Source organism: Prevotella scopos JCM 17725, assembly GCF_018127785.1.
GTDB lineage: Bacteria > Bacteroidota > Bacteroidia > Bacteroidales > Bacteroidaceae > Prevotella > Prevotella scopos.
Genome location: NZ_CP072390.1, coordinates 576713 through 634383, shown reverse-complemented (window position 1 = coordinate 634383; position 57671 = coordinate 576713). Strand labels below are relative to the sequence as shown.

General features: G+C 39.7%; 49 protein-coding genes and 2 pseudogenes (2 of these 51 running past the window's edge). 19 read left to right on the top strand and 32 right to left on the bottom strand.

The window, feature by feature from the left end; translation table 11 throughout:
- From J4856_RS07980 to J4856_RS07970, 3 genes are all read right to left on the bottom strand, one after another.
- Positions 1-145: the 5' end (the start) of a SusC/RagA family TonB-linked outer membrane protein gene (locus J4856_RS07980; RefSeq protein ID WP_065367825.1), read on the bottom strand. It extends 3086 nt beyond the left edge of the window; the window shows 145 of its 3231 coding nt (coding positions 1-145); its start codon is at positions 143-145; its stop codon lies off the left edge, out of view.
- A gap of 327 nt (positions 146-472) precedes the next feature.
- Positions 473-1402: a hypothetical protein gene (locus J4856_RS07975; protein WP_025839769.1), complete on the bottom strand. Its 930-nt coding sequence runs from the start codon at positions 1400-1402 to the stop codon at positions 473-475.
- A 40-nt stretch (positions 1403-1442) separates the two neighbouring features.
- Positions 1443-2000, bottom strand: a complete 558-nt coding sequence (locus J4856_RS07970; protein WP_025839770.1) for a sugar O-acetyltransferase — start codon at positions 1998-2000, stop codon at positions 1443-1445.
- Positions 2001-2155: 155 nt separating this feature from the next.
- Between J4856_RS07970 and J4856_RS07965 the strand changes: the two genes are divergently transcribed.
- Positions 2156-2830 carry an MgtC/SapB family protein gene (locus J4856_RS07965; protein ID WP_025839771.1) on the top strand — a complete coding sequence of 225 codons (675 nt, stop codon included), beginning with the start codon at positions 2156-2158 and terminating at the stop codon, positions 2828-2830.
- An 81-nt stretch (positions 2831-2911) separates the two neighbouring features.
- Here J4856_RS07965 and J4856_RS07960 read toward each other — a convergent pair whose 3' ends face one another.
- Positions 2912-3433, bottom strand: a complete 522-nt coding sequence (locus J4856_RS07960; protein ID WP_025839772.1) for a hypothetical protein — start codon at positions 3431-3433, stop codon at positions 2912-2914.
- A 212-nt stretch (positions 3434-3645) separates the two neighbouring features.
- Here J4856_RS07960 and J4856_RS07955 point away from each other — a divergent pair, with 212 nt between their 5' ends.
- From J4856_RS07955 to J4856_RS07945, 3 genes are all read left to right on the top strand, one after another.
- Positions 3646-5151, top strand: coding sequence for a glutamine synthetase family protein (locus tag J4856_RS07955; protein WP_025839773.1), 1506 nt, complete (start codon positions 3646-3648; stop codon positions 5149-5151).
- A gap of 527 nt (positions 5152-5678) precedes the next feature.
- On the top strand, positions 5679-6404 hold the full coding sequence (locus J4856_RS07950; protein ID WP_025839774.1) for a nitroreductase family protein: 726 nt from the start codon (positions 5679-5681) through the stop codon (positions 6402-6404).
- Positions 6405-6558: 154 nt separating this feature from the next.
- Positions 6559-7818 carry a nucleotide sugar dehydrogenase gene (locus J4856_RS07945; RefSeq protein WP_025839775.1) on the top strand — a complete coding sequence of 420 codons (1260 nt, stop codon included), beginning with the start codon at positions 6559-6561 and terminating at the stop codon, positions 7816-7818.
- 217 nt (positions 7819-8035) lie between these two features.
- On the opposite strand, the gene J4856_RS07940 is transcribed toward J4856_RS07945, so the two are convergent.
- The 4 genes from J4856_RS07940 to J4856_RS07925 all read right to left on the bottom strand — a co-directional run bounded on the left by J4856_RS07940 (position 8036) and on the right by J4856_RS07925 (position 12108).
- A complete protein-coding gene (locus tag J4856_RS07940) occupies positions 8036-8395 on the bottom strand; it encodes a DUF2023 family protein (RefSeq protein ID WP_172823688.1) in 360 nt (119 codons plus the stop codon).
- Positions 8396-8451: 56 nt separating this feature from the next.
- A complete protein-coding gene (gene fldA, locus J4856_RS07935) occupies positions 8452-8940 on the bottom strand; it encodes a flavodoxin FldA (RefSeq protein ID WP_025839777.1) in 489 nt (162 codons plus the stop codon).
- A 127-nt stretch (positions 8941-9067) separates the two neighbouring features.
- The gene (locus J4856_RS07930) at positions 9068-11155 is read right to left on the bottom strand and encodes a S8 family serine peptidase (protein ID WP_065367826.1); all 2088 of its coding nucleotides are present in this window, start codon (positions 11153-11155) and stop codon (positions 9068-9070) included.
- Between the two features lie 578 nt (positions 11156-11733).
- Positions 11734-12108 carry a hypothetical protein gene (locus J4856_RS07925; RefSeq protein WP_025839778.1) on the bottom strand — a complete coding sequence of 125 codons (375 nt, stop codon included), beginning with the start codon at positions 12106-12108 and terminating at the stop codon, positions 11734-11736.
- Between the two features lie 328 nt (positions 12109-12436).
- Here J4856_RS07925 and J4856_RS07920 point away from each other — a divergent pair, with 328 nt between their 5' ends.
- Positions 12437-13039 (top strand): FKBP-type peptidyl-prolyl cis-trans isomerase, encoded by a 603-nt coding sequence (locus J4856_RS07920; protein WP_025839779.1) that lies wholly within the window; start codon positions 12437-12439, stop codon positions 13037-13039.
- A gap of 84 nt (positions 13040-13123) precedes the next feature.
- Entirely contained in the window at positions 13124-14212 is a 1089-nt protein-coding gene (gene aroC / locus J4856_RS07915; RefSeq protein ID WP_025839780.1) for a chorismate synthase, read from the top strand.
- A 169-nt stretch (positions 14213-14381) separates the two neighbouring features.
- Here aroC and J4856_RS07910 read toward each other — a convergent pair whose 3' ends face one another.
- From J4856_RS07910 to J4856_RS13460, 3 genes and pseudogenes are all read right to left on the bottom strand, one after another.
- Positions 14382-14933, bottom strand: a complete 552-nt coding sequence (locus tag J4856_RS07910; RefSeq protein WP_025839781.1) for an isochorismatase family protein — start codon at positions 14931-14933, stop codon at positions 14382-14384.
- 185 nt (positions 14934-15118) lie between these two features.
- Complete coding sequence (locus tag J4856_RS07905) at positions 15119-15598, bottom strand: DUF421 domain-containing protein (protein ID WP_373277351.1); 480 nt, start codon at positions 15596-15598, stop codon at positions 15119-15121.
- Positions 15599-15643: 45 nt separating this feature from the next.
- Positions 15644-15775, bottom strand: a pseudogene (locus tag J4856_RS13460) (DUF421 domain-containing protein); the annotation flags it as partial.
- A 362-nt stretch (positions 15776-16137) separates the two neighbouring features.
- On the opposite strand from J4856_RS13460, the gene J4856_RS07900 reads away from it, so the two are divergent.
- The 3 genes from J4856_RS07900 (at position 16138) to J4856_RS07890 (ending at position 18527) form a co-directional block, all read left to right on the top strand.
- Positions 16138-17004, top strand: a complete 867-nt coding sequence (locus J4856_RS07900) for a GYF domain-containing protein (RefSeq protein WP_025839783.1) — start codon at positions 16138-16140, stop codon at positions 17002-17004.
- Between the two features lie 175 nt (positions 17005-17179).
- Positions 17180-17596, top strand: coding sequence for a hypothetical protein (locus J4856_RS07895; RefSeq protein ID WP_065367827.1), 417 nt, complete (start codon positions 17180-17182; stop codon positions 17594-17596).
- Positions 17597-17807: 211 nt separating this feature from the next.
- Positions 17808-18527 (top strand): DUF481 domain-containing protein, encoded by a 720-nt coding sequence (locus J4856_RS07890; protein WP_025839785.1) that lies wholly within the window; start codon positions 17808-17810, stop codon positions 18525-18527.
- A 206-nt stretch (positions 18528-18733) separates the two neighbouring features.
- Here J4856_RS07890 and J4856_RS13225 read toward each other — a convergent pair.
- Positions 18734-18904, bottom strand: a pseudogene (locus tag J4856_RS13225) (endonuclease/exonuclease/phosphatase family protein); the annotation flags it as partial.
- A 41-nt stretch (positions 18905-18945) separates the two neighbouring features.
- Between J4856_RS13225 and J4856_RS07885 the strand changes: the two are divergent.
- Positions 18946-19908 carry an IS256 family transposase, variant Zn-binding type gene (locus J4856_RS07885; RefSeq protein WP_428842430.1) on the top strand — a complete coding sequence of 321 codons (963 nt, stop codon included), beginning with the start codon at positions 18946-18948 and terminating at the stop codon, positions 19906-19908.
- A 52-nt stretch (positions 19909-19960) separates the two neighbouring features.
- On the opposite strand, the gene J4856_RS07880 is transcribed toward J4856_RS07885, so the two are convergent.
- Together J4856_RS07880 and J4856_RS07875 are read right to left on the bottom strand one after the other, a co-directional pair.
- On the bottom strand, positions 19961-20806 hold the full coding sequence (locus J4856_RS07880) for an endonuclease/exonuclease/phosphatase family protein (RefSeq protein WP_234967169.1): 846 nt from the start codon (positions 20804-20806) through the stop codon (positions 19961-19963).
- A 41-nt stretch (positions 20807-20847) separates the two neighbouring features.
- Positions 20848-21912, bottom strand: a complete 1065-nt coding sequence (locus J4856_RS07875) for a bifunctional 3-deoxy-7-phosphoheptulonate synthase/chorismate mutase type II (RefSeq protein ID WP_025837267.1) — start codon at positions 21910-21912, stop codon at positions 20848-20850.
- Positions 21913-22291: 379 nt separating this feature from the next.
- Here J4856_RS07875 and J4856_RS07870 point away from each other — a divergent pair, with 379 nt between their 5' ends.
- Positions 22292-23242, top strand: coding sequence for an aldose epimerase family protein (locus tag J4856_RS07870; protein WP_025837268.1), 951 nt, complete (start codon positions 22292-22294; stop codon positions 23240-23242).
- A gap of 119 nt (positions 23243-23361) precedes the next feature.
- Entirely contained in the window at positions 23362-24231 is an 870-nt protein-coding gene (locus J4856_RS07865) for a hypothetical protein (RefSeq protein WP_025837269.1), read from the top strand.
- A gap of 102 nt (positions 24232-24333) precedes the next feature.
- On the opposite strand, the gene J4856_RS07860 is transcribed toward J4856_RS07865, so the two are convergent.
- From J4856_RS07860 to J4856_RS07815, 10 genes are all read right to left on the bottom strand, one after another.
- The gene (locus J4856_RS07860; protein WP_065367828.1) at positions 24334-26253 is read right to left on the bottom strand and encodes a heavy metal translocating P-type ATPase; all 1920 of its coding nucleotides are present in this window, start codon (positions 26251-26253) and stop codon (positions 24334-24336) included.
- 97 nt (positions 26254-26350) lie between these two features.
- Entirely contained in the window at positions 26351-26563 is a 213-nt protein-coding gene (locus J4856_RS07855; protein WP_025837271.1) for a heavy-metal-associated domain-containing protein, read from the bottom strand.
- Between the two features lie 561 nt (positions 26564-27124).
- A complete protein-coding gene (locus tag J4856_RS07850; protein WP_025837273.1) occupies positions 27125-27688 on the bottom strand; it encodes an AraC family transcriptional regulator in 564 nt (187 codons plus the stop codon).
- On the bottom strand, positions 27685-29049 hold the full coding sequence (locus J4856_RS07845; RefSeq protein WP_025837275.1) for an MATE family efflux transporter: 1365 nt from the start codon (positions 29047-29049) through the stop codon (positions 27685-27687). The genes J4856_RS07850 and J4856_RS07845 overlap by 4 nt, the downstream gene beginning before the upstream one ends.
- A 271-nt stretch (positions 29050-29320) precedes the next feature.
- Entirely contained in the window at positions 29321-30445 is a 1125-nt protein-coding gene (locus J4856_RS07840; protein ID WP_025837277.1) for a UDP-N-acetyl glucosamine 2-epimerase, read from the bottom strand.
- Positions 30446-30560: 115 nt separating this feature from the next.
- Positions 30561-31508: an SPFH domain-containing protein gene (locus J4856_RS07835; RefSeq protein WP_025837279.1), complete on the bottom strand. Its 948-nt coding sequence runs from the start codon at positions 31506-31508 to the stop codon at positions 30561-30563.
- A gap of 102 nt (positions 31509-31610) precedes the next feature.
- Positions 31611-32060: an NfeD family protein gene (locus J4856_RS07830; protein WP_025837281.1), complete on the bottom strand. Its 450-nt coding sequence runs from the start codon at positions 32058-32060 to the stop codon at positions 31611-31613.
- A gap of 246 nt (positions 32061-32306) precedes the next feature.
- On the bottom strand, positions 32307-33206 hold the full coding sequence (locus tag J4856_RS07825; protein ID WP_025837282.1) for a M48 family metallopeptidase: 900 nt from the start codon (positions 33204-33206) through the stop codon (positions 32307-32309).
- Between the two features lie 142 nt (positions 33207-33348).
- Entirely contained in the window at positions 33349-34653 is a 1305-nt protein-coding gene (locus tag J4856_RS07820) for an MFS transporter (protein WP_044081004.1), read from the bottom strand.
- An 11-nt stretch (positions 34654-34664) separates the two neighbouring features.
- Positions 34665-38414 carry a DUF4922 domain-containing protein gene (locus tag J4856_RS07815; RefSeq protein WP_025837284.1) on the bottom strand — a complete coding sequence of 1250 codons (3750 nt, stop codon included), beginning with the start codon at positions 38412-38414 and terminating at the stop codon, positions 34665-34667.
- A 248-nt stretch (positions 38415-38662) separates the two neighbouring features.
- On the opposite strand from J4856_RS07815, the gene J4856_RS07810 reads away from it, so the two are divergent.
- The 4 genes from J4856_RS07810 to J4856_RS07795 all read left to right on the top strand — a co-directional run bounded on the left by J4856_RS07810 (position 38663) and on the right by J4856_RS07795 (position 42268).
- A complete protein-coding gene (locus J4856_RS07810; RefSeq protein ID WP_025837286.1) occupies positions 38663-38932 on the top strand; it encodes a hypothetical protein in 270 nt (89 codons plus the stop codon).
- A 146-nt stretch (positions 38933-39078) separates the two neighbouring features.
- Positions 39079-39900 (top strand): hypothetical protein, encoded by an 822-nt coding sequence (locus J4856_RS07805; protein ID WP_025837288.1) that lies wholly within the window; start codon positions 39079-39081, stop codon positions 39898-39900.
- A gap of 34 nt (positions 39901-39934) precedes the next feature.
- Positions 39935-40864 (top strand): cation diffusion facilitator family transporter, encoded by a 930-nt coding sequence (locus tag J4856_RS07800; protein ID WP_025837289.1) that lies wholly within the window; start codon positions 39935-39937, stop codon positions 40862-40864.
- A gap of 789 nt (positions 40865-41653) precedes the next feature.
- The gene (locus J4856_RS07795) at positions 41654-42268 is read left to right on the top strand and encodes a DNA alkylation repair protein (protein ID WP_025837291.1); all 615 of its coding nucleotides are present in this window, start codon (positions 41654-41656) and stop codon (positions 42266-42268) included.
- Between the two features lie 114 nt (positions 42269-42382).
- On the opposite strand, the gene J4856_RS07790 is transcribed toward J4856_RS07795, so the two are convergent.
- The 8 genes from J4856_RS07790 to J4856_RS07755 all read right to left on the bottom strand — a co-directional run bounded on the left by J4856_RS07790 (position 42383) and on the right by J4856_RS07755 (position 55728).
- Positions 42383-45235, bottom strand: a complete 2853-nt coding sequence (locus J4856_RS07790; RefSeq protein ID WP_065367829.1) for a M16 family metallopeptidase — start codon at positions 45233-45235, stop codon at positions 42383-42385.
- A gap of 9 nt (positions 45236-45244) precedes the next feature.
- On the bottom strand, positions 45245-46573 hold the full coding sequence (locus J4856_RS07785) for a thioredoxin fold domain-containing protein (RefSeq protein ID WP_025837293.1): 1329 nt from the start codon (positions 46571-46573) through the stop codon (positions 45245-45247).
- A 165-nt stretch (positions 46574-46738) separates the two neighbouring features.
- Positions 46739-47212 carry a hypothetical protein gene (locus tag J4856_RS07780; protein ID WP_065367830.1) on the bottom strand — a complete coding sequence of 158 codons (474 nt, stop codon included), beginning with the start codon at positions 47210-47212 and terminating at the stop codon, positions 46739-46741.
- Positions 47213-47214: 2 nt separating this feature from the next.
- A complete protein-coding gene (locus J4856_RS07775; protein WP_025837295.1) occupies positions 47215-47847 on the bottom strand; it encodes a fasciclin domain-containing protein in 633 nt (210 codons plus the stop codon).
- A 41-nt stretch (positions 47848-47888) separates the two neighbouring features.
- Positions 47889-49436, bottom strand: coding sequence for a RagB/SusD family nutrient uptake outer membrane protein (locus J4856_RS07770; RefSeq protein WP_025837297.1), 1548 nt, complete (start codon positions 49434-49436; stop codon positions 47889-47891).
- Positions 49437-49441: 5 nt separating this feature from the next.
- A complete protein-coding gene (locus tag J4856_RS07765; protein ID WP_025837299.1) occupies positions 49442-52927 on the bottom strand; it encodes a SusC/RagA family TonB-linked outer membrane protein in 3486 nt (1161 codons plus the stop codon).
- A 356-nt stretch (positions 52928-53283) separates the two neighbouring features.
- Positions 53284-54561 carry a DUF3078 domain-containing protein gene (locus J4856_RS07760; protein WP_065367880.1) on the bottom strand — a complete coding sequence of 426 codons (1278 nt, stop codon included), beginning with the start codon at positions 54559-54561 and terminating at the stop codon, positions 53284-53286.
- 483 nt (positions 54562-55044) lie between these two features.
- On the bottom strand, positions 55045-55728 hold the full coding sequence (locus J4856_RS07755; RefSeq protein WP_025837300.1) for a porin family protein: 684 nt from the start codon (positions 55726-55728) through the stop codon (positions 55045-55047).
- Positions 55729-56074: 346 nt separating this feature from the next.
- Here J4856_RS07755 and J4856_RS07750 point away from each other — a divergent pair, with 346 nt between their 5' ends.
- The 3 genes from J4856_RS07750 to J4856_RS07740 form a co-directional block, all read left to right on the top strand.
- The gene (locus tag J4856_RS07750; RefSeq protein ID WP_025837304.1) at positions 56075-56953 is read left to right on the top strand and encodes a cell division protein FtsX; all 879 of its coding nucleotides are present in this window, start codon (positions 56075-56077) and stop codon (positions 56951-56953) included.
- A 111-nt stretch (positions 56954-57064) separates the two neighbouring features.
- Positions 57065-57307 carry a DUF3098 domain-containing protein gene (locus J4856_RS07745; protein WP_025837306.1) on the top strand — a complete coding sequence of 81 codons (243 nt, stop codon included), beginning with the start codon at positions 57065-57067 and terminating at the stop codon, positions 57305-57307.
- On the top strand, positions 57307-57671 hold the 5' portion of the coding sequence (locus tag J4856_RS07740) for an undecaprenyl-diphosphate phosphatase (protein ID WP_025837308.1). It continues 496 nt past the right edge of the window; the window shows 365 of its 861 coding nt (coding positions 1-365); it begins with the start codon at positions 57307-57309; its stop codon lies beyond the right edge, outside the window. Before J4856_RS07745 ends, J4856_RS07740 begins: the two co-directional genes overlap by 1 nt.

Here is a 57671-nt window from a genome sequence, read left to right as displayed (position 1 = left end):
TATTGTCGACAACTGTTCCCTTACATACAGCTTGCTGTTGAACAACAGCTGCATTCGCTTTATACGTAATGTTGGCGTGCAGTAAATTGGTACTGAACAAAGCCACCATTAACAAGCTCGTAGTCCTTTTTCTTTTTAGGTACATAGGCTTTTAATATACTTAGGTTAAAAAATTCTTTTAGGTTTTACAAACGCAAAGTTAAATCATTTTAAACGTCAACTCTACAACATTAATGGTAAAAAATGTTAAACATATGTTTTATTTAGTTTATTGTAAAAAAAACAACTACTAATCACCCATTCTTTTGCAATTTTCTGCAATTAACAACATCTGACAGCGACTCTCTCAGGCACATGGATGACATACTATCCAACAAAGGCAGCTCAACCTAATAAAAAAAGCTGATTCTACTGCTATCAAGATTATAACATTAATTAATAGACAAAGATGCTTTCCCAAAACCATATAGAGCTACCTTAATAAATATAACTTTAATAGAGCTATCAGGTTTTCTTCCGTCAGTTCATCCTCTGTTACATTTATATAGTAATGCTCATAACTATATGAAAATCTTTTGTTCTTATCAGGTTTATCACAACATACATTGATATATACACTCCTCGTGAAGTCTAATATATTTGAATTTAGGAACAACCACTTTGCAACACTTTGTGTCAAGTTCCCATATTTATTACTGAGTTCACTTGACGTCTTCTCTGGTCGTTGGAAACATATATTAAATCCACCATAGTGTGTAGATAATTGCGTACATGGGAAACTATACGCATCATTCTCTGACGTAGCGACATTCCAACTCTCCGCCAATTCAAATGACTTAAAGTGTTGTGTCAAAGAATCAATTTGAGGAATAAGCTGTTGAATAACAGCTGGCTTATTATTCTTCACAGCATTACATGATATTTCTAAAATATCAATCAAACTTCCTCGCCCAACATCCACCTTACGTGAAGAGTATTCAGCTCCATCTTGCAAGTCAAAGAAAAAACAAGTCTTTAGTTGAATACCAAGCTTCTTACGTACAAAGGTTGTAGAAGAAAACACTGCATAACGCAACAATGATGCTATTTTCATTTGACAAAGACTATCTGTGATTTCTTTCTTATTGCCTTTTAAGTCCTTGTAAGCAAGTATATATGTTCGTTCTGAGAAGAGCAAACCCTTGATTACTTGCAAGGCGTACTTCTCAGACTCCCCATCTACAACAATATACTGTTGTGATGCGAGAGGATTATACAACTCCTTAAGTACAGGCGCATAGAGTTCATAATCCTGCTTACTACAAGGAGAAAAACGATTCTGTGCCACCGATGTTATCGTCATAAAGAGTAGCAATAATAGTAATAAAACCCTATTAAAAGAAATACTATAAATTTCTTTCATACCATCATCATTTATACGCTTACTCTTAAAAATCAACTCTCTATTCTTCCAATTTCCGAATTACTTTACAAGGATTACCAGCAGCCAAAACACCACTTGGAATATCATGTGTAACGACAGAACCAGCACCTATCGTAGTATTATCGCCTATCGTCACACCAGGAACAACGACAACATTACCACCAATCCACACATTATTGCCTACATGAATAGGCAGAGCATACTCTATCTTCTTATTCCGCTGCTCAACATCAAGTGGATGACCAGCTGTATAGAAAGAGCAATTAGGTGCAATAAAAACATTATCGCCAAATGTCACCTTAGCCTCATCAAGAATGACACAATTTGTGTTAGCAAAGAAATTCTCACCCACCTCAATGTTATAACCATAGTCACAAAAGAAGGGAGTAACGATAAACATTCCGTTACCAGCTTTACCAAACAACTTCCTCAGACGTTCCATACGCTCTTCGCGGCGAGAAGGTGGAATCTGATTTATCTCGTAACATTCGTTCTCACAGTGGTATAAATCTTTCAGAACCTCAGGAGCGTTTGCTTGATAAAACATCCCTTTCTTCTGTTTTTCTTTCTCTGTCATAACTTAAATTAAATATTTATTCTCACAAAGATACAAAGCAAATTCTAAAGAACTGAAACTTTTATTCACAAAAAGAGATTTTTCAGTACAAAAAGGCGAGATACATAAAGTTTTTTGTATATTTGCGAATAGATTGACCAATTATTTAATAAGGAATGAACATGATGACATACGAATTTATACTGAGACTATTTGTTGCTGCCATGTTGGGTGGAGCAATTGGTTTAGAACGTGAGTATCGTGCGAAAGAAGCAGGTTTCCGAACACATTTCCTCGTAGCGTTAGGTAGTGGCTTGTTTATGATACTATCCCAATTCGGCTTTGATGGAGTACTCAGACATTACGAACAAGTATCACTCGACCCCAGTCGTATCGCCTCGCAGGTTGTGACTGGTATTGGTTTCATTGGTGCTGGAACGATTATCTTTCAGAAGCATGTGGTACGTGGATTGACAACGGCTGCAGGTCTATGGGTTACCTCTGCCATTGGTATGACAGCAGGAGCAGGAATGTATGTGCTTTCCATAGCAACTACAGTTCTCGTTCTTCTTTGTCTAGAGGCACTCTATTTTTTCTTTCAATATTTTGGCACACGAAATATCAACATTAGATTCAGCACACCAAAAGAAGAAAACATTCAGCTTGTATTGCAACACCTACGTAAGAAAGAAGTAATTATTGATTCATACGAAATGAATCGAAAAGATACATCTTCTGGTTATTATTACGTTGTGACTATGGAAATGAAGTTCAAACGCAAACGTTATAAAAACTACCTTCTAAATTTTATGTCTGAATTTGAAAACGTCACAGTTGAGTCAATGGAATAAATACAGGCGCAATAGCTTTACGTTTTTCTCATTAAATGCGTAGATGCACGTTTCATATAGAAAAATTAGAAATTACATTCTTTAAAATACACGTTGATAAGCTAACCGACTAGTTCCATTTTCAAGGTAAATAATACCACAATAACTAAAGTCCAAACGAGCTAAAGCAGCCAACATTGGACGATTGTCTGCATGAGTATCTATTCGAATAGAGGACGTGAAAGATGAGCAATAAGCGATGATATCGGACATAACGCCATGCACTCCTTCCACAGAAGCTACACGATGAATGACATAATAAGATTGATTATCTAGCCAACGCCCATTATCAATACGCAGATAAGTAGGCTCTGGTCCAGATTTAAAAACAAATGTTGCAATCGGCTTATCATCCTCAAAAAGTAAATAACAATCACCCAACAGGATATCACACTTTACTGTGTCTAAAGCAGGATAATTAACTGACCATTGATTAAGGTTACCTGATTTTATCATTTTTGATTTACCTTGTTCAATAATCCCAATCACAATTGAAAAATCACCTAAAGTGGCTTTATTGATAACACGACCTTCTGATAGTTTTATTGTTTTCTTCTTTGTCATAAGATTTTCATTTTATTCATACAACGTTGCAAAAATACAAAGAAAAGGTAACAACAAGTACTGAATATAAGAGAGAGATGTACAAAACGATAATTATGGGTTATTTACTAATGAAGAATCGAAGAAAAATAATACATAAAATAATTGCGAATAAAAAAAATAATATGTATTTTTGTCATCATAATCGAATACTAACTTTAAAAAATCAAACAATGGAGAATAACCTTTTTAAGCATTCTGCCAACAGGCTAGAATCACACTTAGGCAAAGATTCACACGAGTTTACAAAAGATGATATCAAGCAGATAGTAAGCGACTTGAACATCAAAATGGTAAACTTTATGTATCCTGCTGGTGATGGACGTTTGAAGACATTGAACTTCATGCTCCACACTCCTGAATACTTGGAGACTATCCTTACAAGTGGCGAGCGTGTTGACGGTTCTTCACTCTTCAACTTTATCGCTGCTGGAAGTAGTGATCTCTATGTCATGCCACGTTTCTCTACGGCATTTGTTGACCCATTCTCAGAGATTCCTACACTCTGCATGCTTTGTTCATTCTATGACCGAGATGGAAATCCGCTAGCTTCATCGCCAGAATATACACTCCGCAAAGCTATGGATGCTTTTAAGAAGGTAACAGACATGGAGTTCCAGGCTATGGGCGAATTGGAATATTACGTTATCCGTGAAGATGAGGTAGTCTTCCCAGCTGCCGACCAGCATGGTTATCACGAGAGTTCTCCTTTCTCTAAAGGTAATGACTTCCGTATGCGCTGTATGCAGTTGATTGCTGAATGTGGTGGAAAGATTAAATATGGTCATTCTGAGGTTGGAAACTTCGTTGAGAATGGGCGTTGCTATGAACAGAATGAAATAGAATTCTTACCTGTTCCAGCAATTGAATGCGCAGAGCAGTTACTCATTGCTAAATGGGTTATCCGTAGTTTAGGATACGAAGAAGGACTCGACATAACCTTTGCTCCAAAGATTACTGTGGGTAAGGCTGGTTCTGGCATGCACATCCACATGCGCATCATGAAAGATGGTAAGAATATGATGCTTGAAAATGGCAAGCTCTCTAAAGATGCTCGTCGTGCCATTGCAGGTATGATGGACTTAGCTGAAAGTATCACAGCTTTCGGTAACAAGAACCCAACATCTTACTTCCGTCTTGTTCCACATCAGGAAGCTCCTACAAATGTCTGCTGGGGTATGAGCAATCGTTCAGTACTTGTTCGCGTACCATTAGGCTGGACCTCTGGTGAGGACATGTGCCATAAGACAAATGAGATTGAACCACTTACAGCACGTGATTACTCAAGCAAGCAAACTGTTGAGATGCGTTCTCCAGACGCTTCAGCTGACATTTATCAGCTTTTAGCAGGTCTTTGCGTGGCTTGTCGCCATGGATTTGAGATGGAGAATGCTGAAGCTGAAGCTGAAAGAACTTTTGCTGATGGTGATATCCACGATCCAAAGAATGCTGAACGCTACGCTTCACTTGCTCAGTTACCAGATAGCTGTGCAGCTTCAGCTGATTGCTTGGAACGTCAACGTAAGGTCTATGAGGAGTATGATGTATTCTCTCCAGCGATGATTGATGGTATTATCAAGCAGCTCCGTTCATACAATGATCGCACTCTGCGCCAAGACATTGAGGGCAATGAGGCTATGATGGAGAATCTTGTTCTTCAGTACTACCACTGTGGATAAAATTATATAAAAAAATGTGACAAACATAAATCCTATGATAAAAGTCCCAGATACCCGCCGGTATCTGGGACTTTTTGTTGGACACAATACTCATAAATATAAAACACAAAATAAACTTTAGAGGAATAATTGTTGAAAGGTATAGCCTCCAACTAGACACAACTCCAGATTGACCTTCATTTTAATATGCTTAACTCACATTAAATCCCTACCCTTCCATATACAGCAATGGTGTTAACCCTTCGCACATGTGGTGCATACCATCCGCACCACATGTGCTAAGCACCAGCACCACACGTGCTGAGCACCCGCACCAAACCGATGAAATATCAACATACAACCCACATGATTCGTTATAGAGCCTAATTTTATCTATTATTCTATAAAACGAAAGAGACTACCATTACCAACTAATATCAACACCCATCTCCCAACAATGGTAACCATCATCGCCTAACACCTGTTATCCCTCACCCAACACTGGCACATCCTTTGCTATATTTATAGTAATAAAAGTTTTAGAAATTATGAGTTTACAAAAAATATTAGAACACAGAAGAGCTGTTAGGCATTTCGACTCAAACAAGCCACTCGATAGTTCCGTAGTAAAGAAGTGTATTGAACTAGCAACATTGGCACCAACAAGTTCAAACTTACAACTTTGGGAAGCTTATCATGTTACTGATAAAAAGGTATTAGAGGAAATGGCACATGCCTGTTTAGGTCAACTAACAGCGCGTTCTGCTCAACAGATGGTAGTATTTGTAACTCGACAGGACGAATATAAGCAAAATGCGCAAGCTGCACTTGCCTTTGAAAAAAATAACATCAAGAATTATAGTCCAACTGAGAAACAAGAGAAACGTATCAAAAAACAAGAACTATACTATACAAAAGCGATTCCACTGATTTATTCTAGAGGTTTTGGTTTATGGGGACTAGTTCGTAAAGCATTGACACAAACGATTGGTATTTTCCGCCCAACCATGCGACAACTGAGCGAAGGAGATATGCGCGTTACTGTACACAAGAGCTGTGCATTGGCAGCTCAAACCTTTATGTTGGCAATGAGTGAAGCAGGTTATGACACTTGTCCGCTTGAAGGCTTTGATAGTCGATTGGTTAAAAAAGCTTTGAACCTGCCGTACAATACAGAAATAAACATGGTTATAACCTGTGGAATACGTATGCCAGATGGAGTTTGGGGTGCTCGTTATCGCCGCCCCTTTGATGAAACTTACCATTTGGTATAATCAGTTTTTCTGTAAAGTACATTTACAAGGCGAACTAACACAAGAACAGTGCAACTAAAAAGATTGTAAAACTTCAACAAGGATTTTGTCCTTACCCATTATGTTTTTCAAATAAAATACGTATCTTTGCGAAATAAACGATCTGAACATGAAAATGGATAAGGACATTAAAGATTTAAAAATAGCTGTAGCCGGAACAGGCTACGTAGGACTCAGCATAGCTACACTACTTAGTCAACATCATCCCGTTACGGCTGTTGATGTAGTAAAAGAAAAGGTAGAACTGATAAATCATCATCGTTCGCCTATTCAAGATGATTATATAGAAAAGTATTTGGCAGAAAAGGAGTTGAACCTCACCGCAACAATGGATGCAGAAACTGCATACAAAGATGCTGATTTTGTAGTTATCGCAACACCAACTAATTATGATCCTGTAAAGAACTACTTTGACACTCGTCATGTCGAGGAGGTTATCAAAATCGTAATGAAGGTGAACCCTGAAGCAATCATGGTCATTAAATCAACCATTCCTGTTGGTTATACTGAGCATGTTAGAGCTAAGTACAATTGCAATAATATTCTCTTCGCACCAGAATTCCTACGTGAAAGCAAGGCTCTTTACGACAACCTTTATCCAAGTCGCATTATCATTGGACGTCCAGAAGATGACAACCGACTAGACCATGCAGCCCACCTTTTTGCACAACTATTACAAGAAGGAGCAATTGAAGAGAATATCCCTACTCTATTTATGGGATTAACGGAAGCAGAGGCAGTGAAACTATTTGCCAATACCTATCTAGCATTGCGCGTCAGCTACTTTAATGAGTTAGACACTTATGCGGAGGTAAAAGGTCTCGATACATCAAATATCATTCAAGGTGTATGCCTTGACCCACGCATTGGTTCATTCTATAATAATCCTTCCTTTGGCTATGGTGGTTATTGCCTACCTAAAGATACCAAACAATTGCTAGCAAACTATGCCGATGTGCCAGAGAATCTGATACAAGCAATAGTTGAAAGTAACCGCACACGTAAAGATTTTATAGCTGACCAAGTTTTGCATAAAGCTGGTTATTATGACTATTATGACCGTGGTGACTATAGTCCTGAGGATGAGAAAGAATGTATCATTGGCGTTTATCGTCTTACAATGAAGTCAAATAGTGACAACTTCCGCCAAAGTTCTATACAAGGAGTGATGAAGCGTATCAAAGCAAAGGGTGCGCAAGTCATCATCTATGAACCAACACTTGAGGATGGTGCTACCTTCTTTGGTAGCCTTGTAGTTAACAATCTTTCTACCTTCAAACAACGTTGTCATGCTATCATAGCCAATCGTTATGACAAATGCCTTGATGATGTAATAGAGAAAGTTTATACAAGGGATATCTTCAGAAGGGATTAAGTTGAACAAATAGATTATAAAGAAGTTTGCAAAAAAATATCATTTATATCTTTTCAGCACCATTTGAGCAATCATTTGGTGCTTTTTTCTTTTGGATTTTAGATGGTAAGAACCGCATAAAAGCTAAAAAGGCTTGTCTCCCGACAAGCCTATTTATAATACAAAAACATTATGAAATAATTTATTTCGCGAACAAGATTATCATTTAATAATTGGCTTATGTCGCACATTTACAAGTGCGGCACTTGCGTTCACAGTACCGCTCGCACTGTACGCGAATATCATAACCCAACATTGCACCAAGGATAAAATCCTCTTCTGGCGATAGTTGGTTAAGAGGTTTTGTTATCATCAACCTAATGGCATCGAGGCATTCCTGCCGACCAAAAAACAGGTTCATACGATCACGACCCACAGGCTGAATAATGTAAGGGATATTCTGATGTTCAAGACGAAGCGTTGCAAATGACTCGTATTTCTTATTACAAGTATATAGAACCATCTGTCGCACACCCTTCTTGTACTCGTAGATGTGATTCATCAACACCTTCATATCGGCGCTCATCATATCTGCCATCATTGGTTATCCCTCCGTGTTACTAGTTATAATGTAAGCATTAAGCTTAATTTCCTCTACAAAGAAGGCTTAATAGCCTCCAACCATGCATCGATACGACTTTCTGTTTTGTCGTCTTCGTTAACATCGTCCAAAGCAAGACCTACGAACTTACCATCAACAACAGCCTCGCTGTCATCAAAAGTATAGCCATCTGTTGACACACCAGGAAGGATATTTGCTCCCTGAGCTGCATCATAAATCTCCTTCATAGCGCTGCAGAATGTATCAGAATAGCTTTCGCTATCACCGCAACCAAAGATAGCAATTGTCTTACCAGAGAGATCAGCACCCTTCAGTACATTAATACCATCATACCAATCGTCCTGTAATTCACCTGCACCCCATGTAGAGGTTCCAAGGATAAGGTTATCATTCTCCGCTACAACATCTGCAGAGAAATCTGACACATTAATAGCTTCAACGCCGAGTTTCTCAGCGATAGTGTTTGCAATGCTTTCGCATGTACCGGTTGATGAACCGTAAACAACAATAGTCTTCTTCATATTTTGTTACTGATTTAATTTCTTATTTTTATCTTTACGACTGCAAAGATACAATGAAAAACTTTTACCTGCAATACCTAAAAATGATGGTTTGTGCAAAATACCTACTTTTAGGGAGCAGTTTGTGTTACTTTATATACTTTTTCCCATTTCTTATGTATATTCCTTTAGGAAGATCTGTATCGGAAGTACCAACATAACGACCATCTAAAAGATAAATACGATTATCATATCGTTCTGTTTCTTCTTTATTATCAATCGTGTTAATACCTAAAGCCTTCCTACGTAACACTTCTTTCAATCCCGCTGCAACATCAATTTGGCCATAACCATAGAGATTATTAGGGTAAGTGAGTGAAGTATCATAATGTGTACAAGTCTTGGAGAAGATCTCCAAACAATCAGCTGGTGTCAATAACGGGTCAGCCTCTAGCCAAAGAGCTATTGCACCTGTTACAATTGGTGTAGCCATTGACGTTCCACCGCTGGCATTCCATGCATAAGTACGTCCGTTATACTTAAAATGCCGTATATCATTCTGTACAGAACCATTTATAGTATTTGGATTGTTGATAAAGAATGTGCTATACGAAGAGATGACATTCTGTCCCGGAGCCATTACGTTTGGTTTGATACGACCATCAAATGTTGGCCCCATAGCTGAGAAATTAGAACGTACGCCCTCTCTACCGGTATCATACACCTTCTTCACACCTAAATAATTAATAAACTGCGTACGATAGCTTGTTGAGCCAACACAAATGACATCAGGTGAACTCGAGGGTGAGAAAATAGAATAACGACTATCCCCAGCATCTAACACCGGATCGAGCGTGTGTGAGAACATATAACCCATCATACGATATAAATCGATCTCTGCATCTCTACCAATAACTTGCAGTGACACTTGCGGATTATCCCCAACCTTTGAAGGACTAGTAAGGAAGAAGTCGTAAGCGGTCTCACTGGCATCGTAACTATTTGGATAAGCTAATACCCGCCATATATATTTCTTTCCACCTACATACAAAGAATCTGTAAGTAGAGAGTCTTGAGCATTACAAACATCTGTTGTAAAAATGTCAATCTTGGTTGGTGAGCTTTCATCATCATATATACTCACGCGGAAAGAAAAAGACTGCTTGGACTTAGCCGTACAACTAAAGCTTTTCTCTCTACTCATGATAAATGCTCCAGCTCTTTCCTGTCCTTTTGTTTTGTGTATATACGTTTTCCTTGCCCCATCATTACCTGCAGAAGCAACGATGATACGTCCTGGGCCAACCAATTTAGCAAGCAATTCATAATAAAGTTGATCATATCCATGAACATCTTGTGTACTCCCCTCACTAAAATTAATGACACAAGGTTTGTTCACACGTTTGGCATAATCAAAAATATACTTAAACCCAAGCGCATCCGTTGCATAAGTATATTTATAATAATCCTTTGGATCAATCAAGGAGGCGTTATCTGCAGCATTATCTACTAAAACTAAATCGGCATCGCATGCCATCCCACGATAAGGAGACAAGGCACCATTACCTTCCGCACCACTACCAGCAGCTATACCTGCTGTATGTGTTCCATGCGTCTGCGTTTCACCATCAATAGGATGTCCTAACTGTAATAATACTTCTTCACCCACATAATCGCGACCTACATATAATGCAGAACCAATCGTATCACGTGACAACTGATCCCACATTGCTTTGATACGATAACGACTCATATCGGTTGAATAAAAATTTGGATGTGTTAAATCGAAGCCAATATCTTGTACACCAACGATGACTCCACGACCTGTATAAGACTGTGAAAGTCCATCACCAGTATAAACAGCTTCAGCATTGACAACCAATCGTGCTGTATCCATCTGTATACTACAACGTCTGCCTGTTTCAATCCGTTTCACCTGTTTACCGCATGACAATGCTCCCAACCGACTGAGAGGAATTGCAGCAATACTTATATCGCCCACATGTGCTAATTCTTGACAACCATGGCTTTTAAGTATTTCAGCTGAATTACCATCAATGCGTACAAAGGCCGTCAACAACCTATCATCACTCTGACTACGAGTAAGCGGCTTGCTAACCAACGCTGAGACCATTGCTTCACGAACAAAAGGTGACATCTTTTCAAAGCGTGGACGTTGTGCACTAACGCTCAGAACGAAGAATATAAAAAGTAAAGATTGTATTAAACGTTTCATTTTCATGTTAGATTAATTACAAATGACAAATTAATTATCGTATATATGCCTACAAAGAAACGAAAAAAAAATGATATCTGCAAGAATTAATACCATAGAGAGCCATTCATGTTTCACATAAGCAATTAGTAGATGGTGATGAGTAAGATTCTTTATAATTAATGAAGTTAGCATGCATCACTAAACTAGCGCTATAATGAATCATGTGAGTAATTCGCCATTGAGCCTAAAAATATTGTCAAATGGTATAGCCTCCAACTAAAAACAAATCCTGGTTGTCCTTAGCTTTAATACGCTTAACTCACATTAAATCCCTACCCTTTCATATAAAGCAATGCTGTTAAGCCCTCGCACATGTGGTGCATAATACCATCAGCACCATAAGTGTTAAGCACCAACACCACACGTGTGGAATATCAACAGACACACCATATAATGTATTATAGAGCAACTCAACTTTACTAGAAAGTTGTAAAAGGTTGAACTCATAGCGACAAAAAAGGCTACAAGTCAAATCACGACTCATAGCCTTTTACTTATTTGTATAAACATTCTCTACATGAGAATAAAGAACCTTTTTACTTGTTCAAACCGCGATTGTTCAATGTAACGTTAAGAAGTTTTACATACTCACGATACTGACGATCATTCAATATATAACGCATGTAAGAAAGATCCTTCTTAATAGCGCTCTGTACCTTAGCCTGACGCTCAGAGCTGTCAGCAACAGATGCATTCATCATCTCTGTTGCGAAAGTACGATTAATATCTTCAACAACATCAACCTGATCAATATTGAGATTCAGCGCACGGCTCAAAGCGTATGTGCTTACATTGAATTTATATGCGCTTGTAGTAGCATTATTATTGTTATTATCATTCTCGTTTGCAGCGAATCCCATAGTCATACTCATTACTGCTACCATTGTCAAAACAATCTTCTTCATATTCATTATCCTTTCTTAATTATTAAAGCCTCACCTTAAGACTTACCATTTTGTTATATTCTGTAATTTATTTCCTTATTACTGATGCAAAGTTACAAGATTACACACACAGAATATAATTATTTATTACATATAATTAATTTTTACTTGTATTTTTGACTCACATCAATACGATTGATTTATATTAGCAACAAGCGCATTATTCTTGTGCTATCTTAATTACAATCACTATACCATAATCTTATAAAAAGAAAAAACAAGTACCAACCAGATTATATTCCGTTTTAAATCCTTACCTTTGCATAGATTACATAACAATTAAAAATAAGAACAAATGGAGAATAAAACACATCAACTCATTGTAGTCAGTTACGAATTATATAGTTTAAAAGACGGTAAGGAAAACTTTATCGAAAAGACAAACGACATGCAACCGATGCAACTCTACACAGGTTGCGACATGGCTTTACCAGCTTTTGAAAAGGAGATTGTAAGGTTTGATAAAGACACTGACTTCAAGTTCACACTTACAAAGGAACAGGCTTATGGTGAACGTGACGACAAGAGTATCTTATCTCTTGATAAGGCAACCTTTTCACCTAACGGAGTCTTCGATTCAGAAAATATTTACAAGGATGCTGTCGTACCATTACAGAATGAAGAAGGTCAACGTTTCCTTGGTAAAGTATTAGAAGTATCAGACGATAAGATTACCATTGACCTTAATCACCCTCTCGCAGGTATGGATCTTGTGTTCCATGGTCATGTTTTCGAGAATCGCGAGGCAAGCGAGGAGGAAGTAAAAGACTTCTTCGAACAGATGAATCAACATCATTGTGGTGGTGGATGCGGCGGAGGCTGTGGCAGCAACAACGAAGGTGGATGCGGTTGTGGAGGCCATGAAGATGGAGAAGGAGGCTGCTGCGGCTGTCATTAAAATATTCTCCTATAGTCGCATATTAGGATATGAGGTTATCGATTAAGAACGCTCATCTCGATAACCATTCATAGAGATTTTGTTATGAATACATTCGGAAAACTCTTCACGCTAACAACCTTCGGTGAAAGCCATGGTGCTGCTGTAGGTGGCATAGTTGATGGGATGCCTGCTGGTATAACCATCGATATAGATTTCATCCAATGTGAACTCGCACGTCGCCGACCAGGACAAAGCCATATCACAACGGATAGAAAGGAAGCAGACAAAGTAGAACTGCTGAGCGGTGTGTTTGAGGGGAAGTCAACTGGTGCTCCCATTGGCTTTCTTGTCCGCAATACCAATCAACATTCAAAGGACTATGAAAATATCCGTGATCTCTTTCGTCCATCACATGCTGATTATACTTATTACAGCAAGTATGGCATCCGCGACTATCGTGGAGGCGGTCGGTCATCGGCTCGCATCACCCTTTCACGTGTCGTAGCAGGTGCCTTAGCCAAGCTTGTCCTACAACAGCAGGGCATCAATATCACCGCATATACTGAACAAGTAGGCAACATTCAACTTGATAGAGATTATCACCAATATGATTTAAGTCTTATAGATTCTAACCCAGTTCGCTGCCCTGACCCACAGAAGGCAAAAGAAATGGAAGAACTTATTGCACAGGTGAAAAGCGAAGGAGACACCATCGGCGGTGTTATTTCTTGTGTTATCAAAGGCTGTCCAGTGGGCTTAGGCGAACCTGAATTTGGAAAACTTCATGCACAATTAGGTGCTGCGATGCTTAGCATCAATGCCGTGAAGGGTTTTGAATATGGTGAAGGATTTGCTGGAGCATCCTGGAGAGGTAGTCAGCAAAACGACACCTTCTTACCTACTGACGATAGTCATCAACACCCGTTATGCAATATAGAAACCAATCATAGTGGTGGCATACAAGGTGGTATTAGTAATGGTGAAGACATTTACTTTCGGGTGGCCTTCAAACCTGTCGCAACCCTGCTTATGGAACAGCAAACAGTAAACATGGAAGGGGAATCCACAACAATGGATGTTCAGGGGCGTCATGATCCTTGTGTCTTACCTCGTGCAGTCCCTATTATTGAGGCTATGGCTGCAATGACAATACTTGACACATTGCTGATAAGTAGGACTAATAGATTTTAGGTACCTTTTATCATTTGTATTGCATTCAATAGCTATCTATAAAACAAAATTAGAAGGAGTTAAATCCATTCTTCACATGCTAACAATAGCTGAGAAAAAAGATGGACTTAACTCCTTCTAATTTTCTATACAACCACTTCTTTCTAACGAAATAAGCTTTAGTTACCTTTTATTTCAGGCTTCCTACAAAATCATTTAATGCTGCACCTCCATCTAAAGATGGTGAATAAGGCTCAAGAACGTTGAGCTTGATGTTCTCGAAAGTTGACGTTATATCTTTTGCCGTATTCAAAACACAGATATCACCAGCCAAGCCACAAATATCTATCTGATCTACTTTCAACGCTTTAACCAATCGTGCGAGAATACTGGCTGACGCTTTATTTTGCATGATAGAATACTCATCCTTATCTATGCTATCACCCTTATATAATAAGGTGAAGCCGCCCTTTGAATCATTAAGAGCAACCAATAATGATTCCCAAATAGCTGCACCAACAGAATGTTGCACACAATGGCGTGGCCACACTCCACCCTCATCAGCAAACGAACTATGATGATAAGGATGCCAATCTGCTGTAACTATCTTTATAGTATATTCATTACTTTGTTCCTTTACATACTTTGCCAGCGCATCCATTGCCTCGGCTGCGCCTGCTACAGGAAGTGTTCCTGTAATAAAGTCGATTTGTGGATCGACTATTAACAATAGCTTTTTCATATTTTATTGTCCCTTTAAACAATAAGACCAAATAGTTTCATTATCTATATTACAAAGCTAACAGAATATAAATCGTAGCTTTATAATATCAACGTTAATACGCTACAGATATTTTCTGAACACACCAAAAGTAATATAAAAATAGTGATACATAAGCCATGTATCACTATTTTCTTCTTAAGTTTTTATACTTGTGCGTTGTCTGGCTCTATTGTATCGGCTCCTACCTCAACAACACCACGCTTAACATGACCATCATAAGTAACGAAGTAAATACCCTTACCAGGTGTCCACTCCATACAGAAGAGTTCGCCAGGGCTATTAAAACCATTCTTCTTGATAACGCGTAATGCCCATGCCTGTGAACGACCACTCTGCTTAAGACCACTCGAAACGAACTCACCATTGTTAACAAGTAAGAATGAATCAGCTGTCTTACCGGTTGGTAGAACTGTAACTGCACCATTTGCTTCAAACAAAACATCCTCAACTTCAAACATAGAGAAGATTCCTTTTTGCCTTAAAAGCAAACGAAACTGCTCCATTTCAAGACTATTACGCTTAAAGTTCTTAAAGTTAATAACGCCATTCTTCACAAGGAAAACACTCTCTCCTTTGATAATATGACGTAGACGAGCAGAACGCATAGCAAAACGAACAAGCATATTAAAGCACGTCCATACAGCCAAAGCAAAGAGAATATGCCACATAGACATATCAGGATTATACAAGACACCACCGACTAATGCACCAATCACAAAGGCACTCACGGTATCAAGTGGCGTAAGCTGTGCCATCTGGGCTTTTCCTGTAATACGCAAGAATGCCAAAATACCTATCATACCCGTAACAAGTTTCAAGGTAATGCCTATATAAGGCTGAATAAACTCAATCATTTTTTGTTCTTAAAGCTGTTATTATAAATTGAATTTTTATTCGTTTTGATGCTGCAAAAATACTTATTTATTACTTAACTCGCAAATAACATGAGTAAAAACACACTACGAAACAATTAATTCTATTTACAGAAAGCCTATAAACAAGTCTTTTATAGCTATGGGGGCAGCTGTAGAATTAAAAAAGAAAGCAACTCCTTTGCCAGTTCAAAAATAATATATAACTTCGCACCGAACAAATTGGTAGAGTGGTTAATAGATGCCTAAATAAGAGGATTCTTCTCCTTTACCATAAAATAAAGACAAAAATGGAATACTATATCAAGATTAACGAAGAAAAGAGAGGTCCTTATAGCCTCAACGAATTAGCTGAACGTAAGTTGGATGAAACGTCATTGGTTATGCCAACAGATGGTGTAGAGTGGGTCCCTGCCAACCAGATTGAAGAACTTCGCACACTCTTTGAGAGCAAAGATTCAACTGACAATCCTGTCAAAACAGAAGATGTACCATTTGTTGAAGCCAGACCAATCATACAAGCTGCACCACAAGAAGCAGCCCAGCAGGCACAACCAGCACCGAAGAAGAAAAGCCATACTGGCTGCCTCATCGGTATTTTGCTGACGCTCGTAGCCTTGGTTGCAGTAATGGTTGTCACTTGTCCAAAGACAGAACAACACAAGGAAGTACTCTCTACCGTTATCACCACTACTGTAAATGATGCAGTAAATGACAACGATAATCTTACAGGCAACACCTTCATCGACAATGCTTTCAAAACTGTCAGCAATTCTTTTGCAGGTAAGGTGATTGAGACTGCAGTTGATAATCTCGTCACTGTCGACAACTATGTTGTGTGTTCATTGGGCAAGGTACACTACGATGGCAAAGATCATATCGTATCTTTAGGTATCTTTGGGCATATCTTTACCGTAGATGAAGATGACCTTCAGGAAGCTGCAGAGCAGTATTACAAGAAAGAAGAAATCAACATGAAGGAACAACTAAAGAAAAAAGCACAGAAGATGTTGCAGGAAAACATCATTGCACCTGCAACCTCAGCCATAGAAGGACTATTGGGAAGTGCTATGGACGGACTTCTTGATGAAATCGGTTTAGATAACCAACCCTCAAAACAAAGTAAGAAAAAGTCAGTGAAAGCCGATTCTATCTAAGTAAAGATTAGGCTTTCAGATAACAAGATAACTGACTTATAGATGGATAATAACGCAAAAGATAGTTGTTAAAAAACAATATTTCTACATAAAAGGAAAGGTTTTACATATTATCTTTTGCATATAAACAATATTTTATATAAATTTGCACCATTAATTTAAATAGAATATAAAGATGAAGAGATTATTTTTAATTGGGGTAATGGTTCTTACAGCCGTAGCAGGTTTTGCTCAGAGTGGCGAAAGAATCGATACATTGAAAGAGCAGCAGAAGGTGCTCAAGATGACTACAGAGTTGAACAAACTGCAGTTAGATTACGAAAAAGAGAAGGCAAACAATGTCGAACTCAGCAAAAAAGCTGCTGACATCAATGTTGAAGCAAATATAGCAACAACAGAATTCAGCACAACCAACGCATCAAGCACTGTTAAGGATGCAAAGACCACTATCAAGCGTCTGAAGGAAGCTAAGTCTATCAACAAGAAGTTGGCTAAGAGTCAGAAGACTTTAAGCAAGATGGAAAGAAAGATTGCTAAGCTTCAGGCAAAGATTGATGACTGTAACAAACGTATCAAGTTTGTTAACAATTAATATCGTCAAAAATATTATCGAGAATAAAGGACGCACATTTTGTGCGTCCTCTCTTATGTATAGTCCGTTTAACAGACAACTATACTTTTTTATCTCATAACTAATAGTCTCTACGAAAAACCATCATTTTACTCTCGTAAAAATATCATATAATGAAAAAGAAAATACTTCTATCGCTGTATTATTATCTCATCTCCCAATATACTCACAAATGCTCTTTTCTGAGAATCTTACAATGGACATAGACAGTACAAAAACAATACAAGGAACTCTATTACCAGTACTGGATTTTAAGACAGAAAAGGAAAATGTTCTCACACTCAAGAATACCGCTAATCTCAACCTCTTAATAAAGCACAAGCGTGTTATCAACTTAATAAACAAGTTGGAGTTTTCAACTTACGGCAAGAAATTAACGGTAAGTGGAGGATATGTACACGTAGAATACCGTTATCTACTAAGTCGTGCTTTTGAGGTTTACCCTTATGCAGAATCACAATGGGCTGAAAGTCGTGGAATGGAATACAAGATTTCAACAGGATTATTATCACGCTATAGGATTATAAACAAAGAAAAATATCTTATGTTTGCATCAGCGGGTATGTTCTATGAATTTGAGAAATGGGAAGATCCTACTCCTAATGCAGCCCCATCACATGTTTATAGTCGTAGCATAAAAAGTCACCTATCAGTAAGTTTCAAACATCATTTAGGCGAACACTGGGAACTGACGACCACAGCTATTCATCAGGCGAAGCCAGATAGTTACTTTAAGGAAGCACGATTCGGTGGTGCAGCAGACCTAAAGTATAACATTACACCAAAGATTGGAATTAATGGTGCCTACCGTGTCATCTATGACACAGCACCGATTGTTCCTATTAGGAAGACTTACACAACCATAGAGGCGGGGCTTAGTGTGTCCTTTTAAGTAATATAAGCAACATTATTAAGCATAAAAACGCTGATAATTAATCAACAAGGACATACTTGGCCACACCTTATGCTGAGGTAAAAACTAATCTTTAAAGAATTCATTTCACGAAGATAAATATTTATTTTCATGAAAGTAAATGTTTATTTTCATGAAGAAAAATTTTTTTTTTCATGAAAATAATTCGGAAAGAAGTGCAAATATCAATGCTGGAGACGCAGAACAAGTGGTAGATGGTCGCTAAATCCATTATTAAAACGCATACCATTATAATTACGGCGGGGCTTTACTCCGCCGTATTTTGTATCTTCTTCTAATAGAAACGGCGCATCATTAATACGACAGTCTATCACCCATGAACGTAGATTTTCGGCCTATATGACAAAAATGTGCTTAAAATCCTTGTAACTATCTAATAATCATTATCTTTGTTTTATTTATATTTTTATGGCAAAAAATCTGCTTTTATTGTGGCTCAAAATCGACTATAAAACGTGGTCATCTTAATGGTAGTCAACGCTGGTATTGTAAGTGCTGTAAGAGGAGCTTTGTTGGACATAATCGCCTTACCAATACCATTGTCAATAATCGTTATTCCAAGGGTAATCTAACAGTCAAAGATCTATCAGAGGAGTACGGAGTTTCAACCAGGACAATTTATAGAAAACTCACCAAATCTTATAAAGAAGAACTTCCCAACCTTCTTGTTCGCCCTGTAGTGGTTTTAATGGATGCCACCTATTGGGGACGTAATTTTGGTGTCGTTATCATGAAGGATTCATTGTCTGGTGATGTACTTTGGTTTAAGTTTATCAATAGGCATGAACGTCTTGAAGACTATAAGGAGGGCATAAGCTACTTGGAGTCACTTGGGTATACCATTCAAGGGCTTGTATGCGATGGTTTTAAGGGACTTAGGCAAGCTTTTCCCAATTATAAATTCCAATTATGCCAGTTCCATCAAGTAATGACTATAAAGACAAAACTAACTTCAAGACCCAAGCTTGAGGCTTCAAAAGAACTGCTTGAATTATCCAAGATGTTATGTCATACGGACAAGGAGTCCTTTATTGGGGCTTTAAAGGAATGGTACACCAAGTGGGAGGATTTTCTTAAGGAACGGACAACAACAGAAGATGGAAAATCACATTATACTCATAAAGCTCTACGTAGTGCTTTTTTGAGCCTTAAAAGGAATATGTCGTCATTGTGGACATACTATGATTACCCTGAATTGAAGATGCCAAATACAAACAATGCCATTGAATCACTCAATGCAGATTTAAAGACAAAATTGAACCTACACAAGGGGATCAGTATGGAAAGAAGAAAGATCTTCATCCAAGACTTTATAAAGTCCCATTCTCCTAAGAAATAAAAGGGGAATGGGAGATTTTAAGCACATTTTTGTCACATAAGAGAAAACGACGCTAAAATAAGCACACTTTTGTCACATAAGCCAGATTTTCACTTACAAGTATCTGGTCCAGACTTCCCCATTCTCCATGATAGCGATAAGTTCCCTTTGCTCCATTGTTCCCTTTTACTCCTGCCGATACATTAATTAAACCATGTTCGTATAAAAGACGTAGAGAAGGACTGTCTTTATAATCGTTAAAGTCGCCCATCACTAACAGTTTCGGGTCTGTATACGCACTACGAAGAGAGTCTATAGCACTACACAATCGCTCCATTACGTGCATTCTAAAAGGACGAGAATAAAGTTCACCTCCCATTCGACTTGGGGCATGAAGTAGGAAAACGTGTAGCGTATCACCGCTTTCTATTTCACCTGCTACATGTAGAATATCTCGAGTTGGGCGCATTTCCTTCATAGGTATGACACGAATCGTATCGGCTTTTATCAATCGGAAGGAAAAAGGGGAATACAATAACGCCACATCTATACCACGAGTATCATTCGAAGCTGTCATCACATATTCATAACGAGCCTTACGCAACAAAGATCGACGAGTAAGGTCAAAGAGTACACTATCGTTCTCTACCTCACATAAACCTACAATATCAGGTAGCGTCCAACCGCTACTATCTTCGCCACAAGCAATGATTGTCTGCCCTATTCTATTTAATTTCTGCCAATACTTCGTTCGTGTCCAGTGGCGCGGTGAGTCTGGCAGGAATTCATAGTCATTCTTCAAAGAGTCATGCCGAGTATCAAACAAGTTTTCAGCATTCAGTTCTACAATTGTTAAACGAGTTTGAGCAACAGAGAAGACAGAACTCAATGTAAGTAAAAAGATTAACAAGATCCGCATAAGTATCAGGTTATGTAGGAAATAGTTTAACACACAGAGCCTTATTTATTTATAATCTCCAATTGCTGACGTACACTCTCTTCATGTATTAACTCAAAGACTTGAGCTGCGAAGTTGGCATCCATACCACAAAGGCTTGCTTGTGCACCACGCTTTTCAAGGATTTCACTATATCTTCCAGCTTGTAGAATAGTCATGTTATGCTCCTTCTTAAAGGTTCCTATCTCACGGCAGATACGGAAACGCTTAGCAAGAAGTCCCATCAAAGAATTATCAAGTTCGTCAATTTGTGTACGGAGAAATTTAAGGCCTTCAGTTGCAGAGGTATGATCACGCACCACTAAGAGTGAAAGAATATAATCGAGAATATCAGGAGTAACCTGCTGTTCTGCATCACTCCATGCCTTCTCTGGACTACAATGACTCTCTACGATTAGACCATCAAAACCTAAGTCCATTGCTTGTTGGCAAAGTGGTGCTATCAAATCGCGACGACCACCAATATGACTCGGGTCACAGATAATAGGAAGTCCTGGTATTCTTCTCCGCAATTCTATAGGAATTTGCCACATAGGAGCATTTCGATAGAATTTCTTATCATAGCTTGAGAAACCACGATGGATAACTCCCAAACGCATTAAGCCAGCTTGATTAAGGCGCTGAAGTCCACCTATCCATAGTTCTAGGTCTGGATTTACAGGATTTTTCACCAATACGGGGATGTCTATTCCGTGCAAAGCATCGGCTAAAGCCTGCATAGCAAAAGGATTTGCTGTGGTTCTGGCACCAATCCAAAGAATATCCATTCCATACTTCAATGCCATTTCTACATGCTCAGGTGTTGCCACTTCAGTTGATATCATCATACCTGTCTCTTCTTTCACTCGCTTCATCCATGGCAAAGCCATCTCGCCATTGCCCTCAAAGCCACCTGGTTTCGTTCGTGGTTTCCATATACCTGCACGAAAAATGTAGCATCCCTTAGCGGCAAGACTATGCGCTGTAGATATCACTTGTTCTTCTGTTTCAGCAGAACAAGGCCCAGCAATGACTATTGGTCGTTCCTTATCACTTGGAAGTTGTAAAGGCTCTAATTCTAACTCCATACTCATAAACTTTTTCCTTCGTTTTCGAAATAGTTCACCAAAGGTAATACAAATGATGCATATAACCGCGATTTACCACTCTAAAGATATAATATTGTTGTGTGCGTTCATCTTCTTTTTGTAATTTTTATTTAAGAAAATTCAAAGAAGATCATGGTTTTTATTGGTAAATCAAAATCATTTTACGCACACAATTCGATTTAGAGCCACTTTTTTACTATCTTTGCATAAGATAGGCTGCGTTCGGCAATTTGAAAGTAAACTTACATTGCACTCACTGGCACTATCTTTGCATAAGATAGGCTGCGTTCGGCAATTTGAAAGTAAACTTACATTGCACTCACTGGCACTATCATTGCATAAAATAAAAGGAATAGCTATGAAACAGTTATATGCAATACTGACAGCAACAATGCTTAGCATGGTGCTATGTTTATACGCACAAGAGCAGAAACAGTTCCGACTTATAAACGGAAATGGGATGGAGGCGATTATTAGTAACTATGGTGCTCGCCTTGTCTCACTTACTGCTCACAACTGGAATGGTAGGTTGGAGCCTGTCGTAAAAGGATATACCAATAAGGAGGAATATTTGAAAGATCGGACTTTAGGTGCTACGCTCATCTACTTTGGTAAAAATAATGAGGAGACACTATCTGGAAAGATGTGGAAACTTGTTAGTTCTGACAACCAATCAGTTACGCTGCGATATGTGACTTCAGAGGGAGAGAATGGATTAGATGGAAAGTTAAACGCCACAGTTACTTACACCCTATCTGACCAAAACGCCCTTGATGTAGACTATCGTGTTGCAACAACAGCTGAAACAAAGTTGGAAGTAACAAATGGTATTTGTTTCAACTTATCAGGAGAGATGCACCGCTCTATCCTCAAACAACATCTTTGGGTTGATGCTGTCCAGATTAATACTTATAACGCGCAAAGACAGTTGACAGGTGTGCTTCAACGCATAAAGAACACACCATTCGACTTTACCAAACCAAGGGAGATTGGTGAGCGTATCAAAAGTACGAGTAAAGGATATGACAATGCCTATCAGTTGCGACATCCAGACAACATGCAGAAGGCGGCAGCAATCCTCTTTGATGCACAGAGTGGACGTGCTATGACAGTCTACTCAAGTGAACCAACACTCAATATTAACACATACGGTAAGGAGAGTTGCGGTATCTCATTACAGCCAATTCATGCTGGATATAATAGTGGTATGGAGAAAGTAAGTAACGAATTACGCCCAGGCCAGGTATTCCATGGTGCCACAGTTTTCTTCTTCACAACTGATCCTCCACTGATTATGCGCACCAAGTAAAAGCATAAGTATAAAGAACCTCTGAACTACTCGTGCGATAATATCCACAGTTTGAAAAAGCACTAATTATCTTTAAAATCCTTGGCAGTTGACTATCAAATATTTATATTTGCAAGTAAATGAGGAAATATAGTTTCATAATAGCGGCTATTCTCTGTATACCATTGTATGCACAGAATACAAAAGGAGACCACAATGGGAGTACTTCCACTGTGGAACCTATAGAGTCAGCACGTCTGCAAGGACCACGCGAAGCCACAGAGGCTGAGAAGGAGTATGCCAGACGATTGGCTGAAGACCGTGCACAACAGGCACAGATAGATAACAACCTACCCCTCATTACAGAGAACGGACAAACAGTTACACCAAATGATTTCTATTATCCGGCTTGGGGTTATGGTGTTGGGGCATGGCGATTACATAAAGGATTGAACATCAACCTTGGTGCATCGGCCTTTGCAAGCTTTGGTCACGGAAACAATCATGGTGCAGGCTTCTCACAGGATGTATCATTGATGTATGTAACGAACCTATCAAAGAAGGCTACATTGGCTGTGGGTGGATACGTAAACCATCTTACCTATCGTGGCGACAACTACTTCGTGGGTGGTATTAATGCTGTCTTTGGATATCAGTTCAATGAACATTGGAGTGCATACGCCTTCGTACAGAAAGCTTTTACATCTAATAACTTCGGAGATGCCTTTGGCTACGGAGGTTATGGTTCACCTTATTGGGCTGGCTATGGTGGCTTTGGCTATTCGCCTTTCGGCTATGGTTATGCTTCAATGGGATACGGATATGGACCAATGGCTTGGGCTTATGGTACCGGAGTTAGTCGTTACATGGATAGAATTGGTGGTGGCGTAACCTATCAATGGGGTTCTCATAATCAGAATTCAGTATCTGTCAGCGTAGAGTTTGACCGTCTCCCTTCGCAACGTAATGGTTTCTATAATAGCAATCGATATGATTATCCTGTAAGATAAAGAAACAACAGGTTTACATAAGAAAATAGAGTTTACAATTACTACAGCACATTGCTGAATGAGTAATTAGTAAACTCTATTTTTTATAATACTAAATTCATCTTATTTCATCCACCGTAAGCGAAGACTATTAAGTACAACACTAACACTGGAGAATGCCATCAGCGCACTTGCCCACGATGGAGTAATCTGCCAATCAATGCCAAAAGCGTAAAGCAAACCTGCTGCTAATGGGATACAAACAATGTTATAGATGAAAGCCCAGAAGAGATTCTCCCAAATCATACGTACTGTATTGCGACTCAATTGTATTGCTTCTGGGATAGCAGACAAGTCATCTCCCATGAGTGTCACCTGTGCTACATCCATAGCTACGTCCGTCCCCTTACCAATAGCAATACTTACATTTGCCAAAGCCAAGGCTTGTGTATCGTTTATACCATCACCTACCATTGCAACACGCTTTCCTTCGGCTTGCAACTTCCTAACAAGATTCTCCTTATCTTGTGGCAACACCTTACTATGATAGTGTTTTATACCAGCTTTTTCAGCCCAATAACGAGCTGCCTCGTCTTTATCTCCACTCATCATATAGACCTCAATCCCCTTCTTCTGTAGCTCATCCATTGCCTCACGAGCATTAGGCTTTAATGTTTCACGCTCTTCAAAAGGAAGGTTATCAGCCTTTGTAAAGTCGATATTCTTATTCGGAATGGTCAGTGTACCAGTCTTATCGGTCACCAACACATCTACCTTACGCAGACTCTCTAAGGCTGTAGCATCCTTTATGAGTATTTGTTTCTGAGCAGCTTTACCAATACCAACCATAAGCGCAGTAGGTGTTGCCAATCCCATTGCACATGGACACGCAATGACTAAGACGGCTACAGCCGACATAATAGCCTGTGGTAAAGCACTATTCCCACCTATCAACCACCACAAAAGGAAAGTAGCAAGAGCAATACAAGCTACCACTGGAACAAATACTAAGGCTGCCTTATCAACGATTCGTTGGACTGGAGCCTTTGAACCTTGTGCTTCTTGCACCATTTTAATTATGTGAGCTAAGGCTGTGTCCTCACCAACTTGACGAGCACGCATGCGGAACTTACCTTGACTTGGTATTGTTCCTGCCAATACCTTTGAGCCTTTTTTCTTCTCCGCAGGCGTTGGCTCACCCGTTATCATACTCTCATCAACATAGGCTGCATCAGCTGTCATAAAGCTTTCTGCCCAAATCACCTCACCATCTACAGGTACCTTTTCACCAGGACGAACCTCCAAAACATCCCCAACCTCAATGGTTGAGAGTGGAACCTCCTCTATCTTGTCGCCATCAACGATATGTGCTGTCTTCGGAGCCATACCCATCATCTGACGAATAGAAGATGCCGTACCGTCTTTAGCCTTCTCTTCTAACAGTCTACCAGTCAAAACGAAGGTAATAATCATTACTGAAGCATCAAAGTAGGTGTGCCATACAACTCCCCTACTTGCCCATACGGCATCTCCCCAAAACGTGTTAAACGTACTGAAAAGAAAGGCAATACCCGTAGACAAAGCCACCAATGTATCCATGTTTGCACTGCCATGACGCAACTGTCTAAACGAAGATACATAGAACTGGCGACCGCAATAAAGCATGTTTGCCAAGGCTATCAATAATGCAACCTGATTGGCTATATCACGAGAACCCAAGTCTATCCATCGCATAGACACACACATCACAGCTACTGAGAACAACCATGACAACGCAGTCTTACGCTTTAAGAGTACATACTCACGCTTCTCTATCTCGTCTACCGACGTCTCCTTATCTATCACTAAGTCATATCCGAGTGCATTGATTTCAGCCTTCATCTTCTCAAGTGAGATTACCTGAGGATTGAAATCAATCAAGGCTGAACGACCAGGTAGCGAAACAGAAGCAGAATTAACACCCTTGAGTGTATTCAACTTCTTCTCTATATTGGCTGAACAGGAGGAACAAGCCATACCTATAACTGGAATTGTTTGTTTCATAATAATACTATTTTTATCTTCCCCTTACCAACGAAGGGGAAGGAGTCTACAAATGAAAAGAACATAAAATTATGCTCTTAAGATTAGAAATAAGCTGTTATAAACTCAGCTCATAGCGCCCGCTGTTGTCTACAGCTTCCTTGATTTCAGAAGGATTAACCTTACTTTCATCATATTCTACTGTGACATTAGCATCTTCAAGATTAGCTTCAGCAGACACTACGCCATTGAGTGCTTTTAAAGCGTTCTCAACATTTGCCTTACAATGTACACACTTCATACCGCTTACTGCATAAACACTCTTTTTCATAAGTCTTTCCTTTCTATTAATATTATGTGATTACTATTTTATTTTTATCGTTTGCAAAGTTACACATATATTATCTATCAAGCCTTATAGAATTATGGATAAAGATTATAACTTCTCGCATCAGTTCTACAAGAAGTTCATTCATAACATGGTAAGAAAAGAGTCTGAAATATCATCATCCAAGTGTTGAAAAATTATTACATAATTTCGAATAAAAGCCTTAGAATAATGCTAAAAGATAGATATAAAAGTCGAGTTTATAACCGACAGCAAATCAATTAGTTACAAAATTGCATTTCAAAAGGTGCTTAGTAAGAGTTCAAAAGGGCGTTAACTCGCATCCAAAAGGGCATCTTTAAGAAGGCAATTAAGGCTTAATTGAAACGCTATTAGTGCTCTATTAAAATATGACGAGTAAAATATTACAACAAAACATTCTTCTTTGCATCATTAAACATATGCTCATTCTCCTCCTAATACCTGTCTATTTTTCATCCCGAAAGTAAGAACAAAAATTATATTCCACCTATAAGCAATAGGCTTAACTTTGTAAATAGCAGTCTAAAGTTTATCCAAAGGTGTTCGGAGATTATCTTTCATCCCTTTGAACTGACTGGGAGTCATACCTGTCACAGACTTAAACTGGCTGGAAAGATAAGCTACTGACGAGTAATTCATACGAAGAGCTATCTGCGTCAAAGTCAACTCATCATAACGAATGAACTCTTTCACTCGTTCTATACGTAACTCAATATAATATCTTTCGATAGTCTTTCCTTCGACCTCTGAGAAGAGTTTTGAAAGCGCACTATAGTCTTGACGAAGTTCAGATGACAGATAATCACTAAGATTAGTTGAACTCTGATTATCATGGTAATGCACAAGTCTGATTAAAGTAGACTTGATGTGATCGATGGTTTGCTGACGACGGTCGTCAAGAAGTTCGAAACCAAGTTCTTTAAGGGCTGTCCGAAGGGTAGAAAGTTGGACAGAAGAAGGCTCTTCCTCAATACTAACCTCACCTAATTCAACCTTTTGGGGGTGTAGTCCGACCTGCTGTAAAGTTTGGCTAACAGCCATTTTACAGCGATCACAAACCATATTTTTAATATAAAGTGTACTCATACTGTTGTTTTCTTTGCTGCTGCTTCACGTGTAAACTCACGGAAGGTGTAAATAACGATAGGTACTGTAAGCGTGAAAGAGAGCACATCACTGACGGCTTGACACATCTCAACACCTAACAGTCCAAAATAAGATGGAAGAATAAATATCAACGGAATAAAGAACAAACCTTGTCGGGCAGCTGCCAAGATGTTTGCACGCCACGGCTTACGGCAGGTCTGAGCAAGCATATTGCTTGCCAAGATAAGAGCATTAACAGGAAAAACACAAAGCTGCCATCGCAACGCTACAACACCAATAGCAATCACTTCGGGGTCATCACGGAAAACACCTATCAGCGTTCCACTTATCATCCAGCCAACAATAGCTAACACGATAAGAAAAATCGTACCAATAGTTACAGTGAACTTATATGCCTCTTTCAGTCTTTCATATAATCCTGCGCCATAGCAAAAGCCACAGACGGGCTGGAAGCCCTGTCCCAATCCGATGACTACAGCGAAAGAAAGCATGGCTATACGTCCAACAATACTCATCGCAGCAATGGCAGAGTCGCCATAAGCACCAGCTGCCACATTCAATGACATTGTTGCAATACAAGCCAACCCCTGCCTCATCATGGAAGGACTACCCCCATAGAAAATCTCCTTATAACGCTGTAATGAGGGCGAGAAATTACGAAAATGGATAGCTATATTCTCTCCCTTGCGCGTCATTAAGAAAAGGATAACGAAGGACACTGCCTGTCCTATCACTGTTGCCCATGCTGCACCGCTGACACCCATACCACAAGTAAAGATGAGGATTGGGTCAAGAATTACGTTCAAGACAGCACCTATCACAATACCATACATCGCAAAGTTGGCGTTTCCTTGTAAACGCATCTGATTGTTCAAAGTAAGTGATGAGGTCAAGAAAGGTGCACCAAGTAGGATGACTTGCATATAGTCCTCTGTGTAAGGAAGAATAGTAGGTGTACTACCAAGCATCAAGGAAAGTGGAGTGAGGAATATCTCGCCAAAAATAAGGACAATGACTCCTACAAAGAACGAACTAAAAAAGCCTGTGGAAGCCATCTTCACAGCATTCTCATGGCGACGTGCTCCTAACTCACGAGAGATATAATTGCCCGAACCATGCCCAAAGAAGAAGCCCATTGCCTGCACGAAAAACATTAGAGAGAACACTATTCCCACAGCTGCCGTTGCTTGTGTATCAATCTTGCCAACAAAGAACGTGTCGGCAATATTGTATAATCCTGTCACAAGCATTGATATAATGGTCGGTATCGCCATAGTGATAATGACTCGATGGACTGGTGCTTGTGTCAAAAAAGTATAGTTATCCGTATGTCTATGCATAACCAAATGCGCTTTAAGATTCTCCTGCAAAGGTACTAAATAATTCAGTACTAAAATGGTAATCGCACTATTATTCAGAGTGAATAACATTCATAACGTTATTCTATCATACTTCTTGCATAGGAAAAGTACGTGTTTTTCGAGGCAACTATTATACACAAAAAAACAAGGATAGCTATTTCTTATTGCACGTCAACTATAAAATAACGAACAACAAGAATAACTATCCCTGTTTCAAAAAAAGCCAAGCTAGCATTCTCCTTATAAAATATTAATGACGTTCGAGTAGGATTTGAACAACACGCTCAGCTGAACGGCCATCCCAACGTTCTGGAACACCACACTTCTTCCATGTTCCTGCCACCATATCAGCCAATGCAGAACGAAGCAGTTCTGGGTCTTCACCAACGAGAACGTTAGAACCTACCTTTGCAGTCTCAATGTGTTCTGTATAGCTATTAAGCGTAATACATGGCACGCCATTGAATGTTGCCTCCTCAGCAACATTACCAGAGTCAGTAATAATTCCCTTAGCATGAGCTGTAAGATAAGCAAATTCAAGATAACCCAATGGTTTTACGATGTGGAGGTTATGGAGTTTGATATTCTTCTTCAAGCTAAGCGCCATGATAACCTGTACTGCTGAATCACGAAGAGGAGCAATGATAGGCGTCTCACCGGCTGTCTCGCTCAACACGTGTAACATTCGTTCAAGATTGTCTTGATCTGCCAACAAAGCCTTACGGTTCAATGTAAAGACAAGGTAATTACCCTCTTTCAAAGGTAAGCCTGCCAACTCGTCAATATCCGAAAGCTTCATACCCTCAATACGTTCACGGTCATAGCGGATATTATCAATGAGAATATTACCCACCATATAAACCTTCGAGAGTTCTGCACCTTCCTTGTTAGCAATACTATTGTTACTAAATCCGGCTGTAAAGAGGATATCTGAAAGGCCATCAATCACCAAGCGATTGATTTCCTTTGGCATCGTAATATCAAAAGAACGAGTACCAGCAGCAATGTGTGCAAGGGTGATTGCCTGCTTCTTAGTTACAATAGCAGCTGCCATTGTAGAAGCAAGATCATCTACAACGATAACCACATCAGATGGATTCTCTTGTAGATACTTCTCAAACTTAGACATTACCTGACCTGTGAGCTCATTCAAGTTCTCACATTCTACACCAAGATAAACATCTGGTCTACGAATAGAGAGATTCTCAAAGAGTTGATCTTCGAGTGTAGGATCATTCTCACTACCTGCATAAACTAGTGAATAAGAAACCTTATGAGAACTATTCTCCTCAGAAAGTCTATTGATTACCCTGATAATTGGTGCTACCTTTATAAAGTTAGGACGTGCACCACAAAAAATACAAAGTTTTTTCATTTCTTCAAAGACTCACTCCGTAAGTTCCTCTATAGCAAGAGTTCCTTACGGAGTAGTCGTATATTTTAGTGTTTATATTTATCGTTCGTAACAAAAAAGACACTTAAAAGGGGAATCACTTAAACATATCTTTAATTCCACCAATAGAACCCATCAGGTTACTTGCCTCAAATGGCAGGTAAACAGTCTTCTGATTGTTATTCTGTGCAAGTTCTGTAAGCATCTGAATGTACTTCTGTGCAATAAGATAGTTTGCGGGATTCGTACTCTGACCAACAGCATCTGTAATCTTCTGAATGGCTATAGCCTCAGCCTCAGCCTTACGAATGCGTGCTTGCGCCTCACCTTCTGCGATGAGAATCTGCTGCTGTTTGTTTGCTTCAGCGCGGTTGATAGCTGCCTGTTTCTCACCTTCTGACTGGAGAATAGCCGACTGCTTCTGTCCTTCACTGGTAAGAATCGTAGCACGCTTATTACGTTCAGCCTGCATCTGCTTCTCCATTGCCTCAGAAACACTTGCTGGAGGAGTAATATCCTGAAGCTCAACACGATTCACCTTGATACCCCACTTATTTGTTGCATCGTCGAGGACAGAGCGCAACTTTGTATTAATCGTATCGCGAGATGTCAAAGTTTGATCAAGTTCCATCTCACCAATGATATTACGAAGCGTCGTCTGTGTCAACTTCTCAATAGCATTTGGAAGGTTATTAATCTCATATACAGCCTTGAACGGATCAACAATTTGGAAATAGAGCAGTGCATTAATCTGCATTTGAATATTATCCTTTGTAATCACATTCTGGCGGTCGAAGTCATACACCTGCTCACGCAAGTCAATTGAGTTTGTATAGGTATAACGACCTGCACGCAATGCAACAATATCCTTTGCCCGATCAATGAAAGGGAAAATGATGTTAACACCTGGGGCAAGCGTTGCATGGTACTTACCAAGTCGTTCAATAATCTTAGTCTCACTCTGTGAGATAATCACGATTGACATCTTAGCAAAAACTAATGCTAACACAACAATTGCAATCAGCACATAAGCTATCATATCCATAAGCATTAAAGTTTTTAATTTCCCCCACTCGTCTTTTTATCTTAACAAAGGGAGAAATCGAAGGTTATTATTTGTTTTATTTAATTATTATCAGATAACTTTCTAACAACGCTCAACCGTTGCAATTATAGAGTCAAGTCGTAAAATACGCACAGCAACACCTTGGTCAATTGCAGCACCATCAATAGACTGCGCCTTCCATGAGTCACCATCTATCTTTACTCTGCCGTATCCACCAGCCTCAATCGTATCTGTCACCTTCCCTTCACGACCAATCAATGCTTCAGCATTACTTAATCTCTTATCCGCACCTTGATGAAGATATTTAAGGGCTATCGGTCGTACCAAGAATATACTCAATACCGAAAAAATGACAAAGATTATCACGTGAATAACTATGCTATCTGTAAATGCAGAAGCAAGTGAGGCACATAAACTACCTATTGCAAAGCACATAAGGTAAAGGTCTCCATTCATCAACTCCAAAATCAGACAAACAAGACCTACTAATAACCATGTTAACCACAGGTTTTGTATCAGATAATCCATCATCGTTATAAAGGTTTAATTTCGTTTGTAAAGATAATAATAAAAGATGATTCTATCAAATCTTTCACAAAAAAATAACACTTTAACAGCTACTTACCCACTATCAGAAAAGCATTTCTTTACAAGGAATGTCATTACGTTCTTTTATCAAACAGTGATGATCATATAAAATTACGGCTATTTGCTTTCATTCTTGAAAAAAGCAAATAGCCGTAAGAAGATATCATAAATGATAGTTGAATAACTTTATCAACGTCTATTCGAGCGTTTAGAAGACGAAGAACCGCCTATATGTAATGTCCCAGACGACTGTGAATATCCAGCAGAAGAGACACGATTAGAGCCACGACCACGATAATATTTCTCAGCTTCTGGCAGCCACTTCTTGATATTCTCTATACGACGAGCATCAGAAGGGTGATCACTCAGAATCTCAGAACGATTACTATTAGTTGCTGCAGCCATTCGTTGCCAGAATGTTACGGCATTTGCTGGGTCATATCCAGCCATTGCAGCAAAGATAAGTCCCATATAATCAGCTTCACTTTCATTATCACGACTGTACTTCAAATTACGGAAAGAGAAGTATCCACCCGCTATCTGTGAAGCAATATCGCCTACTCCACTACCAACAGCCGAGTTCAAGACCGTACCCAAGATATTGGTTCCCATCTGCTGATTCATCTGCTTTGTAATCTGTTCAGCACTGTGCTTAGCTACAGCATGCGCAATCTCATGACCCAGAACGATTGCCAGACTTGCCTCGTTCTGTGTATAAGGCAATAAGCCCTCATAAACAACAATCTTACCACCAGGCATACAGAAAGCGTTAGCTTGCTTGTCTTGAACAAGATTAAACTCCCATTTGAAGTTATTAATCTCATTAGCATAACCATTGTTACGTAAGTAAGTCTCGACCGCATTAGCAAGGTTACGACCTACACGCTGAACCATAGCTGTATTCTTTGCATCAGTAGAACGCTTTGCTGATGCCATAAACTTTGTATATTCCTGATTACTGAGGCTAAGAAGCTGCGCATCAGAAACACTGATACGATGTGTACGACCCGTCAAAGGAACTTTTGAAGCCGTACCACAGGCTGTCATCAAAGCGACGACAGCTGCCATTAAGAAATACTTAATCTTCATTTTATTTACTGTTTTTTATAACTATCTTTTTGCGAAAGTACAACATTTTCTGTTAGGCACAAACAAAATCATGACTTTTTTATAAAGGTTAACGGCTGAAAACAAACCGTCAAAATTTTCATTATATGCGTTATTACACCATCTACTTTCTCTTCCCAATCTCTTTTGTCACAGGAATAAAGTAAGCCACAATAAAACTAATAATACCCAAGGTTGCAACTAGAAGGAAGAAGAGACGATAACCTACATACTCTTGCAAGAAACCCGTAAACCAGCCTGTCATCACTAAAGAGAAAGCTGTGATAGCTGTACCTAAGGAATAGGTAAATGTAGAGTGTTCACCTTTCGTACAATGAGCAAGCCATACGATATAAACCGTCAGTCCTAGTCCAGTTCCGAATTGCTCTACAATCATACTCATATTGATGATGGATAAGGTAGAAACAAAGTAATAGCTGAGATAGACAAAGATAAACTTCGGCAAAGTCAATGCAACCACAAACAGCCACCGCCATGGCTTCAAACCATCTTTCCTCACCAACGTAGCACCTAAAGCACAACCTCCAATCAAGGAGAATGTTCCTACTGTTCCTAACACCAGCCCAAGTTCCTGTGGTGAAAGCGCCAAACCGCCATTACTTCCGGGATCAATCAGGAAAAGAGGGGCTATTCTGAAAAACATCCCTTCAGGTATTAAGAAACAGAATAAGAAACATAAATTAGCCACATAATGAGGACGACGCACAAAGGCTGCCTTTACATCATGCCACCATTGACGCGTCACGCCGCTCCATATAGGGAGATTCGAATGAATATTATCTTTTGGAAGTGTGATTGTATGAAGTAGCATTAAGCAAGCTAACAATGCTGACAGAATCCAAAATATAGATGCCCATGAAGGTGCAATTCTTCTATAAATAACCTCCAAATTGCCTGCTATCGTAACAGGTATAGCCATTCCCACAATAATAGAGAGCAGGTAAGAAAGCACCCGAACACCAAAGAAAGCAGGACGATGGCGTAACGCAGCCTCACGCTTATAAAGTCTTTCGATAGCCACGTCATGCCAAGCCGCTACAGTTGCTATTATCATTAAGAAAAAGACAGTCCACTCGAACCAATTAGATGTTGTCGCAGTAAATGCCAAGCCGCCAAGACTTATCGCCATAACTAGTTCAGTTAGGATAATCCATGCATACTTACTCCAATAGGCAACAACAAATCTACCCAACAAAGGGCGGAGGATGAACGGCAGAAGCAACCAAGAACTTGTCAGCGTGATAGCACCATTCGATAATCCCATTCTATTGAAATAAACCAATGCCGTCATCAACAAAATAACATATGGCAGTCCACGTGTCAGATAGAGCGTTGGAAGCCAGAGCCAATAGCTACGCCACTGGCCTATAATTGGAATTCCGTTGATTATCTTCTGCTCCTCGTGCATCTTCGTATGCTTTATTTGTATTGTGCTTTAATAGCTGCTGTTTGATAATAATGATGAAGGATTTCGTCATATCGATAACCCCTCTCACCCATTACGGCAGCACCAATCTGACACAAGCCAACACCATGTCCCCATCCTGCACCAACAAGACGGATGTGCTGTGGAATGTCATTCACTATCTCACTACATTCTACCACGAAAGCAGAACTGTAGAGATGACTCTCACTCAACGTACGTCTTATCTCTAACTCCTTACCGATAATACGGGTAAGCTTTGTTCCTACAATCTTCAAACGAGTAATACGACCGCTCTTACCACGCTCCAAAGGCTGAAGGTCAATAATCTCTCCAAAATTAAGACCACTCTTACGACGAATTAGTTCGGCAAGTTCTGTTTGCTTGAAGTCTACTATCCAGCGATAAAAGTCTTGCGTTTCTTGATCATAGTTATTAAGAACTTGTCCCAAGACTGCCGCATCCTTTGTATTACAAAACGCTTCTGGAGACGACAGAATCCACTCCTGTGCCGTCTTCTCATCAGTGAGTTCTATTGTAGGGGCTGTCCCCAAAGGTGCATTGTCTACTACCGAGAGCAGGTATGGCTTATGAGTATTGTCCCAACAGTACTCATATTCCTCCGAAACACCTCCACAACACTTACTGAAACGGGCGTCACAAATTTCCTTTCCATTCATCAACAACTGTCCACGTGTAGCCTTGATAGCCTCTTCAACATGAGGACTCGTTGCCTTCGTAATACCCTGATAACGTTGACAATGGTCGTCCGCACAGACATCAAACAGTGTGTGAGCGTCGCTATCATACCATACCACACCCTCTTCATCCGACACTTTCATCGGTGCAGATGCTGTCTGAACACCCATTTCAATGGCTTTTCGTCTTCTCATCTGTACCAAAAGCCAACTGCGAGAGATAACAGCGTGTGCCTTCAAAAGCTCTAATGAAGAGGTAGCACTCATCTCACTTGAGATAACACTTGCAAGATAACGTTCTACAGGTAGCTCATTAATAGCCCAGAGCTTATCTCCATCGACGACAAAGCGCAGCTTGCCGAGGAAGGTTTGTGCCTCTTTACGCTCCCAATGGAAGTCTACACCGATAGTAACATCCTCCAAAGTGAAGGAAATATCATCATTTTGCGGAGTAAAACAAAGTTCCTGATAAGCCGCAGAATCCCACAGAATCTGTCCGTCATTGAACTTTACAATCTGTCTACCAGTCACCTCTTTGTTCCCTATTGTATAAGTACCATTCAGTTGAAAACGAATTTCGTCGCCGCTAACAATACCTACCGAAACTATAGGTTCTTGCTTCCAATCATCGAAGGCGAGGTCAACCGCCTTATTGCGAATCCGCTTTACGACTTCTGCCATCGCCTCATCTGACAGCGATACCTCACGTAAAACGGCCTTAGCACGCTCTGACGTCATCCCTTCAAAGTCGCTCTGACGAGGCAATATCAGCAATCCTGCCATATCCAAGCTACCTGGACTGACCAGACACTGTGCCTCTCCTTCTGCAGAATAGCAATCAGGGCGGTGCTTCTCACGTGGAAACACAACCGATACAAAGCCTTCCCCACTGCGCCATGCCACGATATTCATCATCGGTTCAGTCTCATCTTCCTTTATTGGAAGTGCTTCATATAAACGGCTAAATAGCTCAACATCATGCTTCTCTGTATGACTCACGATGGCAAAAGCAGGACAGATATAGTCTTTTATCTCGTAGATTCCCTCTGTATCATTCAGTTGTAAGAGCGGAACAGAAGTCTCGTAAAGCCTCTCCCAGTCACGTTGTAAAGGAAGGATACCACTTGTTCCTGCCTGAAAGTGCAGGTGGTCAGGTGCACTGGCTCCACACTTCGGTCCGTTATAGAACACCATCAGCTGCGGATAGGCTCTCAGCAAGCGATGTATCTGTACGTAATTCTCTGCAATTGCCTGCAGTTGATGATGACGAGAAGGGATAGTGAAATGAACAGGAAGGATTGGGAAAGGATTGACAAGGATGTCGAAGCCATTTCCGAAAGGCAGAACAATTTGTTCTTTTGGACGATTCTTCTCACAAAGGAAGCAAGGACGCTTAGCAAGCGTAGCCTTATCAATCTTCGCCCCCGTGCTCACCAAGCGTGCAGGATTGAATTGCGCAAGGGCTGAACCCACCTCACGCGTCTGCACACCCTTCAACTCTTCAAAACGTCTTGCAACGTCTTGCCACTGGTTCAGCTGGTTATGAAAAAAATCAGTCAGCCCTTTCTCTCTATCTTGATTCTGTTTCTGACGTGCCAGAATCTCAATTGTACGCAGCTGATCTTTATAGTGATTATTGGCATTTACCTTATCAATGCTCAAAACGGCATCACTGTTGCCACCCCAACGACGGCACAGGTAAAGTTCATCATAGATTCGTCCGATGCGGAAACGACGGCTGAAAGCCAAGCCCATAGCATAGTCTTCGCCATAACTTGTATTAGGGAATTGATGCTGACGAACCAAAGGAGTGAAGAAAGCACGTGGTGCACCGAGTCCATTGATACGTAAGGCATTGTTGCAACCATTATCCTCTGTCCACTCATTATGGCTAATCAAGCCCGGTGGAAGGGTATTAAGATCGAAGTCGCACATACGATAAGAACCTACAATCATTGCAGCCTTCTGCTCGTGAAAAGCATTGACAATAGCCTGCAAGGTATTCTCTGAAGAATAAAGGTCGTCACTATCCAACTGAACTGCAAAGCGACCACAATGCGCATCATTGATAGCATAGTTCCAACAGCCACCTATACCGAGGTCTGTACGTGTAGGAATAAGATGCACAAGACGTTCATCTGCAGCCAAAGAAGAGAGAATCTCAGTTGTTCCGTCTGTTGAATGGTTGTCAACAACAATAACATTAAAAGAAAAATCTGTCTTCTGAGAGAGGGCAGAGACTACCGCATCGCGCACTGTCTTCTCACGATTAAAAACGGGAATCACTACCGAAGCCTCAACAGGGAAAGCCTCAGCAGAAAAGTCTGGCTGTGCATATTGCGTTGTATCAACCAAGGCATTGATAGCAGAGAGGTGTGCTGTTGCCGCCTGCTCCATCTCAATCTGTACCTCACGGTTGCGAGGATTCACATAATCGAACTGCTTCTCGCCACTTGCACGTAGGTCATCTTCTTCCTCCGTATAAAGATATTCATTTAGATGGAAGAGTTCTCCCTTACGACTTAAGAATAGACGAAGGTCATACCAACCTGCAAACTGATAGTCCTTTGCCACTTCTCTCGCTGCATACTCCTTCAGATACTCAGTCTTAAGAAGTACAACAGAACCAAAATCGAAGTCATCACGGATGCTACCCAACTGATAGGCTGTAACAGGATGCTTCACCGTCTTGCCTGCTTCCACTGAATAATGGTCAGCATAAACCATTGCTGCACCAGTTTCCTCAGCCACCTGCAGCATTCGCTCAAGCGCATGATAACCTAACGTGATAGGTCCTTGCTTCAAATAAAGTAGGGCATAATCAGCTGTTGCTGTAGTCGCTATAAGGCGCATAGTAGCAAGGGAAAGCAAACCACCTGCCTGCAGCTGATGCGCATACTGAGGCAATACCTCTGTAGGCAGGACATCTGCAGCTAACGTATATATTTTCTTTACCACACCTGACTCGTACAACTGCGCAGCAAGTAACTGCATCATTGCAGCTGTGCTATACGGTAGAAAGCAATCTATCTGTTTCTTCTTTTCCATCTAAAAAGTGTTCTTTTATCTACTTGCAAAGATACTATAAAATCCCGTCTTACGTACGAAGATTCGAAAGAAAACAACTAACTGCGAATTATTTTCATGAAAAGAAATATTTATTTACGTGAAGAAAAATATTTTTTTTCGTGAAAAGAAATTCTTTTCTTCGTGAAAATAATTTGGAAGCAGTGGTGATACTGAACTTTTTCAGTAACTTTGCAGACAGAAAAAAGACATTAAAAGATAGTCAAAAGATGGAAAAAGAAAATCATATTGACCGTGCATTAGCTTTTATGGAGAACCTTGAAAAGCTTGGTGCACAGCTTCAAAAGGCTGATGAACAGCAGAAACTAATGCTGCAACAGATGCTAAGGAAGAGTCAGAACAACGAAACTGATACTGACGAATACCGCGACTTGGAGCAGAGAAGTAAGGACCTTCAAGCAATGATCAACAAGTGGCACCCCATCTATGAGGAACGTCTGAAGATGGTGAAAGAGGCACAGAAGGCTGCTAAGAAGTAAGGCTGACTGTAGAAGAACAAGACCTGAACAAGTTTGCTTCTCGCCTTTAAAAGGAAGTATGTGTCCCTTACTGCTACTCACCATCTCCTATTCAATATTGCAGAACTCCGCATATACAAACAAACTCCTTTAACTATCAAGAACAAATGAAGAAAGACTTATACAAAGACATCAGACTGTTCTTACTGATTATCATTGGTGTTAGTTTGTTTTTCTCATGTTCGTCTGTTCCTTCTGGAATAGCCGAAGAGATAACTTATCATGGAGAACAACTGCATCGCTATCTGACGATTATCAAAGACGTAACATCAAAAGCAGAGACGAGTAAGGACACTATCACCTATTATTGTAATCAAAAAGGGCAGCTCATCATAGAGCGTGTGGGTACAGACAGCTTAGATGATTACACTTACTCCTATGCTGGTGATACCATTCACATTCATAAGACGCATATTAAAGACCAGTTAGACGAACTCCTTGATGGCTATTATATAGTTAAGAACGGACTTATCGTAGAAGCGAATAACACTCCCGACTATTATACATACAGCTACGACAATAAGCGAAGACTCGTTTGTCGTGACACACCTAACACACTCTGTGGGAGACAAACCAACATCCTCCAATGGAAGGGAGAGAAGATCTTGCCTGATAAATTATTAAATATCACTTACAGAGATACTGGAGAGAAAACGAACTACCATAACCTCTATTACTTTTGGATGTTTGGTAGTGGTATAAGAATTCCCATCCCCTTCATCACCTTGGGCTATATGGGTGTTATTCCGAAAGGAGATATTAGCAGCTATAGCTTCAGTTCAAAAGATAAAGACTTCGATTTTAAGTCGCAACTGACAACGGAGTATGATAAGGAAGGACGTCCCACCCACATTGAAGAAGTGGTGACAACACTAAATAAAAATAACAAAGAGGAAAATAGCAAGTACGTTACAGAATACATCTGGTAAATATATACCAATATCAAAAAGCTTAAAACAGGATATGGAAAAGGAAAAGAAAAGTGGAGGAATGATGAGTGTTATCGCTGCCTTAGGTGCAAACATCTTGGTAGCGATATCAAAGTTTGTTGGTTTTGCTGTGTCTGGCTCAGCTGCAATGTTGAATGAGTCTATCCATAGTATCGTAGATTGTGGCAATGAAATACTACTGTTAGTAGGCAACCGACAGTCAACAGCGAAGATATCAGATAAACATCCGTTCGGACAAGCACGTGCTAAGTACTTCTATAGTTTGGTTGTTGCAATGATGTTGTTCTTTGCCGGTGGTGCCTTAGGTATCATGGAAGCAACAGAGAAACTGTTTCATCCAGAACATAGCATGGAGAACACATGGCTCGTCATTGGTATTCTGGCCTTCGGACTCTTAGTAGAAACTGTCAGTCTTAGGGTTGCCTTCAAGGAGATTAAGGAACTGAACAAGGACAATCTATCGCTTTATCGTTTCTTGCGAGAGAGCCGTCACAGTGAAATTCTCATCATCTTTGCAGAAGACAGTTGTGCTGTTGTTGGTCTGCTGATAGCCTTAGGCGGTACACTTCTGACCCACTTCACAGGTAATCCATTCTATGATGCCCTCTCGGGTGTATTGATTGGTGTGCTCCTCTGTGCTGCTGCGCTCTTCCTCGCACGTGAGTTCTACAGTCTTCTTATCGGTGAGAGTGTTACAGAAAAGGACCTAACACGTATCAAGGAGGCCTTCAACAGAAATGAAATAGACCGTCTCATCAACGTCAAGACCATTCATCTCGGTCCTACAGACATTCTTGTCACTGCAAAGATTGACGTTAAAAGCGAATACGAAGCACAAGTTCCTCAGTTGGTTAATGACATCGAGAAGAATATGCGTGCAGCCTTCCCTGACTACAAGATTTATATCTATATTGAGACGGATAAATATAAAGAAGATTATTAAAGACCTCTCCCCCAACCCCTCTCCGAGAGAGAGGGGAGTGCTGGACACAAGAGAAAATAATTTCTGTTACTATGTTTATTCGTCGTCCACAAACAATTTATCCCCTTACAAAGCGACATTTGTAAACTATTTTCATGTGATTCAAATTCAAAACATGCTCTTTCGGCTTCTAAAAGACGCCTAATTGACTTGCAATAGGTACCCTTTTGAGGGCTAACTAACGCCCTTTTGAAGTCCAATTAGGCACCTCTTCCTACATTACTTTACAACTAACTGACTATCTGCAAGTTACAAACACACCTTTTAGACATCTTTTACCGTTATTTATAGAGCCTTTACTTGGAAACATGTAATGATTTTTCAAACCCTTACCTGCGTTTTTTAAGTATAAAGGTAAAAAGGTTTTCTGTGTCGGAGGATAATAATAGAATAGACAGTTGACAGATTTAGCTATGTTTTTTGTCTAATGAATAATTTCGCTTCTTCTGTTAAATTTATACGAAAAGTATCCACGTATTTAACAACAGAACCAAATAATCGGGAGAAGGACTCATTAAGTATATAGCTTCAACTTTGAAATAAAAAGATTTTTGCTAAAAGGTTGTGTATATTCTTGGAAGTTCACAACCTTTTTTCTATATTTGCATTGAACAGAATAGGACTAAACTTTTAAATAGTTTCAGAGCGTATAAATCCACACAAGACATTAGAATAATTGGTTCTATTTACTTACAGCGTGATGAGATACATTGTTACAATGATTAATAAAAAGCTAAAAAACAGATCGTTATGAGTGTAGAAAATGTATTAAGTCGAATTTTAGAAATTGAGCACGGATTTCAACATATCATTGATGGAACTAATGAAATCCTTTCTTCAAATTCAAAAGAACAGTGCTTTAAATATGCCATCACTCTACTTGAACATAAAGCATATCAAGCACGAATGTTAGCTACATCAATATTGGGCAAATTAGCTACAACAGATAAAAAAGCTCTCTATTTTCTGAAAGAGCAAGTTTCTATCGATAAAAACTGGCGAGTACAAGAAATGCTTGCAAAAGCCTTTGACGAAATTTGCAAGTACAAAGGATATGAATCATCCTTACCTCTCATTGAAGAATGGATAAACGACAACAATCCAAATGTTGTTCGTGCTGTAACAGAGGGATTGAGAATTTGGACAAATCGACCATTTTTCAAAGAAAATCCAATGATTGCTATAGCATTGATCAGCAAACACAAAGAAGATGAAAGTGAGTATCTTAGGAAATCCGTAGGTAATGCGTTAAAGGATATAAGCAAAAAATATCCAGATTTGATACGGCAGGAGGTAACACAGTGGGATTTATCTAACCCACGAATATTCTTCACATATAAACTTGCAACTAAAATATTGAAATAAAGACTGCTTGTATATTTTGCATCTTTACTTTATTCAGTACATCTTGAACAAAATCAAAAAAAACAGAGGTGCATTCTTGCACACCTCTGTTTTATTATATTTACTTACCATTAATTACTTAAAAGTATGTTTACCTTCCTGCGCAGCAGGCTTAACAATAATCTCACGCTGCTTAGCATTTGTCATCACTTTCATAGCCACAGCTGTGATATCTTGTGGTGTAAGTGTCTTGAATACTGGTGCAGAAGCGGCATTGTCATTTGGAGAAAGCTCGTTGCCCGTCTCAGCATAGATGTTCAATAAAGCCATCCAAACTGATGGGTCACTGTTTGACTGTGATGCTGCACCTGATTGTTCCTCATCAACAGCCAAAGGTACCATTGCAGCCTTGAACTCATCTGCAGAGAAACGGCCAGCCTTCACATCATCAAGAATACTATAAACAAGGCTGACAGCTTTGTCAGCATTCTCTTTTGCTGTAGAAAGATGAATGTTAAGGTTCTCACCAGCTACTGGCTGTGAAGTATAGTTGCTCTGTACACCTACGGTATAAGTAAGGTGTTCTTTCTCACGCAATACATCAAAATAACGACGCTCCAAAAGTCCACGCATCACCTCCAAAGCAGCTTGCTCGCGCTCAGAAAGTTTCTGCTTATTAGCAAAGGAAATCTCAATCTCAGCCATGCCACCTTCTGTTTCTGTCTCAAAGGTACGCTTAATGACTGGCGTAGATGATGAGAAATCCATTGGCTGAATAGCTGTCTTCACAGGCTTACCTTCACCCTTGAGAGAACCGATATAGCGAAGCACCAACTCTTTTGCCTTTGCTTCAGGAATATCACCAATAAGACAATAGGTGAAACGTGATGCATCACCAAGGTGTGCCTGGAACTGTTCCTGTAACTTATCAAACTGAACTGACTTAAAGAAAGCCTCATCCTGACGTGGATTCATCGCACTAACTGGATAAAGCAACTGCTGGATAGAATCCTGTACGGCAGCCATACCTGTTGTTGCACGATTCTCATAGACGTAGAGGTTACGCTGGATGTACTTGTCAAAGGCTGACTTTGAGAAGTTCTGACGTGAGAGAATCAAATACAGATAGCTGAAGAAATCGTCAGCCTTGTCAACAGGTGCATTACCACCGATACCATCACTGTAGTCTTCCAATGAGAGGGAGAGATTGATATTCTTACCCTGCAACCACTGTGCTAACTGATTTCTATTATAATTATAGACACCAGACTGCATCAAGAGCGAACGCATTGCAGTGTAGTTAGCAATATCCTGTGCTGGAACAATAGACTTACCACCTTCTGCGGAACCAGCAAAGAGGAACTTACCACTCAACTCTGGAACATTACGATAAAGAACTTTTGCACCATTAGAGAGTGTCCACTCCTTTGCCTGCAAAGTCTTCAACTGCTTCTCAGAAACAATTTTTCCTCCTGCCAGAGGGAAGTCAATCAACTGACTGATAGGCTTCATACCATCAGCACGAGCCATATCGCTGAATGAACTCTTTTCCTTCAATGCAGCCATAAGATCATTCTCAGTGATATTCATCTCACTCTGTGACTTAGAATAAGTGACAAAAGCAAGGTTATTATCATTAAGCAATGACTTCATCCAAGCATTCATGTCCTCAACCTCCAACTCAACCAAAGTTTCAAGGTTACGGTTAATCTGTCCGCGGAAGTCTTGTACAGGAATATCATAGAGGAAGTTCTGACGGAAAAGCATCAAAGCATTGTCTGGTGTACCTAATCCTTTTGCTTCGAGGACATCCTTCATTCCATTGTACATCTTCTCCTTCTCAGCATTGAACTCAGCAGCAGTAAAGCCTTGGTCGCGCAAGTTATCACGTACAGCTAACATCTGCTGAAGCGCCTTCTGTTCATTACCCTGATAGGGAACCATGTCCCATGCCATCTGATAATAGTTTCGTACCAAAGGAGATAGACTCACCTCAGCAGCAATATAACTCTCCTTATCAGCATTCTTCAACATCACAAAGCGCTTTGGAGCCAATGTGTTGAAGAACTTAGTGAAGATAAACTGACGTACTCGGTCCTCTTCTGGAGCGTTGCCCTTCACCTCATAACGTTGATAAAGACCAAAAGAAGCACTCTTGTTCTCTGGGTCAATGAAACGCATATAGAGCGGTGTGGTATTGTCAGGAATTTGTCTTGTCTGTGGATTTACAGCAGGGGCTTGCTTAGCTGGCAATGTCTTGAAAACTGTCTGGATATTCTTTTCCATCTGGTCGACATCAACATCACCGATAACAGCAATAAACTGCATATTAGGACGGTACCACTTATCATAGAACTGCTTTACCTGCTTCTGCTGGAAGGTTTCCAATATCTTCTGTGAACCAATCACATTATGAGTAGCATAACCAGCATGATTATAAACAACAGGTGCAATAGCATCTGTTAGACGACGATCTACTCCCGAACGATGACGCCATTCCTCAAGGATAATACCACGTTCCTTTTCAATGTCTTTAGGGGTCATCTTGACGCCATGGCACCAGTCACGGAGCACCCAAAGCATATTCTCATTTAGCTTCATATCATTGGTTGGTACGTTATGAACGGCATAACGCGTATCATCAACACCTGTGAAAGCCTCAAAGTCATTGAGATTGTTACTGCGAAGGAAGTTCATCACACCATTAGGGAAGTGGTCTGTCGTATTGAAAGCCAAATGCTCTAACACGTGCGCCAATCCCATTTCCTCATCATTCTCCAAGATAGCACCTACATTCTGGTAGAGGTAGTATTGTGCCTCACCAGTAGCAGAACCATCATTATAGATATAATAAGTAAGCCCATTTGCCAGTTTTCCCTTTCGCAATCCATTCATCTGCGCATTGGCAGGACTAAAGGGGGAAAACAAAAAGCCTATGAGCAGTGCCAGTGGCACGCTCGATAGGCATTTAGTGATATTCTTGAACATAGTCATTGTTTACTTTTCAAGGAGTTCGAGCGTAGAGAGCTTCTGCTTGATTGCACCCTGCAACATAGCCTGTGGCATCTCCATATTTTCTAAACGGAGTGTCTCAGCAAATGCCTGGTTATAGTATTCACGTGCCTTGGTATAGTTCTTCAATTCACGATAAGAGTCACCTATCATTACCATATAGTTGACACGGTCCATCACAGCATCTTCCTGTGACAAAGCTTTCTCAGCCCACTTGATAGCAACCTCATGATCCTTAGCCTTCAGACTCTTGCCTGCAGCCATGTAGAGGTTCTGTGCAGCCTTACCATAGTCGGCTGAACGGAGGTTATTCTCCATCTTGCCAAAATAGGTCTCCATAGCTTTCACATAGCCATTCACATCCTTGTTCTTATACAAGTTGTAGAGAGCATCAAAGTAGAGCTTAGCCTTCTCGTATGGAGTAATACCTGTCAAGCCAACAACCTCGTATGCCTTTGCATACTGGTTCTTAACTTTCTCTACATAGTCTTTATACTTCACGTTGCCATCTTTTGCCATATCCTCGGCAAAGATGTCGTTAGCCTCAACAATGTAGTAGGCAGGTGCCTTACCAAGTTTCTTCATCCAGTCATCAAGGTGGTCGTTCATAAGGTCAATCATATACTGCTTGTGCTCCTTATCTTCATCACCCTCCAATGTTAGAATGATACGATAATCATTCTCATTGATAAGCTTCAATGGTGCCTTAGCAGCTACATAGCTCTTATAAAGTTTCTGCAAACGTGTTACCCACTTGTCTGCATCCATACCCTCCTGCGCCTGCAAGAAAGATGGTGCCTTGAGAAGAAGTTGCTGCTGAACGTCAAGGTCGTTGTTATCAGCCTTGTACTTATTGTAAAGTTCCTCAAAACTTACACTCTCTCCAGCAGCAATCTTAGCAGCCTCCATGAGTTCATCCTTATCCATCGCACCTGTATTCACAGACAAGGCCTTACCATCTGGTGCAATGAAAGCTACTGTTGGATACGCTGCTACCTTATAGTTCTTAGCGATATCAACATTCTCACCTTTCTCTGCATCTAACTGCAGACTAATAAAGTGTTCATTGAAATACTTTCCAACTTCCTCTTGTGTGAAAACAGTCTTTGCCATCTTCTTACAAGGAACACACCACACTGCGTAGAAGTCAACAAACAGAATTTTATTCTCTTGCTTAGCTTTTACCAAAGCTTCACTGAAAGTTCCCTTAAAGAACTTAATACCATTTGCTGCTTCTGTACCCTGCTGTGCACGAAGCTGTACTGCCATCATCAAAAGAGATACAAGCAGTAAGATATATCTTCTTCTTTTCATATTTAATCTGTTTTTAATGGATTATTTTATTCAAACTATTTATAAAACTGTATCCTACTTACAGCATTGATTTTATTCGTATCTATCTTTTTAATACATGAGAGGAATACGCTTAAAGTCAATGCTGAACGTAGTATATACATCTACAATATACCTTTATCGAAATTACTCGACAGGCAGTTCATCATCTGTTACTACCACCTTAAAGATGTCTTCCAAGACTACCTCATGGTCTTGATTATACACCTTAAGAGAGAGACGATATCTGCCGTTTGCCAACTGTTGCGTAGCTTCTTGCGTAACGACAATCAGACCACCGGTCACAGAAATCTTACCCTCCTTATAAAGTTTCATAAACAACTGTGCTTGTTCCTGAGTGTCAGCCTTAACCCCTGACAATTCATAATTGATAGGGTTAGTACCAGCAACACCTTGAATACGTGTTGAAACGAATGGTAAGTTATTAATACCACGCTCACTCGTAGCATCAACATTATGAAAGGCATTAAGAGAGTCAGGAGTAAAAGATGCACCCGTTGTTCTCAGATAGCCAACATCCATTTTGCTGCATGATACCATAAAACCTATTGTAAAAGCCATAAGACACAGCAATGCAATTCCTTTCTTCATCTGTTTCATTTTTAAAAGTCGGTTAAGTTGAAGTCATAAACAAGTGAGTGCACCACTCCTGTGTTTGTTTCAATATTACATGAAGCAACGTCCGAGGTCTTGGTTGTCGTTGGAGAAACCAAGTGGATACGCAAGGCACCAGCACGCGGAACGCTGTTGTAAGACTCGCGGAATGTATAAATCCACAACTGATTTCCTGAAGCCATCTCAACAATCTCACCCCCCTTACCGATAGGTGTTGATGCATCAGACGACTTAACACCTTCCTTGAAATCATCAAGCATCACTCGCTTGTTAGGTAAAACACAATTTAAGATAAACTTCTTGCAATCTGCAACAGGAATATCTGAAACACTCGTCATTCCATTTTCAAAGAGGTAACGATTGATACTATGATTGGTAGGACCAAAGAAAGTGAAGTTCTTACCATACTGACTTGTACCTTGGAAAAGTGAAACCAAGTCAGCACGCTCAGCCATCACACAAAGAGAGTCCCAGTTATAGCTGTCGCGTTTGAAGTATTCCCACATCGTCATATCATGCTTACCATTAGCGAGACCTGTGTCGTCGAAATTATACTTGGTACAACTGGAGAGTACTCCCATTGTCAGACACACTGCTATTATATATATAATCTTTTTCATATATCAAACAATATGTTTATTGTAATATTCCTAACCCATTATTAGTTGTAAGCCTGCCAATATGGCTTCTGACGCAACTGGGTATTAATAACGTGTCCATCTTTATCCTGCCAAGCATCCTTTGGAAGTGGAAGGAAGAGTGCACCGCCCTGAATGTCTTGATTCGTCAGCAAACGGAACTTACCCTGTAATTCTTCTTTAACATAACCATTTCGGATAACATCTGCATAACGTGCATCATTCTCACCGATAAACTCCTTCTCTCTTTCAAGGAAGATAGCTTTCTTCAAACCTTCTGTATCATAGGTTGATGGATAAGTTAGTGCACCTGCACGTGAACGAATCACATTAAGATCAGCAATAGCCTTTGCATCGTTACCTAACTTCTGATAGCATTCTGCTCTCAAGAGATAGAAATCAGCAAGTCGCCAGTACACATAATCAGCATCTACCGTACGATAAGTCTTACCACTTGCAGAATACTGATCGGCATCCATAATTGCTTTTCTAAACTTATACATAATAGCATAATCCGTTCCATTTACCTCATGTGAGGTCCCCCATTGATAAAAGAATGCTTGCAAACGTTTATCAGTGGCATCTGGGAACAAAGACTCTACTGTTGAAGAATAAAGCTGATAGACACTATTTGAAGGTAGTTCTGCTAAAGTCTGATCTTCTCTAACAGGCCAACTCACAAAGTTCTGCGCCACCTCATTAGGAGAAACTACATTCTCTGAGCGTGTCTTATCAAAGTACAAGCTAAAGATTGCCTCTGGATTAGGAGACTTCTCATTAGACAGATACGTGCATAGTTCCTCTGGAGAAGAACAAAGCTGATAGTTACCAACCTGCCCAGCGATAAGTTGTGTTGAATAATCGATAGACTTCTGATAATCTTCCTGTGCATTACCCTTCAACTTATAAAGTTCTGTCACACTACCCTTCCACGCATAAATCTGCGCAAGTAAGGCTGCGGCGGTACCCTTTGAAGCTGTCTGACGATTAGTGATAGAAACACCATTCAAGTCTGTTAACTTATCCCATGTAGGCAAAATATCCAAAGCCTTCTTGGCATGTTCTATCGCAGCATTCAGCACATCACTCTGTGACGACAGAGAGTAAGGCTTTATCTCTGTAGAATTCTCTGTGACAATTGCCTCACCATAACGCTGAGCCAATAGGAAATAAGACAACCCAAGTGCAAATTCAGCTTGTCCTACATGATATTTCCGACGATCTTCTGCCAAGTCTTTTGTCTTATCTATATTATCAAGCAGGAGGTTAGCCTCAAAGATAATATCATAGAGACCCTTCCAAGAATACTCGCTTGTTATTACTGTTCGTGGATTCCACTCACGCAACTGCTTGCCATCAAGAATCTCGTCAGCTTTTATACCAGCTGTTGAAAGAACGTAGTTGTTACCTACAACAGTGTTGATATAATATAGAATAGAAGTGGTTGTCGCATTCAACTCTTTCTCTGTATTGAAGGAGTTGCTATAAGTCAATCCGTTCTCTGGCTGTAAGTCAAGGCTGCAAGAGGACAGAAGACACCCACATATTGAGAGCATTATAATCTTCTTCATTTCTATTAGAATTTTAAGTTGAGACCCAAAGTAACTTTTCTATTCAATGGATACTGTGTTCCATCATCCTTACCAGAATAAGGATTGATAACTTCTGGATCCACTCCTGAATAATTGGTAAGCAAGAACAAGTTCTCTCCACTGAGATAGACATTAGCATCTTTGATGAAAGAACCTTTCAACCATTTCTTTGGTATCTGATAGCCAATAACCAACTGCTTGAGTCGTAAGAAGCTAATATTCTCAATGTTAGAATCTACGTTACCATCAAACTGACCGACATAGTCCTTATCAGCAAACTCAAGTGATGGATACTTCGCATCTCTATTACTTGTTGTCCAGAAGTCACCAGCATGGAAGTAGTTCATGATTACACCAAAATCCTTTGTAAAAGTAAAGGCACTATTCTTATACATATTCATCACCTTACGGCTAATAGTATAGCTGAAAAGTACATCAAAGCTCAATCCCTTCCACTCTAAGTGGCTATTCAAACCACCATAAACTGCAGGAAGAGTACTACCAGCATAATAGAGGTCTTTATCATCAATCACTCCATCATAGTTCTGATCCTTAATCTTTCTTCCGCCCACACGCAATGGATTATTAATAGATTGGAAGTAAAGTGGAATCTGCTTACCTGAAGCATTAAGATACATTGGGATATCCTCTTCCTTCTGAACGATTCCCTCATCCTTGAAAGTATAGATACCATAGACTGGACGACCTAAGACTTTATCATTAAGGTCTTCCCCATTGTATGTCTTACGCAGCATGTTCTTATTGTGAGAAAGGTTAAAGCCTACACTCCAGTTCCAATTCTTCTTGCGTATAACATCATACTGAGCCTCAAACTCAATACCTTCATTAGAGATAGCAGATGCATTGTCCCACATATTTGTAGCAAGGAAAACATTACCTGGCAGATATGACTGCATCAACAGCTTACTTGAATACTTATAGTAATAATCAAGCTTAAATTTCAAACGATAATCCAACATCTGTAAGTCAAGTCCGAGGTCATACTGGTCACTCTCCTCCCAGGTCAACTTCTTATTAGCCATAGACTGTGGGATAAGACCCAACGAACCATTAAAGATGTTACTCTCTTCCATCACACCCAAAGCCAAGTAAGGCTCTTGGAACTTCTGTCCAGACTTACCCCAAGAAGCACGAAGTTTACCGAAACTTAACCACCAGAACTTCTTCATAAAGTGTTCTTCACTGAAAGCCCAGCCAAGACCTACAGAAGGGAATGTTCCCCAACGTACGTCCTTACCGAACACGCTTGAGCCGTCCGCACGGATAGAAAGCTCAGCCATATAACGTTTCTTATAGCTATAAGCAGCACGACCCAAGAAGCTGAGCAATGACTGCTCCTGCTGATTCGTTAGGAAACTCTGTGCAGCTCTTACCGTTCCACCATCATTGAAGAGAGAAGGCCATCCTTCACCTGCATACTTAATAGAGTTGGTAGGACCGCCCTTTGCAGTACCACTTAAGTTCTGCAACAGGTCGTAGTTATAAGTCATACCTGCCATCAACTCTAATTTATGCTCACTAGGTAATGCCAAGTTGTAAGTAAGAATATTCTCTGTCTGAATATTCGTCATTGCAATATTGGAAGCCTGAACCTCAGACTTCTTATCATACTTCAGATAATCAGGTGTAAATGTGTACACACGAGTGAAGTAATGGTCAAGTGAATAAGTAGAAGAGAACTTCAGACCCTTCAAGATGTTATAGTTCAAACCAACACTCAAACGAACATTATAATTTGAGTTAGTTTTATCAATATCCTTCAATTGCCTCAACGCCACTTGCTCAGCAATACTACCCTTACCAGGCAAGAGAGTTGATGTACGTTTCGGGTCGAATGTCAATCCCTGCACACGTCCTCCGTCTGCTCCTGCTTTCTGAGTAGCGTATGTAAGATTGATACGTGTGAAAGCACTCAACTTTGTTGACAAGTTGAAGTCAAGGTTACTCAACAAACTGAAACGACGGAAGTTAGAACTAATCATAATACCAGTCTCATCATAGACACCAGCATTAACCATATATCTAATATTGTCAGTACCACCAGCCAACAACATGTCAGCCTTCGTCACCTTACCTACACGGAAAGCATACTTCCACCAATTTGTTCTATTATTATAGAAGGTGTTAAGCGAATCTTGTGCTATAGCTGGCAATCGACGATCTGGATCTAAAACCCTACCATTACGCCATAAATAATCGTAAGCACCATCATTATCAGCATCCCAGCCGTATGAATCCTTATATGAACCTGGATAAATCAACTTATCCGTAATATAGTCATAGTGTGCGCCTCTTTGGTGTTTAGCAAGAAGAAGAGCAATATCACGTTCACCCTTACCTAGAGTCTGCATTGGTGTACTTGGCAACCAAGAAAGAGACTGTGAGAAGTTAAAGCTCACTTCAGAACGCCCAGACTTACCTTTCTTTGTTGTAATAAGAATAACACCATTACCTGCTCTTGATCCATAAAGTGATGCTGAAGCAGCATCCTTAAGAACCTGTACAGACTCAATACTTGAAGGATCGAGTCCTGACAACGGATTGATGCCACCCGTTGCATCTCCTGCACTACTTGACACAGGAATACCATCAATCACATAGAGCGGCGATCCATCATTGATACCTTTCTGATTAAGAGAGCTAAAACCACGAATAGTAATACGAGAACCACCACCACCAGGTGAGCCAGAGAGGTTGGTTACATCTACACCAGCCATACGCCCCTGCAAAAGATTCTCAATACTTGCAGTTGGAGCCTTCTGCAAATCTTCAACTTTAACAGAAGCCACAGCACCGACCTGCTCACGTGTGTTACGCTTACCATAAGCAACAACCGTTACCTCACCCATTGCAATAGCTGAAGAAGTCAAAATAACGTTCATTGCCTTACCAGCATGATACTTTAGCGTTTTAGCATCATATCCTACACTGGAAATGGTAAAAGTTCCCTCCTCCTTTTCTACAGGCATAGAAAAGTTTCCATCGATATCGGCAGTAACACCATTTGACGTACCCTTAATCTGTACAATGGCAAAAGGTACGCCCAACCCATCTTTGTCTTTTACAGTACCATGAACTATGTATTGTCCCTGTGTTGCGTTCTTCATTTTGAACACATCAATCACTTTACCATCAATATTATAAACAAAAGATGAGTGAGACAATAGCTTCTCCACAGCACTCAGTTCGTCTACATCTTCAAACGAAATCGTAAGAAGCAACGTGTCGTTCTTAACATCGTCTGAGTAATTAATTTGGTAGTCTCCCTTTGTAGAAATGAAATCCAAAATCTGAGCAACACTCTTATCCTTAAATGAAATCGAAAACTTCTTACCTGCTACTTGTGCAGAAGCAGGAGAATTCCACGAAAGCATCAGGATAAAAGTTGTCAGAAACACTAAAGAAGGAAACCTTCTTAAAGTTCTAAACATGCGTTGATGATACTTCATTGATTAGTCTTTATTGTTATTATTTTTGTATTAACTTATTAAAAGAATTAGATTTCCTCATAAATGTGTTCTCAATAAATACTACATAAAAAAGGTATTAATATTGATTACAATGCAAATGTACATAAATTTATTGAATATCAAAGTCAACTGAATATTAAAAAAGTAAAAGGACTATAGTTATCATGAACAATCTCCTTCTATCTCGGCAAAAGAAAAAGGTTAAAATATTATTGGTATCTTCTCTTCCAACTTTCAATGAGCCTATTCTTCTCCAAGATTTAACTGTATGTAGGAAAACATTGATAACTAAAGTTTATTAAACAAAAATTGAACCTGTTATTAAACAATATCTATTAAAAGCTATACTGAAATCCTATTGATCCGAACTCCTTAAACTGCCAAAACGCATAATGATTATCACGACTTACTCCATCATCAAAACGAGGGTAGATAAACACCTGGCTTGAGATATAACGATTGAAACGGAAGGTAAAGGTGTTTTCCCATTCCAACTCAGTACGTTTATAAGTAGAATAACCATACAACCTTGTCTTCCAAGTCAGCATTTCCATCAAGTTCCACTCTAAATCAACAGTGAATTCAGAACCAAAGTCATGTAGGAAATGTCTTCCATCTTCCATACCCAAACGATTAGTCAGCTCCAACATACGAGTGTATTTCATATTGTAAGCCAATGGTGCCAGATGGAAGTTACCCTTCAAACGATGGTCTAACCAATCTACCGAGTAATCCATACCGATAGAGAGGTTTAAGTTCAACGGAGCAGCAAAGGCAGAATAAATCTTTGGGTCATTCGAGCGATAAGAATGACTGAATTGTGTATTACCAATAAATTGTACCGTATAATACCAACGTTTTGTTGCTTGTAAACCAAGTTTAGAAGTAAGACGAATCAAGTCCTCTGTACTCTTGAAACTATGCAAAGAGTCAGAACGGCTACTTTGCAAACCATATTTCAATTCCAAACGATTCTCCCACTTCACCTTTTGTTTATTGTTATAATTGGCTTGCATCACTAGAGAAGCCAATGCAGAATAGTTGCTTTCGCCACCTTTATACCAGTTTCCTGAAACATAATTCTGCAAGAATTGTAAGGAATAATCACCACTAAAAGTCCAGAAATTAGGACGAGTCACCATAATTTCAACGGGAGCTGTCACTGGTTCTATAGGGCGTTCAGCGACCTTCTCAACTAATGTCACATCATGATGTATCGGTGTTTTAATATCATTTAACTTCGTCTGTTGCTGCTGTACCATACGATCGGTACCCTCGACAAGGTCGGGACGTGTTAAATAAAGATGCATCAATTCAGAATGAATAGGGTTTTCTTTTCTATCACGTGTAAACAAGCTTTCAGCAACATTATCATAATAGGTCAGCGGCATAAATAACCGCAGACCATCGCGACGAAATTTATACTCATGTCTTACTTTCGATACTTTACGTACTAAAATACTATCCTTTAGCAATCTTAAAGAATCAATGTATGCTTGGGCCTTATCCGTAAATGGCTGATCATCGCTTCGAACAGAAATAGGGCGTTGCACTTGAGCAATAGCTCCCAAGCCCATCATTACAAATAATATGATTAAAAAGTTCCGTTTCATCATACTTTAATATCAATGTGCAAACTTACTGTATTTTTTTTAATTTTCATCCCTATTTACAGAAAAACTTAGCCATTACGAAAAATTATCTACACAAAAACTTCTGCCCCACACCATGATAGAATACTGTATGCCCTATGAAGGAATCATGTTGGTAATTAGTCATAGAGCCTAAAATATTGTCAAAAAATATAGTCTTCAACTAAACACAAATCCAAATTGACCTTAGTTTTAATGTGCTTAACTCACATTAAATCCCTACCCTTACATACACAGCAATAGTGTTAACCATCCGCACATGTGGTGCATACCATCCGCACCATCAGTGTTAAGCACCAGCACCACATGTGCTAAGCACCCGCACCAAACTTGTAGAATATCAACACACAACCCACACGTTTCGTTATAGAGCCGTATTACTTTACTGTGATATCAATTATCACAACACTTTTTGAAGATTTAAAGAATGATTTATGAGTTGTTTTAAAGATTAAATTTATAACCTACCGACATCTCAATTACCCTCTTACGAGCAGAGTTGCCTTCCTTGTAAATATTAAATACGCCCACATGATATAATGCTCCTAAAACAACATTCTTGTACTCATAGCTTACGCCAATAGGTATAGAAAGACCAATCTTGCGCATCCTTTTCTTTATATCAATGGTAAACTCATCCTCAGAGAAGTTAGACTTTTTACCCTCTCTATCCACATCAAACGACTGTTGTACTTCATGACTTTTTGCACCAAGTAACAAAGTTGGCTCTACACCTGCCTTTACTAAAAATCCTGGTAATAGATAACTATGGATTAAAATCGGCATAGCAACATAATTCATTCGCAAATTACGATTATATACTACAGAGTTCTTCCCTTTATCATCTTTAAACTTACAACCTGCTTGAACAAAAGATAAACCGGCTGAAACGCCAACAACATCTGATGCTTGATACATCACATCTGCTCCGCCAATAAAGCCTAATAATGTATAGGGCTTAACCTCCGCAACCTCATTATCAGTAATTTCATAAATACCGGACCCACCTAATAAAGAAGAAAATGACACTCCCACATGCGGTGTTACTGACCATGTACCCGGCTTATTCTGTGCTATTGATACCAAAGTTGATGTAACTAATACGATTAGAATAGCTATTCGTTTCATAAGTTTGGTTATATATTTTGTTAAAGATTATATAAGTTAAACGTTGTTTGCATAACTTTATTGCAAAGCACATACTTTTTGTCAATAATAGGATTTTATCACCTTTCAACTAAGTCCATTCATAATCATAAAAAAGGAGACATTAGATGTCTCTACAACAATTTAAGATAGAATATAACCTAATCCCTTTAAATCTATCAATCACATCACCCCATCCTTTTCTTCTAAAGTAATCTGCTCATAAGTTTCACATTTTTATCTCTAAATAAAGCATAATTTCTTTTGTCGTTATCTTATTTTGCAGTAACTTTGCAGCAACTTTGGTGTATTATACCTTATTAAAGAAATGGCAAAAAAAAGAAACAAAGCCCGCAGCCATCATAGCCTGCAGGTTATTACATTATGTATCAGTACAGCTATGGTGCTGATGCTGATTGGTATGGTTGTACTTACAGGCTTTACCAGTCGTAATCTAAGTTCTTATGTGAAAGAGAATCTTACAATCACTATGATTCTCCAGCCCGATATGAACACTGAGGAGAGCTCCGCTCTCTGTCAGCGTATTCGCAACCTACAATATATCAACAGCTTGAACTTTATCAGTAAAGAACAGGCTTTGAAGGAAGGAACACGTGAGTTGGGTGCCAACCCTGCTGAGTTTGCAGGCGAAAATCCGTTTACGGGTGAGATAGAAGTACAATTGAAGGCGAACTATGCTAACAATGATTCTATCCGTAACATTGTTCAGCAGCTACGTACTTATCGTGGTGTGAGTGACATCACTTATCCACAGAGTTTAGTAGAAAGCGTCAACCACACATTGGGTAAGATTAGTTTGGTACTTCTAGTTATTGCCGTCTTGCTCACCATTGTTTCTTTCTCATTGATTAACAACACAATTCGTTTGAGCATCTATGCACGCCGCTTCTCAATTCACACGATGAAGCTTGTTGGTGCTTCATGGAATTTCATTCGTGCACCATTTTTGCGTCGAGCAGTATTAGAGGGACTTGTGTCGGCATTGTTGGCAATTGCAGTCTTGGGTGTTGGGATGTGTTTCCTCTACGATTATGAGCCTGAGATTACAAAAGTATTGTCATGGGAGACATTGGTTATCACAGCACTCGTCATGTTAGCCTTTGGTGTGATTATAGCCACTTTCTGCTCATGGTTATCAGTAAACAAATTCCTGCGCATGAAGGCAGGCGACTTATATAAGATTTAAGGGAAAGAAAAAGGGGAAAAGAAAAAGACTTTTGATGGATACAAACGTGTTGTATAATTCATCTCAAGTTCTTTTGACCTCATCCTTCTGAACTTTGCAACTAGAAACAATATGGACAAAAGAAATTTAGCTTTTGGTAAGACCAACTTTATCTTATTGGGTATAGGTTTTGCCGTTATTATCATCGGCTTCATCCTTATGAGCGGTGGGGCATCAACAGAGACCGCATTCGATGCGAACATTTTCGATGCACGCCACATCACAATAGCACCAATTGTTACCTTCATTGGTTTTGTCTCTATCATTGGTGCGATACTCTATCAGCCAAAAGGTTCTAAAGAAGTGGAGGAATAATGACACTTTTACAGACGATTATTATCTCTATTGTCGAAGGACTGACGGAGTTCCTTCCTGTGTCATCTACGGGTCACATGATTATTACTCAGAAACTTTTAGGTGTCCCAGCAGGCGATGAATTTGTACATGCCTTCACATTCATCATACAGTTTGGTGCAATCCTCTCTGTGGTATGTCTATATTGGAAACGCTTTTTCCAAATCGATCGCACACCAGTACCAGCTGATGAGAAGTCTAAATTCAAAAGATTTATCCACCCTATACGCTTCTATTGGTTGCTATTTGTTGGGTTCGTCCCAGCAATTATAATTGGTCTACCAGCTAAGAAGAGCGGTCTACTTGATTGGTTGCTTGAATCTGT

Excerpts from the sequence above, each read along its gene's own strand:
- J4856_RS07830 (WP_025837281.1), bottom strand. The coding sequence starts at position 32,060 with ATGATGGATTATCTGATACAAAACCTGTGGTTAACATGGTTATTAGTA.
- J4856_RS07755 (WP_025837300.1), bottom strand. The coding sequence starts at position 55,728 with ATGAAACGAATAGCTATTCTAATCGTATTAGTTACATCAACTTTGGTA.
- J4856_RS07925 (WP_025839778.1), bottom strand. The coding sequence starts at position 12,108 with ATGAATATGAAGAAGATTGTTTTGACAATGGTAGCAGTAATGAGTATG.
- J4856_RS07850 (WP_025837273.1), bottom strand. The coding sequence starts at position 27,688 with ATGAGTACACTTTATATTAAAAATATGGTTTGTGATCGCTGTAAAATG.
- J4856_RS07890 (WP_025839785.1), top strand. The coding sequence starts at position 17,808 with ATGCTCTTTTCTGAGAATCTTACAATGGACATAGACAGTACAAAAACA.
- J4856_RS07870 (WP_025837268.1), top strand. The coding sequence starts at position 22,292 with ATGAAACAGTTATATGCAATACTGACAGCAACAATGCTTAGCATGGTG.
- J4856_RS07820 (WP_044081004.1), bottom strand. The coding sequence starts at position 34,653 with ATGCACGAGGAGCAGAAGATAATCAACGGAATTCCAATTATAGGCCAG.
- J4856_RS07940 (WP_172823688.1), bottom strand. The coding sequence starts at position 8,395 with ATGGCAGATATGATGAGCGCCGATATGAAGGTGTTGATGAATCACATC.
- J4856_RS07895 (WP_065367827.1), top strand. The coding sequence starts at position 17,180 with ATGAAGAGATTATTTTTAATTGGGGTAATGGTTCTTACAGCCGTAGCA.
- J4856_RS07840 (WP_025837277.1), bottom strand. The coding sequence starts at position 30,445 with ATGAAAAAACTTTGTATTTTTTGTGGTGCACGTCCTAACTTTATAAAG.
- J4856_RS07760 (WP_065367880.1), bottom strand. The coding sequence starts at position 54,561 with ATGAAACGGAACTTTTTAATCATATTATTTGTAATGATGGGCTTGGGA.
- J4856_RS07955 (WP_025839773.1), top strand. The coding sequence starts at position 3,646 with ATGGAGAATAACCTTTTTAAGCATTCTGCCAACAGGCTAGAATCACAC.
- J4856_RS07855 (WP_025837271.1), bottom strand. The coding sequence starts at position 26,563 with ATGAAAAAGAGTGTTTATGCAGTAAGCGGTATGAAGTGTGTACATTGT.
- J4856_RS07875 (WP_025837267.1), bottom strand. The coding sequence starts at position 21,912 with ATGGAGTTAGAATTAGAGCCTTTACAACTTCCAAGTGATAAGGAACGA.
- J4856_RS07835 (WP_025837279.1), bottom strand. The coding sequence starts at position 31,508 with ATGGATATGATAGCTTATGTGCTGATTGCAATTGTTGTGTTAGCATTA.
- J4856_RS07810 (WP_025837286.1), top strand. The coding sequence starts at position 38,663 with ATGGAAAAAGAAAATCATATTGACCGTGCATTAGCTTTTATGGAGAAC.
- J4856_RS07780 (WP_065367830.1), bottom strand. The coding sequence starts at position 47,212 with ATGAAACAGATGAAGAAAGGAATTGCATTGCTGTGTCTTATGGCTTTT.
- J4856_RS07805 (WP_025837288.1), top strand. The coding sequence starts at position 39,079 with ATGAAGAAAGACTTATACAAAGACATCAGACTGTTCTTACTGATTATC.
- J4856_RS07950 (WP_025839774.1), top strand. The coding sequence starts at position 5,679 with ATGAGTTTACAAAAAATATTAGAACACAGAAGAGCTGTTAGGCATTTC.
- fldA (WP_025839777.1), bottom strand. The coding sequence starts at position 8,940 with ATGAAGAAGACTATTGTTGTTTACGGTTCATCAACCGGTACATGCGAA.
- J4856_RS07815 (WP_025837284.1), bottom strand. The coding sequence starts at position 38,414 with ATGGAAAAGAAGAAACAGATAGATTGCTTTCTACCGTATAGCACAGCT.
- J4856_RS07865 (WP_025837269.1), top strand. The coding sequence starts at position 23,362 with ATGAGGAAATATAGTTTCATAATAGCGGCTATTCTCTGTATACCATTG.
- J4856_RS07785 (WP_025837293.1), bottom strand. The coding sequence starts at position 46,573 with ATGAAAAGAAGAAGATATATCTTACTGCTTGTATCTCTTTTGATGATG.
- J4856_RS07975 (WP_025839769.1), bottom strand. The coding sequence starts at position 1,402 with ATGAAAGAAATTTATAGTATTTCTTTTAATAGGGTTTTATTACTATTA.
- J4856_RS07900 (WP_025839783.1), top strand. The coding sequence starts at position 16,138 with ATGGAATACTATATCAAGATTAACGAAGAAAAGAGAGGTCCTTATAGC.
- J4856_RS07945 (WP_025839775.1), top strand. The coding sequence starts at position 6,559 with ATGGATAAGGACATTAAAGATTTAAAAATAGCTGTAGCCGGAACAGGC.
- J4856_RS07910 (WP_025839781.1), bottom strand. The coding sequence starts at position 14,933 with ATGAAAAAGCTATTGTTAATAGTCGATCCACAAATCGACTTTATTACA.
- J4856_RS07860 (WP_065367828.1), bottom strand. The coding sequence starts at position 26,253 with ATGAAACAAACAATTCCAGTTATAGGTATGGCTTGTTCCTCCTGTTCA.
- J4856_RS07970 (WP_025839770.1), bottom strand. The coding sequence starts at position 2,000 with ATGACAGAGAAAGAAAAACAGAAGAAAGGGATGTTTTATCAAGCAAAC.
- aroC (WP_025839780.1), top strand. The coding sequence starts at position 13,124 with ATGAATACATTCGGAAAACTCTTCACGCTAACAACCTTCGGTGAAAGC.
- J4856_RS07825 (WP_025837282.1), bottom strand. The coding sequence starts at position 33,206 with ATGAAGATTAAGTATTTCTTAATGGCAGCTGTCGTCGCTTTGATGACA.
- J4856_RS07905 (WP_373277351.1), bottom strand. The coding sequence starts at position 15,598 with ATGCTTGTTCGTTTTGCTATGCGTTCTGCTCGTCTACGTCATATTATC.
- J4856_RS07790 (WP_065367829.1), bottom strand. The coding sequence starts at position 45,235 with ATGTTCAAGAATATCACTAAATGCCTATCGAGCGTGCCACTGGCACTG.
- J4856_RS07920 (WP_025839779.1), top strand. The coding sequence starts at position 12,437 with ATGGAGAATAAAACACATCAACTCATTGTAGTCAGTTACGAATTATAT.
- J4856_RS07880 (WP_234967169.1), bottom strand. The coding sequence starts at position 20,806 with ATGCGGATCTTGTTAATCTTTTTACTTACATTGAGTTCTGTCTTCTCT.
- J4856_RS07775 (WP_025837295.1), bottom strand. The coding sequence starts at position 47,847 with ATGAAAAAGATTATATATATAATAGCAGTGTGTCTGACAATGGGAGTA.
- J4856_RS07845 (WP_025837275.1), bottom strand. The coding sequence starts at position 29,049 with ATGCATAGACATACGGATAACTATACTTTTTTGACACAAGCACCAGTC.
- J4856_RS07745 (WP_025837306.1), top strand. The coding sequence starts at position 57,065 with ATGGACAAAAGAAATTTAGCTTTTGGTAAGACCAACTTTATCTTATTG.
- J4856_RS07750 (WP_025837304.1), top strand. The coding sequence starts at position 56,075 with ATGGCAAAAAAAAGAAACAAAGCCCGCAGCCATCATAGCCTGCAGGTT.
- J4856_RS07795 (WP_025837291.1), top strand. The coding sequence starts at position 41,654 with ATGAGTGTAGAAAATGTATTAAGTCGAATTTTAGAAATTGAGCACGGA.
- J4856_RS07965 (WP_025839771.1), top strand. The coding sequence starts at position 2,156 with ATGAACATGATGACATACGAATTTATACTGAGACTATTTGTTGCTGCC.
- J4856_RS07930 (WP_065367826.1), bottom strand. The coding sequence starts at position 11,155 with ATGAAACGTTTAATACAATCTTTACTTTTTATATTCTTCGTTCTGAGC.
- J4856_RS07960 (WP_025839772.1), bottom strand. The coding sequence starts at position 3,433 with ATGACAAAGAAGAAAACAATAAAACTATCAGAAGGTCGTGTTATCAAT.
- J4856_RS07800 (WP_025837289.1), top strand. The coding sequence starts at position 39,935 with ATGGAAAAGGAAAAGAAAAGTGGAGGAATGATGAGTGTTATCGCTGCC.
- J4856_RS07770 (WP_025837297.1), bottom strand. The coding sequence starts at position 49,436 with ATGAAGAAGATTATAATGCTCTCAATATGTGGGTGTCTTCTGTCCTCT.
- J4856_RS07765 (WP_025837299.1), bottom strand. The coding sequence starts at position 52,927 with ATGAAGTATCATCAACGCATGTTTAGAACTTTAAGAAGGTTTCCTTCT.